Raw genomic sequence first — 55,685 nt, 5'->3', positions numbered from 1 at the left:
CGACAAGGTGGCTTATCTGAAGAAGGTCGCCAGCCGGTTCTTCGTCTACCACGAAATCCATCACAGCAGCGAACGCGTCATCGTGTGCGAGAGCTGCGCCGTCGTCGCCGGAACCATGAGCGCGAAGGCGACCGTTGGGACCGCGGTCCGGGAGATCAACAATTCTTGCATGGCGGTGTGGGGCAAGCGCGGAAAACAGTGGCGTCTCCTCGCATATCAGCCAACACCACTGCCAAAGTAATTAGATCGCATTATTGACTTGAAAATATATTTTTCATAATGATCTCTGGTGTCCAGCGGATGTGAGGACGTTGGCGCTCTGTGGAGGAAGACGATGACGGCTATTCGCAAGCGGCAGCTCGAAGCAAGAGGCGAGGGCATCCTCGGCATCCATTCCGTCAACCATTTCGTTTTGGCAGTGCCCGACCTTAAGGAGGCCGAGCGCTTCCATCAGGCTTTCGGCCTCGACGTTGTCAACCACCGCTCCGGCTATGCCGTGCGCACGGAGGGGCTCGATCATGACTGGGGTTTCTTTGTCGAGGGCTCGCGCAAGCAGTTGCAGCATCTGTCCTTCGGCGTCTTCGACGCTGATTTCCAGCGTTTCAAACTGCATCTGGAGTCTAAAGGGATGGAGCTATTGTCTCCGCCCAAGGGCTTTGAATCCAACGGATTGTGGTTCCGCGACCATGACGGCAATTTAATCGAGTTGGTCGTGACCGCGAAGACGTCGCCGGATTTCAAGATGCAGGGAGGGCATGTATCCACTCCTGCGGGCATCGTCGGCGCGCCGCTGCGCAGCAAGGCGGCGACGGTACGCCCGACGCGGCTCGCGCATATCCTGATCTTTACCCGCGATGTTCAGAAAGCGATCGACTTCTACACCGGCGTTTTAGGCATGGGGTTGTCCGACCGCTCGGGAGACAACATCGCGTTCCTGCACGGCCGCCATGGCAGCGACCACCACATGCTCGCCTTCGTCAAGTCGTCGGCTCCCGGCTTGCACCACACCAGTTGGGACGTGCCGCTGATCGACCAGGTCGGCCTGGGCGCAATGCAGATGGCCGACAAGGGTTTTTCACGCGGCTGGGGACTGGGGCGGCATGTGCTGGGCTCGAACTTCTTCCACTACATCCGCGATCCCTGGGGCAGCTATGCGGAATACTCGTGCGACATAGACTACATCCCGGCCGAAGTGGATTGGGAATCCCAGGACCACGACCCGGAAGATTCATTTTACATCTGGGGGCCGACTCCGCCCGACGACTTCGCTCGCAACTACGAGGCGGAGTAGGGCGGAACGCTTTTCGAAGGCATTCGGCGGAAGAACACAGAGTGAGGGAAATTGCATGATCAGGATACTGAAGTCGGGTCGATCCGCGGAAGCCAAGGCGACCGATGCCAGCGCTGTCCGCTGCACCGTCGAACGTGTTCTCACCGATGTTGAAGCCCGTGGCGATGCGGCGTTGCGGGAACTGTCCGAGACCTTTGATCGGTGGTCGCCGCCATCTTTTCGTCTGTCGAAGGATGAAATCGACGCGTGCCTCGCCTCGCTGTCGCGCCGGCAACTGGACGACATCCAATTCGCGCAGACACAGATCCGTCGCTTCGCCGAAGTCCAGAAGGCCGCGCTCCGGGATGTCGAGGTTGAGACATTGCCCGGCGTGGTGCTCGGCCATCGCAATATTCCCATGAATTCGGTGGGCTGCTACGTGCCGGGCGGCAAATATCCGCTTGTGGCATCCGCTCATATGGGAATCGTCACCGCCAAAGTGGCCGGCGTAAAGCGGGTAATCGCCATGACGCCTCCGTTCCAGGGCAAACCGGCCCCAGCGGTAATAGCAGCCATGGCACTGGCGGGGGCCGACGAGATATATGTCTTGGGCGGCATTCAGGCGGTGGCCGCGATGGCGATCGGCACGGCGACGATCGCGCCGGTCGATTTTCTAGTCGGCCCGGGAAACGCCTATGTCGCCGAAGCCAAGCGGCAACTCTTCGGCCGTGTCGGCATCGATCTGCTTGCAGGCCCGACCGAAACGCTGGTGATCGCGGACGAGACGGCCGATGCCGAGCTCTGCGCCACGGACCTGCTCGGACAGGCCGAGCATGGGCCGAACTCGCCGGCGATCCTGCTGACGACATCCGAGCAACTCGCGACGCAGACGATGGCCGAGGTCGAGCGGCTTCTCGGTATTCTGCCGACCGCACCTATCGCGAAACAGGCCTGGGGCGACTACGGCCAGGTGATCGTTTGCGACACCGATGAGGAAATGGTGAGCGAGGCGGACCGCATCGCCTCCGAGCATGTGCAGGTCATGACGCGAGACCCGGATTACTTCCTCCGCCGCATGACCAACTATGGAGCGCTTTTTCTCGGGCCAAGGACGAATGTCGCTTATGGCGACAAGGTGATCGGCACCAACCATACGCTTCCGACTTTGGGAACGGCGCGTTTCACGGGCGGGCTCTGGGTCGGCAAATTCCTGAAAACCTGCACCTACCAGAAGGTTCTCACCGACGAAGCTTCGGTGATGATCGGCGAATACTGCTCCCGGCTCTGTGTCCTCGAGGGTTTCCTCGGTCATGCCGAGCAGGCCAATGTGAGATTGCGGCGTTACGGTGCGCGCAACGTTCCCTATGCCGAGGCGGCGGAATGAACCCGTCGCCCGTTACTCTGCCGAAGGCGCCGTCGTTCCGCCTGGACGGGCGCCGCGCGCTGGTGACGGGCGCGGGGCGAGGGATCGGATTGGCCTTGGCTACGGCGCTTTCGGACGCGGGAGCCGAAACAGTCCTGGCCGCGCGAACCAGAAGCGAGGTCGAGGATGCCGCGATGGCGCTAAGGGATCGTGGCGGCAAAGCAGAAGCGCTCGTTCTGAACGTTACCGACATCTCCGGAACCCGCGAACTGATCGGGAAGCAGCCGGCTTTCGACATCGCAGTGATCAACGCGGGAACCAATCGGCCTAAACTGATGGCCGAGGTGACCGAGGAGGACTATGACGTCGTCCTCGACCTCAATGTCAGGGCTGCCTATTTCTCCGCGCAGGCGGTTGTGCGTAAAATGGTGGCGGAGCGGATCCGGGGCTCGATCATCTTCACGACTTCGCAGATGGGTCACGTGGCAATGGCAGCGCGGACGCTTTATTGCGCGTCCAAGCATGCGGTAGAGGGGCTGGTGAAGGCTATGGCTGTCGAACTCGCGCCGCAAGGTATCCGGGTCAATAGTATTGCCCCCACCTTCATCGAGACGCCGATGACCGCTCCTTACTTCGAGAGCGAAGCTTTTCGAAATGAGGTATTGTCCAAAATCAAGCTTGGCCGTCTCGGGCGAGTCGAGGATCTTATGGGTGCCGTTGTCTTTCTGGGTTCGGACGCCGCTGCATTGATGACGGGCACCTCCATAAAAGTCGATGGCGGCTGGACGGCGGAATGATTCCTGCAGCTTTGACATACGACTCAAGTCAGCCGGAAAGCGGCAGCATGCCTAATGCATCTGCATCACTTCCTCGGCTAAGCAAGCGGCATTAAAATGGATCCCGTAGCCCGCACCATCGCAAATGACGTCTACGAGCAGCTTCGACACGATATCATTTCGTGCCGAATGCTTCCGGGCTCAAAGATCAATATCCAGGCTCTCGTTCAGAAATACGACGTGAGTCTGGGCGCCGTCCGCGAAGCGCTGTCGAAACTTTCGGCTGAGGGTCTTGTCGATGCAAGGGCGCAGCGGGGGTACACGGTCTCGGATGTGTCCCCGGAAGATCTCGCTGAATTGACCGATGCCCGCGTCCGCATCGAGCAAGAGTGCCTAAAGCTGGCGATCGAGAAAGGCGGGCTTGAATGGGAAACCGACATCGTCGCCGCACTTCACCGCCTCAGCCACACGCCGTATACGATTCCCGGGGACGCCGCTGTCCTGGATCAGCGCTGGGTCAAGGCGCATCGGGAGTTTCACCGCGCTTTGGTCTCGGGCTGTGGCAATCGCTGGCTGCTTCGGATCCGCTCGCAACTGTATGACCAGAGCGAGCGCTACCGGCAATTGTCGGTGCCGTTGGCACGAATGGAACGCGATGTGGCGCGCGAGCATAGGGATATCGCAGATGCCGTGATTGCCCGCGACGTGAAACGCGCCTGCGCAGCGATCGCTTCGCATATGTGGACGACGACGCAAATCGTCACGGCGGCTCTGACCTGAGGGCCCGCGGGGCTTTCAAGCCGGCGACAAAGCAAGGGCGACTTTGCATCTGAACGTCGCTCAGACAGGCCTCTTCAGAAGCGCGTCCGTTGATGCGGTCGAACCGACCGGTTGCCTGCTTGCGTCGAACACGACACGGGCGTTGAGCACCGATTCCAGTTCGGCGGCCGGACCTGTCACATAGGTCGCGTCGACAGCGCCTTCATAGAGTGCCTTGACCAGCAGGCCGTGCCATTGCGTAGCCGGGTGGCGCTGAACGCGGATGTTGACGGAACGCCCGCCGCCGGTTGTGTGGCGACCAGCGGCTCCTCGATGGTGATAATCGACGAAGGAAATGGCCGATCGGTCGACGAGAGCGCGATTTTCCAATCGCCAGCCGCGAGTGAAAACAACGATCTCCCGTTGCGGCACTTGGGAGAACCGGCTTGTTGCCGCCGGTCAGCCACCTTGTACACGGCTCGGTTCTTCATGAGCCATAGGGCTCTTCGAAGGCCCGCGACTGCGCTCCACCGTCCCCAAGCCGATCCCAAGCATCGAAGAATGCCGCCGTCTGACGCTCGGAATTTCCTCCCCAGGGATTGACGCAAGCCAATCGGGATGCTTGTATTCTCGATATTCAATAATGATTCTCAATAATCGAGAACAATGAAACGGGAGCAGCACTGTCAGCCATGGTTCAGCCAGCGACGCATGTCGGCATGACCGGCATATCCAAGACTTACGATGGCCATAGCTTCGTCGTGCGCGATCTCAACCTGGACATCGGGAAAGGCGAATTCCTGACGCTTCTTGGTCCCTCGGGCTCGGGCAAGACGACGACGCTGATGATGCTTGCCGGCTTCGAATATCCGTCGGGGGGTGAAATTACGCTCGACGGGCGGCCGATCCAGGACAAACCACCCGAAAAGCGGAACATCGGAATGGTGTTCCAGAACTATGCCCTCTTCCCTCATATGACCGTTGCGGAGAATATTGGTTACTCGTTGCGGGTGCGCGGCTCCTCCAGGGAGCAGATCGCCACTCGCGTCGGCGAAGCGCTTGCGATGGTTCAGCTTTCGGATCTTGCTCAACGCAAGCCCGCGGCCCTGTCAGGTGGCCAGCAACAAAGAGTCGCGCTCGCTCGCGCGCTTGTCTTCGAGCCCAGTCTGGTGCTGATGGATGAGCCGCTCGGCGCCCTGGACAAGAAGCTGCGCGAGGATTTGCAGCTCGAAATCCGTCGGATCGCCGATCGGCTGGACCTGACAGTCGTCTATGTGACGCACGATCAGCACGAAGCGCTGACGATGTCCGACAGGATCGCCATTTTCAACGACGGGCGGATCCAGCAGATCGGTTCAGCGCAAGATATTTACGGCCATCCCGCGAACCGCTTCGTGGCGGAATTCGTCGGCGACAATAACTGTCTCGATGCGAAAATCGTCTCGATCGAAGGCGGCCTGGCGCGCGCAAGGCTCGCCGGTGGCCAGGAAATTTTGGCGCGCAGCAGCGTTCACACGAAGCTCGATCAACGCGCAACGATCGCCATCCGGCCGGAGAGCGTCCGCATCGCCGAGCAGAGCAGCGCCGAAACGCTTACCGGGCGGGTCAGCGAAGTCATTTACTGCGGCGACCAGTTCCGGATCCACGTCGAACTGCCGGGCGGGGAACGGTTGATTGCTAAAAGTCCGTCATCGGTGGGAGCCCGGATGGAGATGGGCAACCCTGTCCTTCTCGACTGGGAACCGCGCGATGCATGGGCGCTAGACGGCAGATAACACAACTGAAAATCCAGAGAGGACATCAAAATGTTACGAGCGCATTCGTTCAAGCAGTCGTGCCTTGTCGGGCTTGTTCTGGCAGCAGTGAGTTTTCCAGCCCTGGCGGAAGGCCTGACCGTCGTGTCCTGGGGCGGGGCTCTGCAGGAGGCGCAGACAAAGGCATTCCTCGATCCATATGCGAAATCAAAGAACATTACCGTCACCCAGGACACCTGGAGCGGTGAATTGGCGAAGCTGCGTGCCATGGTCGACAGCGGCAACGTCGCCTGGGACGTTATCGACGTCGATCCGCAGACGGGAGCGACCGCCTGCGACCAGGGATTGCTTGAGAAGATCGGTGCCGATGCGGCCTTTAAGTCAGCGGGTCTCGTGGACGGCGCCCTTACCGACTGCGCAGTGGGAACGAGCGTCTACGCCACGATCCTGGCGTTTCAGAAACAAGCATTCCCGAAGGCGCCCACCAAGTTGACGGACATTTTCGATATCGCGTCCTTCCCCGGCAAACGCGGCTTCCGCAAAAGTCCGGTGGACACGCTCGAACTCGCTTTGCTCGCCGATGGCGTACCGGCGTCGGACATCTATACGGCGCTCGCCACTCCCGCCGGCGTCGACCGGGCCTTCAAGAAGCTCGACACGATCAAGAAGGACATCGTCTGGTGGGAGGCCGGCGCCCAGCCGCCGCAGCTTCTCAAATCCGGCGAGGTAAAGATGGCGCTGGCCTGGAACGGCCGTATTGCGGACGCCAACGCCAAGGAAAATGCCGACCTTGGGATCGCCTGGACCAATCAGATCCGCGGCTTTGATATGTGGGTCATTCCGTCCGGTTCGAAGAACCTTGCAGCCGCCAAGGAGTTCGTGGCCTTCAGCCTAAAGCCGGATGTCAACGCCGCCCTGAGCAATTACATCGCCTACGGCCCAACGGTAAAGGCTGCCAGCGATCTCGTCGCCAAGGATGTGCTGGCGAACCTGCCGTCAGCCCCTGAAAACAGCGAGGGCGCCTTGGCCCAGGACGGCGCATTCTGGGCCAAAAATGGCGATGCCCTGAACGCCCGCTTCTCCAGCTGGATTTCCCAGTAAGCCGAGTGGTGGGAGTTTTCGGATGACGCTGCCGTACGGCGATGTGGGCTTGGTAATGACGCAAACTGATACGCCTGCGCCAAGCATCGCGTCATCGACGGCGCATGTCGTCATTCGCTCGCCGATCAAGAGCGACAACCGCCGGAGGACAGTTCGGGCTGCTCTTCCGGCGGCGCCGCTCCTGATTTTCCTGCTCCTGTTCCTGGTGATCCCGATCGGTTCGATCGTTCATACGGCGGTATCGGACGGAGAGATCGCCAGAGCGTTGCCGCTGACAACGCAGGCGCTTCAGGCCTGGGACGGGGACAAGCTCCCGACCGACGCCGTCTACATGACGCTTGGACACGAACTCGAGGCTGCAGGACATGCCGGGTCAGTACGCCCGCTAGGCCGTCGTGTGGGCTACGAATTGTCTCGCGGGATGAACGTCATCCTCAACGCGCAGCGGGTGCTTTCCAGCGATTTCGACCGCGCCGACCCGCAGGCCTGGAAGGCCCAATTGATCGAAGCCGATCCGGCATGGGGACAAAGCGGCGTCTGGAGCATCCTCAAGCACTACGATAGCCGCTACAGCGCCTTCTATTTGCGCTGGGCGACGGGCTTTCCTGTAAAGATCGAAGCCGACGGTCAATCGTCCCAGGAAACGAGCTACGATTTCAGGTCGATCTATCTCCGGACGATCCTGATCAGCCTTGTCGTGACAGGCCTTACAGTCGTGATCGGATACCCGGTCGCGTATGTCATAGCCAATGCGAGCTGGCGGACAGCAGCAGTCCTCCTGTTCTTCATTCTCCTGCCGTTCTGGACCTCGCTGCTGGTGCGCACCATGTCGTGGATAGTCTTCCTTCAGACCAATGGCGTCCTCAACAATGCGCTGACCGGAGCGGGATTGATATCGGAGCCACTGCCCCTGCTTTACACACGCATGGCGACGATCATCGCGATGATCCAGATCCAGCTTCCGTTCACGGTCCTGCCCATGATCAGCGTGATGCGGGCCATCCCGGCGAACCAGGTCAAGGCCGCCCGCAGCCTCGGCGCCGGCCCACTTCTGGCACATCGGACGATTTTTCTTCCGCAGGCGGTCCCAGGCATCGCCGCCGGCGGACTTCTCACCTTCGTGCTTTGCCTCGGCTTCTATTTGACACCTGCGCTGGTGGGTGGTCCGTCCGATCAGATGGTGAGTTTCTTCATTGCAAGGTTTACCAATGAGGATCTGAATTGGGGGCTGGCTTCGGCACTCAGCGCCGTACTCATCTTTGGAGCTGGTCTCGTTGCTCTCCCCCTTGGGCGACATATCGCACGTCATTCGTCGGATCGGATATGAGCATGGGTCGCCGCGTCTATTCCGAGTTTCCGGCCTACATTCGGATACCGCTCTATGCGTTTGTGGGGATCATCCTGGCGCTGCTGGTGCTGCCGCTGGCGGTCGCTCTTCCAATCTCGCTCAATGCTGATCCCTGGTTCACCTATCCATTCCGTGCACTGTCCCTTCGCTGGTTTGAGCAGCTCTTTTCCTCGCCTCTGTGGACCGGGGCAATGGTCAACAGTCTGGTGATCGCGGTTGCGACGACCATCTTGGCCACGACCTTGGGCACGCTCGCGGCCGTCGGGCTTGTCAATCCGCAGTTTCCTTTCCGAACCGCCGTGATGGCGCTGGCCATCTCGCCAATGATCGTTCCCGTCGTGGTGCTCGGCCTCGGGCTGTTTATTTTCTTTTCGCCGCTCGGCCTCAACTATTCCTATGCCGGCGTCGTAATTGCTCACTCCATCCTGGCCTCGCCCTTCGTCGTCATCACGGTTACGGCGACGCTGACGCGCTTCGATTTCAATCTGATGCGGGCCGCGGCGGGTCTAGGGGCCGGCCGTATAACGGCGTTTCGAACGGTGATGCTTCCGATAATAGCGCCAGGTGTAGCGGCGGGAGCCGTCTTCGCCTTCGCCTCGTCATTCGACGAAGTGGTGATGGTGCTGTTTATCGCCGGGCCTCAGCAGCGTACGCTTCCGAAGCAAATGTTCACGGGACTACGTGAACAACTCGATCCCACGATCCTGGCCGCCGCCGCGGTGATGATCATACTGACGAGTTGCATGATGGCTGTGGCCTACAACGCCAATAAAAAAAGGTAAATTGATGCTGCACGTCATGTCGCAAGACAACGGGAAGATTGATGCTGCGAAAGCCGAATTGTTCGCCGACGACTATCTCGAGGAGCCTTACTGGTGGTCAGCGGCGCCGCTGCCCGCAGCCCACGAGAAAGCGGAACCGGCCAGCCTTGGCGGCAGGGCCGATGTCGTTATCGTCGGCGGCGGCATTACGGGTCTGGTCGCCGCGCTGCATCTGGCCCGCGCGGGCTGCGACGTTGCCGTTGTCGACGCGCAGAGGATCGGCGAGGGCGCCGCGCGCCGCAACGCCGGCTTCGTTGGCCGCACTCTCAAGCGGTCCGTCGAATGGCTGGCGGAAAGGTCGGGGCGTGAATACGCTGTGAAGGTCTACCGCGAGCTCGATGCCGCTCTGCGCGGTGTCCGGACCTTCGTCGAGCGTGAGCGTATCGATTGCCATTACCAGACCTGCGGCCGCTTCATTGGCGCCAATTCGAAAGCCCATTTTCGAGCTTTGATCGCAGAGCTCGAACAGACCCGACAAGCCGTCGGGTTCGATTATTCCGTCGTCGAGAAAGATGAAGTTCGCACCGAAATCGCCTCCGACAGCTACCATGGCGGCGCGGTCATTCCGGATCTCGGTTCGATTCATCCCGGACTTTATCACGCTGGCCTTGTCCGCAAGGCGCTCGATGCGGGTGTCAGGCTGCATCCTCTTACCAATGTGGTGGGCATCGATCACAGCGCGAGGGAGAAGATCGTCCGGACTTCGAGGGGAAACCTCGCTGCCCCTCATGTCATCGTCGCCACCAATGGCTACACCAGCCGAGACCTGAAATGGCTCGCAAGGCGGGTCATTCCTTTCCGTGGTTTTGTCATTGCGACCGAGCTGTTGCCGCCGGAAACAATCGACAAGGTCATACCGCGCCGCCGAACCTATCTCGACACCAGGATGAACATCGATTTCATCCGGCCAGCCCCTGATTCAAGCCGCATTCTCTTCGGCGGCATGACTGGCACGGCGAGCCCGACGGCGACGCCGCTCGCTGGTGCGCTCCGCGAGCGCCTCGTGAAAATTCTGCCAGACCTCAAAGGGGTCCGCCTCAGCCGGGCCTGGACCGGGCAATGCGCCGGAACTTTCGATTTCATGCCTCATATCGGCGTCAAGGATGGCGTGCTCTTCGCCCTCGGCTACAACTTTGCCGGCATCCCTCTTGGAACGCATTTCGGGGAGAAGCTTGCTGCCCGGATCCTTCAACGGGGAGACATGTCATCGGCCTTCGATGTCGAAAAATTCCCCACGGCGCCCTTCTTTAACGGCTCGCCGTGGTTCGTGCCCTTGGCCATGCGCTATTTCGACTGGCATGATGATCGAATCGCAAGGGGCTAGAGCATCGACATCATGGCAAAGACTCCAACCAGCAAAGCGGCCGCTGAAAAGCCTTTGGAGCGCTATGTGCGTATTCTTGAAATCGTCGCCGGTTTTCCGGGCGGCATATCGGGAACCGCCGTTGGCGAGATGCTCGATCTGCCGAAAGCCTCCGCCTACAGGCTGATGAAGAGCTTGGCCGACGTCGAATTGATCGAGCAGAGCGGCCCAAAGGCGGCCAATTTCAAGCTCGGGCGACGGCTGGAAAGACTGCTCTTTTCGGGGGCGAGCGACGATTGGTTCAAGGTGGTTGCGCGCCCGACGCTGCAACAACTTTCCGAAGAGACCGGCCAGGCCTGTTTCATCGCGCGGCTGGCCGGCGAGAGCGTGCGTAGCCTCGACATGGTCGCGCCCGGCAATCTGGTCAGGGCCTACATCGTTCCAGGGCTTGAAATCCCGGCCCATGCCGGCGCCTCCGCCAAGGCGATCCTTGCCTTTCAGGATGCGGACTTCATCGCCTCGGTACTCGACAAGCCGCTCAAGCGATTCACGGCGGCGACCAAGGTCGACTTCGACGTCCTCGTGCAAGAGCTGCAAGTCGTGCGCAAAACCGGGGTGGCTTATTGCATCGGAGAAGATGTGGATGGATTTGCCGGGATCGCCGCCCCGATCAGGATCGATGGGCAGCGTACGCAGCATAGCCTGTGCGTGACAGGAACAATCCAGGGGATCATCGACACCAATCGAGACATCCACGTCGCTCTGGTCAAACGCATGGCGGAAAAGCTCTCCAGGCTCATTGAGAAACAGTTTCAGCAGACTTTGAAAAGTACAAATTGAATTTCAGCATCTTTTGTGAATTTGCCATGCCGTAATGACAGCGTGGTTGTTTCTGCTGTTTATAAATAAACATTATTTACAGATTTCATTGCACGATCGTCTCTCGATCAGACCTCTTTTTCCGTGTCTAGCTGCCAAAGAGACGATTTTATATTGACATCTTAGCGATGACCCAGTTACTTTCTCGTAAATCGAACTTTGGTATCGTTTATCGAGAAAAAGCAATTCCATGAGCGTAGTCAACTGGCGCCAAGCCGCCTCAAATCTCAATTTCCGCAAGCAGGCGTTCATCGGCGGGAAATTCGTCGACGCCGTGTCTGGCGGAGTGTTCGACGCGGTCAATCCCGCCAATGGCGCAACGCTCGTCCAAATAGCATCGTGCGACGCTGCAGATATCGACCTGGCCGTGGGCTCCGCGCGCAAGGCCTTCGATGCCGGCTCCTGGTCGCGGCGCTCGCCGAGCGAACGCAAGAAGGTGCTGCAGCGGTTCGCGGAACTGATGCATCAGCACGGTGATGAACTGGCTCTTCTCGAGACCCTGAACATGGGCAAGCCGATCTCCGACGCACGATCCATCGACGTGCCGGCATCGGCCAATACGATCGCCTGGTACGCCGAGGCGATCGACAAGATCTACGACGAGATCGCTCCGACCGGCAGCGGTGCGCTGGGCATGATCACGCGCGAGCCCGTCGGCGTCGTGGCTGCGGTGGTTCCATGGAACTTTCCTTTGCTGATGGCATGCTGGAAACTCGGACCGGCGCTCGCGGCAGGCAACTCAGTCATTCTCAAGCCGGCCGAACAGTCGCCGCTTTCCGCGATCAGGCTTGCGGAGCTGGCGGCGGAGGCCGGCATTCCCGATGGCGTGTTCAATGTCGTCACCGGCTTTGGCGAGACTGCGGGCAAGGCGCTCGGCCTGCATATGGATGTCGACGCGGTGACGTTCACCGGCTCGACCGAGGTCGGCAAGCTCTTCATGAATTATTCCGCCCAATCGAACATGAAGCGCGTCGCACTCGAATGCGGCGGCAAAACCCCGCATATCGTCATGGCCGATTGCGGCAATCTGGACGAGGCCGCGACAGCGGCTGCCTACGGCATTTTCTTCAATCAAGGTGAGGTCTGCAACGCCGGCTCGCGCCTTCTCGTCGACGCCAAGATCAAGGATAAGTTCCTCGACAAGGTGATCGCTGTCGGGAAAACGCTTACGGTTGGCGATCCCCTCGATGCGGCCACAAAGCTTGGCGCCATGGTCAGCCAGGTTCAAATGGACCGTGTGCTCGACTACATCAATATCGGTTCCAAGGAAGGGGCCGACCTCAAGTCCGGCGGCAAGCGCGTTCTCAGCGAGACCGGCGGCTACTATATCGAGCCGACTGTCTTCGACAATGTCAGCAACAAGATGCGCATTGCACAGGAGGAGATATTCGGCCCGGTGCTCGCCACCATCTCTTTTTCCGGTGCGGAGGAAGCAGTCGCGCTCGCCAACGATACCATCTACGGCCTGGCTGCCGCGGTGTGGACCGACAATATCGACGTCGCGCTGTCCACCGCGCGCCGGTTGCGAGCAGGCTCGGTCTGGGTCAACAATTTCGACGAGAGTAACATTACGATGCCCTTCGGCGGTTACAAGCAGTCAGGCTTCGGACGGGACAAATCCCTGCACGCGATCGACAAATACACCGAACTCAAGGCGACCTGGATCAAGATCCGCGCCTAGCGATCGTCGAGGGCTTCATCCTCTTACCAACCATGCCTCCTCGTTCTTTGACGCGAGGTACAGAAAGAACCATGCATGCGGGATCCACGCTTCGACATCCTGTTCCAGCCGGTACAGATCGGGCCCGTCGTCGCCCGCAATCGGTTCTACCAGACACCTCACTGCAACGGCATGGGCAATTTGCGACCGCAAGCCCATGCCGCCATGCGCGGGATCAAGGCCGAAGGCGGATGGGCGGTGGTCAACACGGAGCATTGCTCGGTTCACCCCTCCGGCGACCTCATGCCGGAGGTTCTGCAGATGCTGTGGGATGATGGCGACATCCCGCCGCTCGCTCTGATGGTCGAAGCGGTCCACGAGCACGGCTCGCTCGCCGGCGTGCAGCTCGCCTATCCCGCCTATTACAACGCCAATCGCATGACCCGCGACGTGCCGCTCGGTCCGATGGACCGTCCCGTCAGCGGACACCATCCGATCCAGGTCCGCGGCATGGACAAGTCCGACATCAAGGCATTGCTGGGCTGGTGGAAGGCGGCCGCGCGGCGGGCGCGAAAGGCCGGCTTCGATATCCTCAACGTCGACGGCAACTTTTCCACCATCGCTTTCCAATTCATTTCGCCCCGTAATCAGCGTACCGATGAATATGGCGGCTCGTTGCAGAACCGGGTGCGCCTTCTGAAGGAGTTGATAGAAGTGACGCGGGAGGGCGGCGGCGACGCCTGCGCCGTAAGCGTACGCCTCATCATCGATGAGCTGTTTGGCCCGGAGGGGCTTCGGGTCGCGGAGGAGGGGATCGAGGCGATCAGTCTGCTCGCCGAACTGCCGGACCTGTGGGATCTCGTGGTCGGAACCTGGGCAGACGATTCGCCGACCTCGCGCTTCGCATCGGAGAACGATCACGAGCCGTTCATGACAGGGATCAAAGGCGTCACCACCAAACCGGTCGTCGGGGTCGGGCGCTTCACCTCGCCCGATACGATGGCAAGTCTGATCCGCCGCGGCGTGCTCGACATGATCGGCGCCGCGCGCCCCTCGATCGCGGATCCCTTCCTGCCGAAGAAGATCGAGGAGGGGCGCTACGAGGATATCCGCGAGTGCATCGGTTGCAACATCTGCGTTTCGAGCCATTTTGCGATGACTAACCTGCGCTGCACGCAAAACCCGACCATGGGCGAGGAATGGCGGCGCGGCTGGCACCCCGAACGTATTTCCACAAAGGCAAGTGACGCGACCGTGCTCGTGGTCGGCGGTGGGCCGGCGGGGCTCGAATGCGCCCGGGCTCTCGGCCAGCGCGGCTATCAGGTAACCTTGGCCGAGCGGCAGAGCCGTCTCGGCGGTCGCGTGACCTTGGAGGGCGAGTTGCCGGGCCTGCGTGAATGGCTGAGGGTTCGAGATTGGCGTGTCACCCAGCTCGACAAACTCAGCAATGTCGGGGTGTATCTCGAAAGCGATCTCGGACTGGCTGAAATTCTCGAATTCGATGCCGACGAGGTGGTGCTGGCGACAGGATCGCAATGGCGCGCCGATGGAGTTGGACGCGCGGCGTTCAAGCCGCTTGCGCTGTCGGCCGACGTGCCGGTGTTCACGCCGGACGACATCATGGGCGGCAACGCCCCTTCAGGCCGCATCATCGTCTACGATGACGATCATTACTACATGGGCGCCGTGCTGGCGGAAAAACTGGCGCTTGCCGGCAACGAAGTCACCTTGGTCACACCGGCGGCCGACGTTTCCTCCTTCACCATCAACACGCTCGAAAACATCCGGATCGCCAGGCGGCTCCATGAGCGCGGCGTCGGGATGGTTACGCACACGGCGCTCACCGGCACGCACGAAGGCGGGGCCTTCTTCGTCGATGCGCGAACCGGAGCCAACGGGCGCCGGGAGACCGACGCCCTTGTTCTCGTCACGGCGCGGTTGCCCCGCAACGAGCTCTTCGCCGCGCTGACCAGGCGTCTCGATGAGGGACAGGCGGGGCGCTTGCGCCGGGTTTCACGCATCGGAGATTGCGAAGCGCCGGCCGCCATCTATGCCGCGGTCTATTCGGGCCACCGTTTTGCGCAGGAATTTGAAAACAGCGACCCGACCTGGCGTCGCGAACGGATCAACCTTGCCGCCTAGAACCCAGATGACGAGCGATCTCATGTCAGCACCCGCGACACCAAATTCCGAAAAGCTCTATGCCCGTGCCCGCGAGGTTATGCCTGGCGGGAACACGCGCACGACCGTCTTTCGCAAACCGCACCAAATCTATGCCCAGCGTGGCGACGGTTGCCGGATCACCGACGTCGATGGCCATGTCCGGATCGACGCATTGGGGAATTTCACCTCTCTGATCCATGGCTATGGCAATCGCCTGATCATCGAGGCGGCGACACGGCAGCTCGAAGCCGGAACCTGTTTCGGCATGCCGACCGAGAGCGAGATCCGGCTGTCCGAAATCCTGTGCGATCGTCTGCCGTCCGTCGAGCAGCTTCGTTATACGAATTCCGGCACCGAAGCCGTGATGAACGCGATCAAGGCGGCGCGCGCCTATACCGGCCGACCGAAGATTGCCAAATGCGAAGGCGCCTACCACGGCACCTACGACCCGGCCGAGACAAGCCAGGACGCCAGCCCCGCTACCTGGGGCGACGTCGACAGGCCGGGATCGGTGCCGACCGCCAAAGGAACACCTCAGGGCGTGCTCGACGATGTCGTCGTCATTCCCTTCAACAACACCCCGATCGCCGAGGCGATCCTGCGCGCCAGCGGCAACAGCCTTGCCGCCGTGCTCGTCGACGTCATGCCCAATCGCGCCGGCCTCGTGCCGGCAAAGCCCGAATATCTGGCGATGCTGCGGCGCGTTACGCGTGAGCTTGGGGCCTTGCTGATCCTCGACGAGGTCATCACGTTTCGCCTTGGCTACCATGGCGCGCAGGGCCGTTTCGACGTCGAACCCGACCTTACCACGCTCGGCAAGATCATCGGAGGCGGCTTTGCGATCGGCGCTATCGGTGGCCGTGCGGAAGTGATGTCGGTGTTCGATCCGAGCAAAAGCCCGCCGGCGGTGCCGCATGGCGGGACGTTCAGTGCCAATCCCATGTCGATGTCGGCCGGGATAGCCGCTCTGGAGGAATTGACCCCTGCCGCATTCGAGAAGCTCGAGGCGCTCGGCGATCGCTTCGACCAAGGTGTTCGCGCCTGTTTCACCCGGCACGGGATCAAGGGGCAGGTTACCGGGCTGGGCTCGCTGCGCCGCGTCCACCTGACGGACGCACCCTTGAGCGATTACCGTTCCACATTCGCCGCGGCGGATGGCGCCGCGCGGGTTTCGGCCCTCGCCAAGGTGCTGTTCGACGAAGGCGTGATCATTGCCGGCAACGGGTTGATGGCCTTTTCCACCGCCATGGAAGATGCAGATGTCAACGAGATAGTGCGGGCCTTCGATCGAGCATTGCTGTCGCTCGCGCAGTGACGGCGGCAGGCAAACCACCCAGGGAGCGGCACATGAAAAGGCAAAAGGTCGACGTGAACAACAAGTGGGGCGCCGCCATCGGCTATTCCAGGGCGGTCCGCGCCGGAAACGTCATTGTTGTATCGGGCACTTCCGCCTCTGGACCCGACGGTGCACTTCACCCCGGCGACTCGGAAAAGCAAACCATCGTGGTTCTCGAGCGCATCGACGCTGCCCTGCGCGAACTCGGCGCCTCGATCGGCGATGTCGTCGAGACACGTATTTTTCTTCGCGACATGAATGATTGGGAAGCTGTCGGCAGGGCTCATGGCGCGATCTTCGGCGACATTCGACCGGCAACGACGATGGTCCAGGCGGGAGCGCTCATCGACGAGAATCTTCTCGTCGAGATCGCCGCCACAGCAATCCTCACAAACTGAGGGAAGCCCATGTCGAAGGACACCATCATCACTTGCGCGGTGACCGGCAGCCTGACGAGGCCGGAAGACAGCCCCAATCTGCCGGTTACGCCGCAGCAAATCGCGGTCTCGGCGCTCGAGGCCGCCGATGCAGGCGCGGCAATCCTGCATCTTCACGTTCGCCATCCCGACGGCCGGCCGTCGATGGAACTCGATCACTACCGCGAACTCGTTCGCCTGATCCGCGCCAAGAATACGGAGGTGATCCTCAACATCACCACCGGCCCCGGTGGCCGGTTCCAACCCGGTGAAGAGGATCCCAAAATTGCCGGCCCACGGACGAATTTCGTGACGGCCGAACGCCGCGTCGAGCATATCCGCGATTTACGGCCCGACATCTGCACACTGGATCTCAACACGATGACGTTCGGCGGCGAGGTCGTCATCAACACGCCACCCAACGTCAAGAAAATGGCGGAGATCATCTACGACTGCGGGGTCCGGCCCGAGTTCGAGCTTTTCGACAGCGGAGACGTCAATCTTCTCAACGATTTTCTCGCCAGCGGGGTGTTCCGCGGTCCGCCGCTCGCAAGCCTCGTGCTCGGCGTAAAATATGGCTTCGCAACGACGCCGGAGACCATGATGTTCGCCCGCAACATGCTGCCCAGGGACGCTATCTGGACGGGCTTTGGCATTGGCCGCGCCGCTTACCCGATGTTGATGCAGGCCTACCTGTTCGGGGGCCATGTGCGGATCGGCATGGAGGATACGATCCGGATGTCGAAAACCGAGCTCGTGAAGAGCAATGCCGAACTCGTCGCGAAGGCGAAATGGCTCCTGGAAGGCCTCGGCGCGACTATCGCCACCCCAGCTTCGGCCCGATCTCAGCTCGGTTTGAAGGCCTAGAGAAACCCAAGAACAATGGGCAGCTGTTCCGGAATCCGCTTCCATCAACGCCGAGCCGCTCCAGCTTCTGTGACGCCGGGAGTCGGTGGACAAGGAACCGTACGGGCCGTGCGATCTGCCGGCCTTAGCTCGTCGTCCGCCCGACCAGCACCGCGGCGCGGTAGGCCGGCGTGCCGTACCAAGCCATTCGGTTCCAAAGCCGCCGCCGTGACCGGGAGGTTGAAGACGTCCATCGCCTGTTCGAGCCGATCGGGCTCGATCCATGGATCGTTGATGAAATAGATTCCGTCGCCGTGGCCGTGGACGAGCACACAGTGGGGGTAGGTGTAGCCCATCTTCGGCGTCTGATCGATCAGCACCAGCGCCAAGAAACCGCGATCGAGCGCTTGGCCGATCTCTTCGATGGCAAGCACGCGGGCCTCATTGGTTCTGAAAAATAACGACTTTTATGGAAGTCAGTTGGCGGAGAGAGCGGGATTCGAACCCGCGTTACGGTCTCCCGTAAACACACTTTCCAGGCGTGCGCCTTCAACCACTCGGCCACCTCTCCGTCTCAGCATTTCGCGCGGCCGGTTTCGCCGCGCGGGTTGGGAGATGCGTCTCCCTTGGGGATTCCGGCCCCGGAAACTCCGCGCCGTGGGTGCCGTCAACCAGCCGATACCCTTCCCTGCACCTGAGCCGTCAAAGCAACAGGCGCGGGGCTCATCTAGTCGATCCGACGTCGAATGCCAAGTCATAACGGCACTCTATTCGCTTTGCCGGCCCAGATGGTTTTACGATGCCGCCGGCGCGAGGCTTCGATGCGGTGCCGGCTCCGCCGCAAGAGACCGGTGGCGTCTGTCCCCGCGCGATCGGCGAACGTCGGTCGAGCTTCAAATTCGCGTGTCGCATTGCGAACCAGGCAAGCGCGCATTATCTCTCTGTTCGAAACAGATATTGGAAGTCCGCTAAAGTTTTGGGGAGGAGGGTCTGCATGCTTCGCTTTCTTTTCCGTCTTGCGGCAATGGTTGCGCTTTCAGTCTCCGTCATCATGGCGGTGCTCGACGCGACACGCTCGGTGGCGGCCTCCGCGGTGGTCATGACCCCGCTCAACACAAGCTGGCTGGCCGTCTCGCCGGATACACGAATTGCTTTTGAAAGCTTCGTGCGCGGCAAAGCCGGTCCGCTGTTGTGGGACGGCGTCATCGGCTGGGTGCTCAACCAGCCCGGCTTCGCAGTGTTCGCGCTGCTTGCCTTCATCTTCTACATGATCGGCTACAGGCGGCAGCGGCTGACCGGACGGTTCGCCCAGACCTGATGACTTTCCAGTGTCTCCAAACAAAGAGAAAGCCCCAAACAACGAGAAAGGGAGACCGCGCATGTTTTTTCTCAGCGACTTGCTGAACAAGAAACTCAATCTGCCGAAGCCTGCCGAGGCGCTGCCGGGTCGTGCGAAACCTATCGCGACGGCATCCGAACATTTTGTCTCGAAGCGGCCGCTCAAGGGACCCTATCCCGAGGGACTGGAGACGGCGATGTTCGGGCTGGGCTGCTTCTGGGGCGCCGAGCGCATGTTCTGGCAGGTCGAGGGCGTGTGGGTCACGGCCGTCGGCTATGCCGGTGGCGTCACCCCCAACCCGACCTACCAGGAAACCTGCACCGGTCTTACCGGCCATGCCGAAGTCGTGCTCGTCGTCTACGACCCCAAGATCGTGTCCTATGCGCAGCTTCTCAAGCTGTTTTGGGAAAGCCACGACCCGACGCAAGGCATGCGCCAGGGCAACGATGTCGGCACCACCTACCGCTCGGCGATCTACACGTTCGGTGATGCGCAATACCAGGCGGCGATCACCTCGCGCGATGCCTATGAGGCCTCGTTGCGTGGTGCTGGCCGCGGCAAGATCACCACCGAGATCGCGCCGGCACCTGAATTCTACTACGCCGAGGAAGACCACCAGCAATATCTGGCGAAGAATCCCTATGGCTATTGCAACCTGCAGGGCACCGGCGTCGCCTGCGCCATTCCGGCTGCCGTTTCCGCTTGAGGCCTTTGGCGAGACGATGATCCGTGGCGCCGGGATGCGGCGCCACGCTTTTCCAAAAGGTCAAAATTCCGCGTGAATTTTGTTTCGGGCCGTGCCAGATTGGCCCGAAGCGGGAGGAGGACACTCCTGTCTGACGTCGCATGCCTGCCGGAGAACCGGGCGGGCAGGCGGTGCGTAACGGAAAAATAACCGACAGGGTGTGGATCACATGAAACGTATCGTTCTCGGCCTCCTGGCCGCAACTGCGATGGTTCTTCCGGCCTTCGCCGCGGATATTCAGCCCGCGCTTCTCTACGATCTCGGCGGCAAGTTCGACAAGTCGTTCAACGAAGCGTCCTATAATGGCGCCGAAAAGTTCAAGGCCGAAACTGGCATTGCCTATGTGGAATTCGAGGTCAGCAACGCGACCCAACGCGAGCAGGCGCTGCGCCGTTTCGCCGAGGATGGTCGCAATCCGATCGCCATGGCGGGCTTCTCCTGGGCGGATGCGCTGGAGAAGATCGCCGTCGAGTTTCCCGACACCAAATTCGCCATCATCGACATGGTCGTCGACAAGCCCAATGTCCGCTCCGTCGTCTACAAGGAGCAGGAAGGTTCCTACCTCGTCGGCGTGATGGCGGCGATGGCCTCGAAGTCGAAGAAGGTCGGCTTCATCGGCGGCATGGATATTCCGCTGATCCGCAGATTCGGCTGCGGCTATGTCGGCGGCGCCAAGGCAGCCGGCGCGACCGATGTCATCCAGAACATGACCGGCGATACGCCGGCAGCCTGGAACGATCCGGCCAAGGGCGGCGAGATCGCCAAGACGCAGATCGACCAGGGCGCCGACGTGATCTACGCGGCGGCAGGTGGAACCGGGGTTGGCGTGCTGCAGGCGGCGGCGGATGCCGGCAAACTCGGCATCGGCGTCGATTCCAACCAGAACGGACTGCAGCCCGGCAAAGTGCTGACCTCCATGGTCAAGCGCGTCGACGTTGCCGTCTACAACACCTTCATGGACGCCAAGAACGACAAGTTCACCGGCGGCATCAACGACCTCGGCCTCAAGGAAGGCGGCGTCGACTACGCGATGGACGACAACAACAAGGCGCTTGTCGACGACGCGATGAAGGCGGCGGTCGAAAAGGCCAAGGCCGACATCATCGCCGGTACCGTCAAAGTGCACGACTACATGTCGGACAATGCCTGCCCGTATTGATCGACCGACGTCGCTGACATGATCGAAGCCGCCGGGTGAAAACCCGGTGGTTTTGCTTATCGGTAAGCTCACCAGTGCGGCGGCTTGGTCACCGGCACATCGGGCGCTGCCTGTTCCTCCAGCGCCAGGAAGCGATCGGTCAGCGCATCGAGTTTGCGCTGCATGCGCTCGATCACCTTCCATTGCTCGGCGATCTGGCCGGATAGCTCCTCGATGGTCTTCTCCTGCTCGGCGGCGCGGATTTCCAGCGTCGTCAGCCGGTCGGCGGGCATGATCATTTGAAAATCCTTGGACTTGCAAAGTGCGACATTAGAGCGACGTGCGTCCACTTGGACGCACAAAGTACGCTCTAAGACTCTTAAATCTTCGCATCGTGCTTTCCGAAAATCGAATCCGGTTTTCCGGTCGATGCTACAGCGAATGTGAAGGCTGCGGCCACGTTCGAAATTGACAAGCGCGCGGTGATTTGTCGAGAGTGAACGCTGCTCCGGCCGATTGGCACAGACGGGGTGTCATGCTAGGCGTTTTGACCAAGCGATAAAAAAATAAGAGTGGGACAGGGCTGCATGGCGCAAGCCGCAATCGAGCTGATCGGCATCAACAAGAGTTTTGGCGCCGTGCGCGCCAACCGCGACATCAATCTGGAGATCGTGCGCGGCACCATTCACGGCATTGTCGGCGAGAACGGCGCCGGCAAGTCGACGCTGATGTCGATCCTCTATGGCTTCTACCAGGCCGACAGCGGCGAGATCCGCGTCGGCGGCAAGCCGGCGTCGATCAAGTCGCCAAACGACGCCATAGCGCTCGGCATCGGCATGGTTCATCAGCATTTCATGCTGGTCGACAATTTCACAGTGCTGGAAAACGTCATTCTCGGTGCCGAAAGCGATGCCCTGCTGAAGAAGAGCATCGCCAAGGCGCGGTCGGAACTGGAACGGCTCGAGCGCGAATACGGGCTGGAGGTCGATCCCGATGCGATCATCGAGGAGTTGCCGGTCGGCCTGCAGCAGCGTGTCGAAATCCTCAAGGCGCTGTATCGCGGCGCCGAGATCCTGATCCTCGACGAGCCGACGGGCGTGCTAACGCCCGCAGAAGCCGACCATCTGTTTCGCATCCTCAAGCAGCTGAAGGAGCAGGGCAAAACGATCGTGCTGATCACCCACAAGCTGCGTGAGATCATGGCGATCACCGACACCGTGTCGGTCATGCGCCAGGGCACAATGGTGGCGACCAGGGAGACCAGGAAGACGACAGTCGAAGAGCTGGCCGAGCTGATGGTCGGGCGCCGCGTGCTGCTCAGGGTCGAGAAGGGCGAGGCGGAAGCCGGCGGTGTCAAACTCGCGGTGAAGAACCTGACGGTGAAGGATTCCCGCGGCGTCACCATGGTCGACGATATCTCTTTCGATGTGCGCGCCGGCGAGATCGTCGGCATAGCCGGCGTTGCCGGCAACGGGCAATCGGAAATGCTCGAGGCGATTTCCGGCATCAGGCGCGCCGTCTCGGGCTCCGTCATGCTCGACGGCAAGCCGATCGATCTCACCGGGGCCGCCGATCCCGGCGAACTGCGCGACCGTGGTCTCGCCCATGTGCCGGAGGACCGTCATCACGTCGGGCTGGTGCTGGCCTTCGAGGAGAACGAGAATTCGATCCTCGGCTATCACGACGATCCGCGCTACCTCCGGGGGCCGTTCCTCAACATCGACGCCATCCGCGACGACGCCAAGGACAAAATTACTAAATACGACATCCGCCCGGCGGACTGCCGGCTCAAGACCGCCAATTTCTCGGGCGGCAACCAGCAGAAGATCGTGCTGGCGCGGGAAATGGAACAGGATCCCGGCGTGCTGATCGTCGGCCAGCCGACGCGCGGCGTCGATGTCGGCGCCATAGAATTCATCCACAAACGGCTCATCGCCATGCGCGACCAGGGCAAGGCGGTGCTGGTGGTGTCGGTCGAGCTCGACGAGATCCGTTCGCTCTCCGACCGCATCCTGGTGATGTTTGCCGGCCGCATTGTCGGCGAGCGCGGCCCGGAGGCGACCGAGGGCGAGCTCGGCCTGCTGATGGCGGGTGTCGAGCGCCAGGAGGCGGCGGCATGAGCACGCCTTACGCCAAGCTGCCGGCCTGGGCCGATTACGGGCTGATCCCGGTGATCAATCTCGCCGTTGCCTTCGTCGTCGCCGGCTTCGTCGTGCTTCTGGTTGGAGAAAATCCGTTCCGCGCGGCCGCCGTCCTGGTCGAGGGAGCCTTCGGCCGAGGGCAAGGCATTGCGTTCACGCTTTTCTACGCCACCACCTTCATCTTCAGCGGGCTTTCGGTGGCGGTTGCGGCGCATTGCGGCCTGTTCAACATCGGTGGCGAGGGCCAGGGCTATATCGCCGGTCTCGGCATCGGCATCGTCTGCCTGGCCTTCGACAGCGTGCTGCCCTGGTGGCTCACCTTCCCGCTGGCGATCATCGCTTCCGCGGCAATGGGGGCGCTGTGGGCGCTGATCCCGGCCTATCTGCAAGCCAAGCGCGGCTCGCACATCGTCATCACCACCATCATGTTCAATTTCATCGCTGCCAGCGTCATGGTCTACGCACTGGTCGGGTTCTTGAAGCCGGCCAATTCGATGGCGCCGCAGACGCGTACCTTCCTCGACGGCGCGCAACTGCCGAAGCTCAACTGGGTCATCGAGCTGTTCGGCGCCAAGATACGCTCGGCGCCGTTCAACATCAGCTTCCTGCTGGCGCTGGCCATGGCCTTTCTGGTCTGGGTGCTGATCTGGCGCACCAGGCTCGGCTACGAGATGCGCACCTACGGCCACAGCTCGAAAGCGGCGCGCTATGCCGGCATTTCGGAGACCCGTATCATCATCATAGCCATGATGATTTCGGGCGCGCTGGCCGGCATGATGGCGCTCAACCCGACAATGGGCGACCAGCACAATGTCGCGCTCGAATTCGTTTCGGGCGCCGGTTTCGTCGGCATCGCCGTGGCGCTGATGGGGCGCCTGCACCCGGTCGGAATCGTGCTGGCGGCGATCCTGTTCGGCATGCTCTATCAGGGCGGCGCCGAGCTTGCCTTCGAGATGCCGGCGATCAGCCGCGACATGATCGTCATCATCCAGGGCCTGGTCATCCTGTTCGCCGGCGCGCTCGAGCACATGTTCCGGCCCTATGTCCAAGCGCTGTTCGCTTCGCTCAGCCCGAGATCTGTCGGCATGGAAGCGATCAAGGGGAAGGGTGCTTGAGATGGATTTGTTCAACGCCATCATCCAGGTTCTGGACTCGACCATCCGCCTGTCGGTGCCCTTGCTGCTCGCTTGCCTCGCCGGCCTCTATTCCGAACGCGCCGGCATTTTCGATATCGGGCTCGAGGGCAAGATGCTGGTCGGCGCCTTCGCCGGTGCCGCCGCAGCTTCCGTCTTCCATTCCGCCTATCTCGGCCTCGGCATGGCCATCCTCATCTCGGTCGCCTTCGCGCTGATCCACGGCTTCGCCTCGATCACCCACCGCGGCAACCAGATCGTCTCCGGCGTGGCGATCAATTTTATCGCCGCCGGATCGACGATCATGCTCGGCCAAGCCTGGTTCAGCCAAGGTGGTCGTACGCCGGCTTTGGCCTCGGACGAGCGGTTCGGGGCGATCGTCTGGCCCGGTGCGGACGCGCTCAGGGGCGTGCCGATCCTCGGTCCGATATATTCGGAACTCATCTCCGGCCATTCCGTGCTGGTCTATGTCGCGTTCCTCGCCGTGCCGTTCACCTGGTGGGTGCTGTTTCGCACCCGCTTCGGCTTGCGGATGCGCGCAGTCGGCGAGAACCCGGCCGCGGTCGACACCGCCGGCATCTCGGTCGCCTGGCTGCGCTACCGAGCGCTGATCTGCACCGGTGTGCTCACCGGCATTGCCGGCGCCTATCTGTCGATGGTGCAGAACGGCGGCTTCGTCAAAGACATGACCGCCGGCAAGGGCTACATCGCGCTGGCCGCGCTGATCTTCGCCAAATGGAAGCCGGTCAACGCCATGTTCGCCTGCCTGTTGTTCGGCTTCCTCGACGCGCTGTCGATCCGCCTGCAGGGCACGCCGCTGCCGGTGATCGGCAAGGTGCCGGTGCAGCTCATGCAGGCGCTGCCCTATATCCTCACCGTCATCCTGCTCGCCGGCTTCATCGGCAAGGCGATCCCGCCGCGCGCCGGCGGCGTGCCCTATGTCAAGGAACGCTAGGCATGGCCGCGAAAGGTCGAATCCGGTTTTCGGACCGGGCCATGCGAAAAGGAAAATAAATGTCGCATGATCTGTTCGAAGCGGCCAAGGCCGCCATGGCCAAGGCCTATGCGCCCTATTCGAAGTTCCCGGTCGGGGCGGCATTGCGCACCGAGGACGGCCACGTCTTCGCCGGCGCCAATATCGAGGTCGCGTCCTATCCGGAAGGCTGGTGCGCCGAAACCACTGCGCTCGGCCACTACATCATGGGCGGCGGGGGCAGGATCACGGAGATCGCGGTGATCGCCGAGCGCATGTCGAAATGCTCGCCCTGTGGCGGCTGCCGGCAGCGGCTGGCCGAATTCTGCCGGCCGGAAACCAAAGTCTATCTTTGCGACAATGGCGGCGTGGTCGAGACCGTAACCATGGGCGAGATGCTGCCCTACGGCTTCCAGGGCGATATTCTGAAATGAAAGAAGCGCTAGATCGTCTCGTCGAAAGGCTGGACGGGCTGGCGCCCGCCACCGCGCTGGTGCTGGGTTCGGGCCTTGGCGGGCTTGTCGACCAGGTCGAGGACGCTGTCCGCATTTCCTATGCCGAATTGCCGGGCTTTCCCAGAGGCGGCGTCACCGGCCATGCCGGCGAGGTGGTGGCGGGACGTTTTGCCGATACACCAGTGCTGATGCTGTCCGGCCGCGCGCATTATTACGAGCATGGCAACGCGGCGGCGATGCGGCCGGCGCTGGAGGTGCTCGCCGGCCTCGGCATCTCGAACCTGGTCCTCACCAATGCCGCCGGCTCGGTCGATCCGGACATGGAGCCCGGCTCGGTGATGCTGATCACCGACCACATCAATTTCTCGGGCTCCAACCCGCTGATCGGCGAGCCGAGCGACCGTCGCTTCGTCGGCCTGACCGAAGCCTATGATGCCGGCCTTCGCGCGGCGATCGATACGGCAGCGAAGGCGACGGATACCGCGCTGCACCAGGGTGTCTATATGTGGTTTTCCGGGCCGTGCTTCGAGACGCCCGCCGAGATCCGCATGGCGCGTGTCATGGGCGCCAATGCCGTCGGCATGTCGACCGTGCCGGAAGTCATTCTTGCCCGCTTCCTCGGCCTGCGCGTCGCCGCCTGCTCGGTCATCACCAACCTCGCCGCAGGGATGACCGGGGCGGAGCTTTCGCACCAGGAGACCAAGGACATGGCGCCGGTCGGCGGCGCGCGGCTGGCGACCATTCTGCAGCGTGCGTTCCAGGACGGGTTGCCGGAGAGTAAGGTCCTGGCCTGATGCTTCCCCAGGAAATCATCCGCAGCAAGCGCGATGGCCACAAGCTGTCGGTGCAGGAGATCGCCAGCTTCATTGAAGGCGTGACATCAGGCACCGTCTCGGACGGGCAGGTCGGGGCCTTCGCCATGGCGGTGTTCTTCAATGGCATGAGCCGCGACGAAGCGGTGGCGCTGACGCTGGCCATGCGCGATTCCGGCGATGTGCTCGACTGGTCGGATCTGCCGGGCCCGGTCACCGACAAGCATTCGACAGGCGGCGTCGGCGACAATGTCTCGCTGATGGTGGCGCCGATTGTAGCCGCCTGCGGCGCCTATGTGCCGATGATTTCCGGTCGCGGCCTCGGCCATACCGGCGGCACGCTCGACAAGATGGATGCCATATCAGGCTTTATCAGCCAGCCGGATGTTGCGCGTTTCCGCAAGGTGGTGCTCGAAACCGGCTGCGCCATCATCGGCCAGACCGCCGATCTCGCCCCCGCCGACCGCAAGCTCTATGCGATCCGCGACGTGTCGGGAACTGTCGAATCGGTGCCGCTGATCACCGCCTCGATCCTGTCGAAGAAGCTCGCTGCCGGCCTGCAGTCGCTGGTGCTTGACGTGAAGGTCGGCAACGGCGCCTTCATGGAGAAGTCGCGCGATGCAACGACACTGGCGAACAGCCTGGTCGACGTCGCCAATGGTGCAGGCCTGAAAGCCTCGGCACTGGTCACCGGCATGAACGAGCCGCTGGCGTCGGCTGCCGGCAACGCGGTCGAGGTGCAAAATGCCGTCGATTTTCTCACCGGCCGCTTCCGCGATCGACGCCTGGAGGATGTGACGCTGGCTTTGGCCGCCGAGATGCTGCAGTTGGCCGGACTGGTCTCGTCCAACCAGGACGGCATGCGGCGCGCCGCCGAGACGCTTGCCGGCGGCCGCGCGGCGGCCGTCTTCGCGCGCATGGTGGCGGCGCTCGGCGGTCCGGCCGATTTCGTCGAGAATCCGGAAAAATACCTGCCGAAGGCAGCGACCGAGTTTGCGGTCAAGGCGACCGAAAACGGCTTTGTCACCGGCATCGCCACCCGCGACATCGGGCTTGCCGTCGTCGGCCTTGGCGGCGGGCGCATCCGGCCGGACGACAGGATCGACCATGCGGTCGGCTTCACCCGGCTGTTGCCGGTCGGTGCGGAGGTGCGGCACGGCGAGGCGCTGGCGCTGGTCCATGCCCGCAATGTCTCCGATGCCGAGGCGGCCGCGGCCGCCGTGCTGTCGGCCTACACGATCGGCGCTTCGAAGCCGCCCGCGGAAAAAACCGTCATCCGGCGGATCCTGCCGCGCAGATGATCACTGGACGAGCAGCAGCGCGCCGTTCTCGACCTGGTATTTTTGAAGCCGCTGGAGAAAACTCAGGCCGATCAAATTGGTGCGCAGTGCTTTGTCGTCGAGCACCACCGCCTGGACGCCGTCGACCGTGATCTTGCCGATCTGCAGCCGATCGATAGTCACCACGGCAGCCTTGATCGCCCCGTTGGCGGTGTTGACCGTGTGGCGGAAGTCCGACGCGTTCAGTGAAATGCCGATCCTGCGCGCCGTCGAAGAGTTGATGGCGACCAGCGTCGCGCCGGTGTCGATCATGCCGTCGACCTGACGGCCGTTGAGCTTGAACGCCGACGTGAAATGCCCGCGGGCGTCGGCGGTGACGACGACCTTGCGGCCGAGCGGCTGCGGCGTTGCCGGCCTATCGCGAACCGCAACCAGATCCAGATCCGTTGGCGGTTCGGCGGTGGGCCTCGCCCCGACGGCCGATTTCAACAGGTTGTCGAGTATCTGGGGATTCGACTGATAGACGATCGGGATCGACGTCGATGTTCCGGCGAGCACGCCAAGGATGAGAAGCTTGCGCAGCATGGACCGGCCTTCGTGAAGGCCCATGCTTATCGCGACATGGTGTTTGCCGCTTTAACAGATGCGGAAAGCGGCCGTTTGCGTAAACGATCGGTAAATGAGTGGCACGGTCACTTCGTCCCGTACATGCGATCGCCGGCGTCGCCAAGGCCGGGCATGATATAGCCCTTCTCGTTGAGCTGGCGGTCGATGGAAGCGGTGAACACCGGGACATCGGGATGCGCCTGTGTGAAGCGCTCGAGGCCCTCTGGTGCCGCCAGCAGACAGAGGAAGCGGATGTTGGTGGCGCCGCGTCCTTTCAGCTTGTCGATCGCCGCGATTGCCGAATTGGCGGTGGCCAGCATCGGATCGACGACAATCACCAGCCGGTCGGCAAGATCGCTCGGCGCCTTGAAGAAATATTCGACCGCTTCCAGCGTTTCATGGTCGCGGTAGAGGCCGATATGGGCGACACGCGCCGCCGGCACCAGGTCGAGCAGGCCTTCGAGCAAGCCGTTGCCGGCGCGCAGCACAGAGGCGAAGACCAGCTTCTTGCCCTCCAGCGTTGGCGCTTCCATCGTCTCGATCGGCGTTTCGATCGTCGTCGTCGTCAGTTCGAGGTTGCGGGTGACCTCGTAGCCGAGCAGCAGCGAAATCTCCCGCAACAACCGCCGGAAGCCGGCCGTCGAGGTTTCCTTCTTGCGCATGATGGTCAGCTTGTGCTGGACAAGCGGGTGGTCGACGACGGTGACGCCCTTCATGGTGTTCTCCTAGCTGCGCAGGTGAATGGTGAATGGTGAATAGTGAATAGTGAATAGGTTTGCGAGTCCTTGGTTCAGCGGAAAAACCGCGGTCGACGGACCGAGGCGCCGAGTGGACCATTCACCATTCACCTGCCCTTGACGTCGAGGCGGGCGAGAAGCGTTGTCCTGGTCTTCTTATCGATGAAGGCGGCCTCGATTGCGGTTCTGGTGACGGCGGCGAGCGCCTTGTCGTCCATCGAAAAATGCTCTGCGGCAATGTCGTATTCGCGCTTCAGGGACGTCCAGAAATAGGGCGGGTCGTCGGAGTTTAGCGTCACCTTGCAGCCCGCCGCCTGCAGTGCCGGAAAAGGGTGATCGGCGAAACTGTCGAAGACCTTCAGCGCGATGTTGGAGCCGGGACAACATTCGAGCACGACGCCTTCGTCGGCGATGCGCCTGACAAGATCGAGGTTTTCGATGGCGCGCACGCCATGGCCGATGCGGGAGGGGCGGATGTGGTCGAGTGCGGCCTTGACGCTCTCCCAGCCCATCAGTTCGCCGGCGTGGACGGTGATGCCGAGGCCGGCTTCGCGCGCGATTTCGAAGGCCCTGACATAGTCCTCCAGATCGCCCATCCGCTCGTCGCCGGCGACGCCGAAGCCGGTGACCAGCGGATGCCCGCAACGGGCCGCAAAGCGCGCCGCCTGCTCGATCGAATAGACGCCGGCGTTGCGCACGCCGGTGACGATCATGCGGCCCTCGATGCCGGTCTTGGCCTTGGCGCGCGCCATGCCTTCGCCGAGCGCGTCCGTATAGGCCTTGGGCGACAGGCCGGCCTTTCCGGCGTGATCCGGCGAGGTGAAGATCTCGGAATAGATGGCGCCGTCGCGGGCGAGGCTGGTCAGGTAATGATCGGCCAGCCTTGCATAGTCCTCTTCCGTGCGGAACAGGTCGGAGGAGAAGTCATAGGCGGCGAGGAAGGAGGTGAAATCGTGCCAGACGAAAGAGCCATCCTGAATGTAAGGCGAGGTGTCCTTGCCGTATTTCTGCGCCTGGCGGATGACGAGTTCGGGCGCCGCTGCCCCTTCGATATGGCAGTGCAGTTCCGCTTTCAAAGGCATGCAATCATCCCGTCAGGTCAACCCAGGTCGTGGAGCCATAAGCGTGATTCCACACCCGCGAAGCGCGGCCGAACACCGCGCCTTAAACAATAGCGTCGGCACCATCGATCGGCTATGGTCCCGCCGGTTTTATGGCGGATCAAAAATAATGTCGGTTGAGAGAACCACAGCCGTTGGCGGCATGGAGACCTCCTATGGTTTCAAACGTGTGGGGGCAGGCGAGAAGCAGTCCCTGGTCAATGACGTTTTCCACAAGGTCGCGAACCGCTACGATCTGATGAACGACCTGATGTCGGCTGGGCTCCACCGGCTGTGGAAAGACGCCATGGTCACATGGCTCAATCCACCGAAACGACCGGGCTGGAGTGTTCTCGACGTCGCCGGCGGCACCGGCGACATCGCCTTCCGCATCGTCGAGGCGAGCGGCAGCAATGCTCATGCCACCGTTCTCGACATCAACGGCTCGATGCTCACCGTCGGCCGCGACCGGGCCGAGAAAAAGGGCCTGACTGACAATACCGATTTCGTCGAAGCCAATGCCGAGGAGCTGCCGTTCGCCGAGGCCAGTTTCGACGCCTACACGATCGCCTTCGGCATTCGCAACGTGCCGCGCATCGATGTGGCGCTTGCCGAAGCCTATCGCGTGCTGAAGCCCGGCGGGCGCTTCCTGTGCCTTGAATTTTCCGAGGTCGACATGCCGCTGCTCGATAAGGCCTATGAGGCGTGGTCATTCAATGCCATCCCCAGGATCGGCAAGGCGGTTACCGGTGACGGCGAGCCCTATTCCTATCTGGTCGAATCGATCCGCAAATTTCCCAATCAGCAGAATTTTGCGGCGATGATTTCCCGCGCCGGCTTCGACCGGGCTTCTTTTCGCAATTATTCCGGCGGCATTGCTGCGCTTCATTCGGGCTGGAAGCTTTGAGGCTGGCCCGTATTTTTCACACTCGATGTGCCCTTCGCCGGTCTGGGAAATCGGCAGGGCAAGCGCGGCCATGAGCGAGATCGCCGCTGGTTTCAGGCTCGTGCGGGCTGGCTGGGTGCTGGTCCGCGAAGGCGTCGTGGCTGCCTTGCCGGGCGACGAGCTCTCCGGCCTGCCGAAATTCGGCTGGCGTATGGCACGGCTGTTCACCCGCCGCCGTGCGCTTGCTTATGAGCGTGGCGACCGGCTGGCCAAGGCGGTCGTCCGGCTCGGCCCGTCCTATGTCAAGCTCGGCCAGTTCCTGGCGACAAGGCCCGATGTCGTCGGCAACGACATAGCGCTCGATCTCGCCATGCTGCAGGACAAGATGCAGACATTTCCTCAGGCCGAGGCCATTGCGGCGATAGAAGCCTCGCTCGGGCGCAAGGTCGGCGAGCTCTACGCCAGTTTCGGCGAGGCCGTCGCCGCCGCGTCGATCGCTCAGGTCCATATCGCCGAAACGCTGCAGGACGGCGTCGGTTCGCGGGTGGCGGTGAAGGTTATCCGGCCGGGCGTGCGCCGCCGTTTCTTTCGCGATCTCGAAAGCTATTTCCTCGCCGCCCGTCTCCAGGAAAAATACATCCCGTCGTCGCGCCGGCTGCGGCCCGTCGAAGTGACCCAGACGCTGGCGCAGACCACAAAGATCGAAATGGATCTGAGGCTTGAGGCGGCAGCGCTTTCGGAGCTCGGCGAGAACACCAAGGATGATCCCGGCTTTCGCGTGCCGCACGTCGATTGGGAACGGACCGGGCGCGACGTGCTGACCATGGAATGGGTTGACGGCATCAAGATGAACGACATTGCCGGCCTCACTGCCGCCGGCCATGACCTGAAGGCGATCGCCGTCAATCTGGTTCAGTCATTCTTGCGCCACACGCTGCGTGACGGCTTCTTCCATGCCGACATGCATCCGGGTAACCTGTTCGTCGAGCCCGACGGCACCATCGTCGCCGTCGATCTCGGCATCGCCGGCCGTCTCGGCAAGAAGGAGCGCCGTTTTCTCGCCGAAATTCTCTACGGCTTCATCACCCGTGACTATCTGCGCGTTGCCGAAGTGCATTTCGAGGCCGGCTACGTGCCGCGCCAGCACCATGTCGCGGCATTCGCCCAGGCGATCAGGGCGATCGGCGAGCCGATCCACGGCCAGCCGGCCGAGACCATCTCGATGGCCAAGCTGTTGACGCTTCTGTTCGAGGTGACCGACCTCTTCGATATGGCGACGCGCTCCGAACTGGTGCTGTTGCAGAAGACCATGGTGGTGGTTGAGGGCGTCGCCCGCACCCTCGACCCAACCTTCAATATGTGGAAGACGTCCGAACCGGTGGTCGGAGGCTGGATCTCAGGCAATCTCGGTCCGCGCGCTCTGCTGGCCGACGCACGCGACGGCGCCAGCGCGCTGCTGGCGCTCGCTCGCCAGGCGCCGGACCTCGCCGCCCGCACCGAGCGGCTGTCGCGCGAGATCGATTTGATGGCCGAACATGGGCTGCGCTTCGACAAAAGGACAGCGGACGCGATCGGCAAGGCCGAGGCACGTCATACGCGCTCCGGCCGGCTGGCGCTGTGGGTGATCGCGCTGGCGCTGGTCTATATCGCATGGCAGATTTTCTAACGGCTTGTCCTTGATTGATTGCATTGCTATCATTGCTTTCAGTTAGTTGGGCAAAAGTGCAATCATATGGCCAGCATCACCATTCGCAACCTTGATGACGAGGTCAAGGACCTGCTGCGCCGGCTGGCGGCAGAGAATGACCGGTCAATGGAAGAACAGGCGCGGGTTATGATCCGGGCCGCGGTCGAAGGGCAGCTCGGTCCGGTCGGCCGCATCGACCAGATCGAGAAAACCCTCCGCGAGTTGACGAGTTCGCACAGTCCGGCAACGCCAATTGCCGCCGTGTCCAGCCAGATCCCGCGAGGCACCCTTTCCGGCAAGCGCATCCTGCTCATCATCGGCGGCGGCATCGCCGCCTACAAAGCGCTCGACCTGATCCGCCGGCTGCGTGAGCGGGGCGCTGCCGTGCGTGTCGTCATGACCGCCGCAGCGCAGGAGTTCGTTACCACGCTGTCGGTCGGGGCGCTGTCGGCCGATCATGTCTTCACCGATCTGTTCGACCGCAATGACGAGCACGATGTCGGCCACATCCGACTTTCGCGCGAGGCCGACCTTGTCGTGGTGGCGCCGGCCACCGCCGACCTGATGGCGAAGCTTGCCAACGGCCATGCCAATGACCTTGCCTCCACCGTGCTCATCGCCACCGACAAGCAGGTTTTGATGGCGCCGGCCATGAACCCGAAAATGTGGTCGCATCCGGCGACCCGGCGCAACCGGGCGACGCTCGCCAAGGACGGCATCGCATTCGTCGGCCCGGCGAAGGGCGAGATGGCCGAGAGCAACGAAGCGGGCGAAGGCCGCATGGCCGAGCCGCTGGAGATCGTCGCTGCGATCGAGGCTCTGCTCGACGTCAGGCCGAAGCCGCTGGCCGGCATAAAGATCATCGTCACCTCAGGGCCGACGCATGAGCCGATCGACCCGGTGCGCTACATCGCCAATCGCTCGTCCGGCAAGCAGGGCCACGCCATTGCGGCGGCGCTGGCAAGGTTGGGCGCCGATGTGCGCCTCGTGTCCGGTCCGGTCGGCATTGCCGATCCGGCTGAGGTCACCACGCTGCATGTCGAAACCGCAAACGAGATGAAGGACGCCGTCGAACAACTTCTGCCGGCGGACGCCGCGGTGTTCGTCGCGGCAGTCGCCGACTGGCGCAGCGAGACTTCGGCCGGCGAGAAGATCAAGAAGGTGGTGGGCAAGGGGCCGCCGGCGCTGCAGATGATCGAAAACCCCGATATTCTTGCCGGTGTCGGTCACCACAGGAAGCGGCCCAGACTGGTCGTCGGTTTTGCCGCCGAGACGCAGGATCTCGTCAGGAACGCCGAGGCCAAGCTTGCGAAGAAGGGCGCCGATTTCATTGTCGCCAACGACGTGTCGCATGACAGCGGCACAGGGGCCTCGGGTGTGATGGGCGGCGACCGCAACAAAGTGCGGATCGTCTCGAAGGCTGGTGTCGACGAATGGCCCGAGATGAGCAAGGACGAGGTGGCGACGCGGCTCGCCGCCCTGATCGCCGAACGGCTGAAGACGATTATCGTGTAGAGCGGCGGACTCTCAAGTCGAATCGTACCGCCGCTCTATTTCTTTGTTTGAGCATCGGATTTTCCCAAAACCGCTTCGCACTTTTGGGTCCGATGCTCTAGCCGGTTGCCTCCTGTGGCCGGGCTGCCGGCCCTGAGATCCTCAGGGCGGCAAGACATCCCAGAATCCCGGGAGGCACGAAGGCGAGGAACAGCCAGGTGGCGACATTCGCTGCCGCCTCTCGGTTCAGGCCTTCAGAAAAACCGCTGGCGTTGGCGACGATGCCAGTCAACGCGGCGCCGACTGCATAGCCGATGCGCTGCATCGTCGGCACGGCGGCGGAGGCTATCGTCTGCTCACCGTCGCGTGCCGATGCCACGATAACGCGGGTGACGAAGGGCCAGGCAATGCCGAAGCCGCCGCCTTGCAGCAAGGCACAGAACAGGATCAGCGGTATCGAACCCGCCGGCACGGCATAGGCGAAGCCGGCGATGCCGGTCGCGATCATCAGCGCGCCACCGGTGATGATCAGCCTCTCGCGCTCCGGCGGCGCATTGGCGACGAGGATCGACAGGATCGACCAGGCGATCGATTCGGCGGCGATGATATAGCCGGTGGTCAGGATCGGAATGCCATGCAGGCTGGTCAGAAGCAGCGGCCCATAGACGGCGAAGGAACAGGTCGCCACCGAAAAGGCGGCGACCATGGTCATGCCTGCGCCGACCGGCGAGCGCCATGAGAACAGCCGCGACGGGAACAGCCGCGAGCGCGGCTTCAGCGCATCGATGCGGACGAACAGCGCAAGGCCGAGCAGGCCGAGGGTAAGCAGCAGAGAAGAGCGCAGCGGAGCAATGTCGACACCGGCAGTGGCGATCAGCACGACGCTGACGGCAAGGCAGCCGAGCGCGGCAAAGGGGAAGGGCGGCGCTGTCCCGGTGATCGCCCGCGGGTGGGTTGCCTCAGGCGTGTCGAGCACGATGAAGCTCGCCAACGCCATGGCCGTGCCGACGAGCGTGAAGACGCCGAAAGCCCAGCGCCAGGAGAGCAACTCGGTCATCACCGCACCGAGCACCGGCCCGCTGAAGGCAGCCACGCCCCAGATTGCCGACATGACGCCGAAAAGCTGCGGCCAGATGGCGCGTGGAAACAGCCGCTCGACCGAGACGAAGGCCAGCGACACCAGCGCGCCGCCGCCAAACCCCTCGATCAGGCGACCGGCCAGGAACAGCGGCATGGAGGGCGCGATGGCGCAGACCAGGGCGCCGGCCGCATAGAGCAGGGCGGCGACCACCATGTTGGTGCGCAGCGCGACATAGCTCACAAGGCGCCCGGCGGCAGCGCCGGCGACGATGGCACCGAGCTCGTAGATTGCCAGCGACCAGCCGACCAGCTGAACGCCGGCGAGTTCGCCGACCATGGCTGGCATCACCGTTGCCACCATGGTTTCGTTGGTGGCATGCAGCAGGATACCGAGGCTGATGAAGCAGAAGCGCGCCAGATCGCCGTTCGCCCACAGCGCGCGCCAGTCGACCCTGTTTGTGCTGGTTTCGGTCACCCCGTCCTCCCGAATTTTCTTATACGCCAATTCAAAAAATGGTGGAGCGCTCTTCGTCTCCAAATGGGCCGCGGCGCTTCGGGACGGGTTGTAAAACCTCAACCACAGTTGAGCTCAAGCGGTTTTTTGCGGGTGCGCCGAGAATACTGACGAAGGCGGGAAGTCGGCGTGATCGAAGATGGGCGCTGGCGGCGATCAAGGCGGCCGCGATGAACATATAGGTGTGGTGGTCCCAAAAATGATGCGGCGCGGAACAGTCCTATCCTGTTCCGCGCCGCGCAGAGCTACGCCTTGCCGCTTATTTGAAAGAGTGGATCAGCTCCAGCGAGGTTACGGCGACTGCCAGGTTGACCCCGGTCTGCGCCTGCACGTTGAGCGGCTGCAGCGAGAAGGCGCTGTTCAGTCCGCCAACCAGAAGGTTGGCGCCGCCGCCGGTCACCAGGCTGGCCTCGGCGTTGACGCCATAATAGCTGCCGGCAAGATCGCCGGAATTGCGATCGCGAGTGGCCGCCAGAACAGCCCATATCAATTCGCCCTGGTGCGTCTTGCCGACGTCGACGCCGAGCTTGGAAATGATACCGGTATAGGCTTCGGGCGGACCGCCATGATGGGGGCGAAAGGTGCAGGCCACGCCTTTGTTGGAGGTGATGATGTAGCCGGTGCCGCCGTCGATGGTGCAGTCGAGCACGCCGAGCTCCAGCTTGCCCGCGCTGGCAGGGGAAGCCAGCACCGTGGCGGCAAGGGCGGCGGCGCAGGCGAGTTTCTTGATCATAGGAGTGGTCCTTTCGCGAATAGCCTTGAACAACGGCTGAGCATCGCGAGCGTTCCGCCGAAAACTTGGCGCGATCAAGGCGGGCGTCAATGCATAGTCATTGAAGGCTTCGAAGGCATGCCAAACGTCAGGCCTGCCATATGAGGCCGAACGCCGCCGTTGGTCAGCCGGCGCTGGTGCGCGCCAGGCCGTCCTTGGCCGGCTGGTAGGTCGGGTTGAGGCGCACCGCCTCGCGGTAGGATTTTGCCGCCTTGGCCTTGTCGCCGCGCCGCTCGTAGATCAGCGCCTGGTTGGACCAGGCCTCGGCATTCTTGCCGTCGAGCTTGATTGCCATGTTGATGTCGGCGAAGGCGTTGTCCTCGTCGTTCATGGCGAGGTAGGAGAGGCCGCGCCCATTGTAGGGTTCGGCGGCGTCCGGCGCCAGCGAGATGGCAGTCGAGAAATCCTCGATGGCGAAAGCGTGCTGGCCCTGGCTCTGATAGATCAGGCCGCGATTGTGGTAGGCACGCGCATCGGTCGTGTCGAGCTGGATCGCCTTCTGGAAATCGTTGAACGCTTCCTGGGTACGGCCGGCTTTGCGGTAGAGATTGCCGCGGCCGATATAGGCGGCGTCATAGTCGGCATTGATCTGGATCGAGCGGTTGTAGTCGGCAAGCGCGGCCGCCTGGTCGCCGAGGAAGCGCTGGATGAGAGCGCGGTTCGAATAGGCCTGGTAGAAATTCGGATTGAGCTGGATGGCGGTGTTGAAGTCCTTGAGCGCCGCCTGATACTGGCCACCGCGGCCATAGGCCGAGCCGCGCACATTGTAGCCTTCCGGATCCTGGGGACTGCGCTGGATAACCGCCGACAGCGAGGAGATGTTCTCGGCCGACCCCTGTGCCTTGTCGATGTTGGTGAATTCGCCAGTCGGGGCTGTCTGGCAGCCGGCGAGCGCCAGCCCGGAAAGCAAGGCTGCCGTCAGTGCAAAGCCGCGCAATGCGGTTCTGCGCTCCACGCTTATTGCATTCATGTCTGCTCTGTCCTCACTGCCCGCCGCGTCGTCAGGTCTGTTCCCCTCCGAACCGGCCTCGCGAACCGGCGTCTCCGAATCGAGGAATTCAAAACAAAAAGGTGGCGGCGATTACGCATCGCGCCACCTTGGATATCCTTCGAAAAGGACGAAAAATTGGCGTTAGAACCGCGGCGGTCGCGGAGCACCGGCACCAGCAGCACCACCAGCCGCCACCGGGCGAGGCGTCATCGGCAGCAGGCCTTCGCGCTGGGCGCGCTTGCGGGCCAGCTTGCGGGCGCGGCGAACGGCTTCCGCCTTTTCGCGGGCGCGCTTCTCGGACGGCTTCTCGTAATGTCCGCGCATCTTCATTTCGCGGAAGATGCCTTCGCGCTGCATCTTTTTCTTGAGCGCGCGAAGCGCCTGGTCAACATTGTTGTCGCGGACGAGTACCTGCACGGGCAATCCTGTCTTTCGTGTTTGATATCAACAGGCAAGCGGCCATAGCCACGAGCCTCCGCGGCGATTTACACCACGAATTGTGGCGGCTGATAGCAGAATCACGCCGCTCTGTCCACTGCCGAAACGAAAAACCCGCCTCGGCGGGTCGTCGGCGCAAATCAGCACCATGCCCAAATACTTAGCATAACTGCCGTCAAAAAGCAAGAATCACGACCTCGGGCGGCGGTGTGTCGGCCTTCTCGACAGGGGTCCCTGTCGGCGCGGATGAGCGATCGGTGGCATTTCTCCGTCACCGATAAATTCTGCTGCCTCAATCCGGCAAAAACGGCCCGCCTGGCTTTACCGATGAAGGAACCAACTTCGCTCCCCGGTGGTTGTTGCGGCGACGCAAGCAGAGGAGAAAACCGATGTCAGACACCCGTGAATGGCTCGTCCAGTGGCTCCGGGACGCGCATGCGATGGAGGAGCAGGCCGAAACCATGCTGAACGGACAGCTGAGCCGGCTGGAGAGCTATCCCGAGCTCAGTAAGCGCATCAGGCAGCACGTCGACGAGACGAAGGGGCAGGCCGCACGCCTCAGAACCTGCCTGGAAGGGTTAGACGAGGATACATCCACACTGAAGGACGCCGGCGGCAAGCTGATGGCGGCGGCGCAGTCCCTGAGCGGCGTCTTCGCAGGGGACGAGGTGATGAAAGGCTCACTCGCGAGCTACACTTTCGAGCATATGGAGATTGCCTCCTACAGGATCCTCATCGCGGCCGCCGAATCTCTTGGTGAAACAGAGGTCGCCCGCGCCTGCGAACAAAACCTGCGTGAAGAGGAGGCAATGGCCGAGTGGCTGAAAAACAACCTGCCCGCGACCACTAAGCAGTTCCTGGCTCGCGCGGCGTCGGACAGCGACAATGCCAAGCGGTGACGACAGCAGGCCGGCGGCCAAAGTGAAGCCGTCCTCTATCTGGCGAGCTTACAGCTATGCCTGGATCACACTCGGCTTCTTCATCATCTCGCTTGTCGGTCACTGGGTTTTCGGCTGGTTCGCCTATCTTGACGAGCAGCAAGCGCTTGGTCAGCCGCCCGAATTAGGCGGCTATCTGATCGAGATGAGTCGCGACACGCTCGAAAACTGGCAATCGGAATTCCTGCAGCTGCTCTGGCAGGTCGGTGGCCTGGCGTTCCTGCTCTTCGTCGGCTCGCCGCAATCGAAGGAGGGTACCGACCGGATGGAGGCCAAGATCGACGCGCTTCTCACGCTTGTCGATCCGAAGAAAGGCAAGGAGGCGATTCGCGCGTTGGACCTCCAGTATGACGGCCGACACACGGACGAGCCGCACGCCCACCGGAACTAAAGCTGGGGCGGAAATTTGGCCCGGAGCCGATCATCGCTCCGAGTTTTCTTCAACGACGCAACCAGATCGCTATGACGCCGTGGCGAGGTGAAGCCGCTCGAAATCCTCAAAGAACTCGCCGTAGTCGCAGGTTATTTCCTCGCCCGCCGCTATGTCGCGGGTCGCAGTTGCTCCGCCATACTGAGAAAAATCCGTGTTCGGCCTCTCGGCATGGTTCATGAAACGGCCATTGTCGACTTCATAGACCATGAATCCGGGCCGGTCGGGGCTTGGATAGGCATATCTGTCGAGCAATTCCTTGAGGTGCGGCGGCGCGGCCTTATATTTTTCCATCGGGATCAGCCGGTCGAAATCCGGATCGAGCTGCCAAATCGACGCTCCCTTCCTGATCGGCTCGGCGGCGAACACACCAACGCCCTCGATTGCGCTAGCAGCGATGTAGGTCCGGATCAGCAGCATGTTTCAGGCCTGTCTTCGAACGGAAGTGTCCGAAGAAATCGCCAAATCGCGCGGGAAGCAAGACCGCTTTTGCGATATTGCGGCTCGCTCACCCGCGCGGGAAATGCCTCACGTCCGGTTGATCGAGACGCCGCCATCGGCAAACAGCGCCGTTCCGGTGGTGAAGCTCGACGCATCCGACGCCAGATAAAGCGCCGAGCGGGCGATCTCCTCCGGTTGCGCCATGCGCTTCAGGGCGTGAAGACCTTCGACGAAAGTCCGGGCCTCAGGTGTGGTCGTCGTCGCGCCCGGCGTGTCGGTGCCGCCGGGCAAAAGTGCGTTGACGCGCAACCCTTGTGCTCCGTATTCGGCCGCCAGAACCTGCGTCAAACCGATCAGCCCAGCCTTGGCCGCGGCATAAGCGGCCATGCCCGGCATGCCGGCGGTGCGACCGACGAAGCTGGAGGTGAAGATCAGCGAACCGCCACTGCGCTCCAGCAGCGCCGGCACCTGGTATTTCGCACCGACAAAGGCGCCGGTCAGATTGATGTCGATGGTCTCGTGCCACGTCTCCAGCGACATGTCGGGAACCGGTTCCATCTGGCCGACGGAGCCGGCGTTGTTGAAGGCGATGTCGAGCCCACCGAACCTGTCCACCGCAAGATCGACAAGCGTCTTGGCATAGGCCTCGTCCCTGACATCGCCGGCAAGGGCGATCGCGGTGCCGTCGGCTTCCTCGATTTCGCCGACAAGCTTGTCGAGCTCCGTCTGACGGCGGGCGGCAATCACAAGTATAGCGCCTTGTTCGGCGAAGAGCTTCGCGGTGGCGCGGCCGATGCCGGAACTGGCGCCGGTGACGATGGCGATTTTGTTGGTGAGTGCGAACATCTTCTGCATCCTTTTTCTTTGTGCCAGCTTTGCCGGCAATCGGATACTTGATCGCAGCCGGGGGCGGCGCGAGCCACCCGATACCTGCGAACGCGTCGTCGGTTGAACATGTCTTTTTTGTCGCGGCGCAAAACGGCAAGCGCCGTCGCAAACAGCGCAAGGCTGGCAGCGCCGTTTCGCTAGTGATACACCTCGCGCGCCGAGGCTGACTGACCGCTCGGCCGCAATCCGCGAGACCTTTGGCGCGAGGCTGGAACGTTGAAGAAATACTCGGTATTCGCCATCGCCCGTGAGGCCATGCGCGGCCATAAGGGCTGGGAGGAACAGTGGTCCTCGCCAGAGCCGAAGAAGGAGTACGACGTCATCATCGTCGGCGCCGGCGGCCATGGCCTGGCCACCGCCTATTATCTCGCCACGGTGCACGGCATCACCAATGTCGCGGTGCTGGAAAAGGGCTGGCTCGGCGGCGGCAATACCGGCCGCAACACCACCATCATCCGCTCCAACTATCTCTATGACGAGAGCGCCGGCATCTACGACCATGCGCTGAAACTGTGGGACGGGCTCAGCCAGGAGCTCAACTACAATGTCATGTATTCGCCGCGCGGCGTCATGATGCTGGCCCACAATGTCCACGACATCCAGGTCTTGAAACGCCACGTCCATGCCAACCGCCTGAACGGCATCGACAATGAGTGGCTGACGCCGGAAGCGGCGAAGGAATTCTGCCCGCCGCTCAACATTTCGCGCGATGCCCGCTATCCGGTGATGGGCGCGACCCTGCAGCGTCGCGGCGGCACCGCCCGCCACGATGCCGTCGCCTGGGGCTATGCGCGCGGCGCTTCGGCGCGGGGCGTCCACATCATCCAGAATTGCGAGGTCACCGGCGTCAAGCGAGCGCCGAACGGTGCGGTCACCGGCGTCGAGACGACGCGTGGCTTCATCGGCGCCAAGAAAGTGGGCGTCGTTGCCGCCGGGCATTCGTCCGTCATCATGAACATGGCCGGCGTGCGCATGCCACTGGAAAGCTATCCGCTGCAGGCGCTGGTGTCGGAGCCGGTCAAGCCGGTATTCCCTTGTGTGGTGATGTCGAACACGGTGCACGCCTATATCTCGCAGTCCGACAAGGGCGAGCTGGTCATCGGCGCCGGCACCGACCAGTATGTTTCCTATTCGCAGACCGGCGGCCTGCACATTCTCCAGCACACGCTCGACGCCATCTGCGAGATGTTCCCGATGTTCACGCGCATGAAGATGTTGCGCTCGTGGGGCGGCATCGTCGACGTGACGCCAGACCGCTCGCCGATCCTGGCCAAGACGCCGGTGCCCGGCCTCTATGTCAATTGCGGCTGGGGCACGGGCGGCTTCAAGGCAACGCCGGGCTCCGGCCATGTCTTTGCGCACACCATCGCCAGGGACGATCCGCACACGATCAACGCACCCTTCACCATCGAGCGCTTCCGCACCGGTCGCCTGATCGACGAAGCAGCGGCGGCAGCGGTGGCGCACTGATGATGGCCGAGATGGCTGTTGCGATGCCGTTGATGCTCGCGGGAGAGCAGGGCCTGTTTCATTTTCCCTCGGTCGAAGAGGTGCGCTTGCAGCCGATCAGCCGCGCCGAAAACGAGACCGGATGGCCGTTTTCCGTCGACGCGGGCGTGCTCGCCTGTGTCTGGAGCGGCGGCCAAAAGGTGGTCACCTTCCTGGAAAACAGGCCGACCGATCTTGAGGACGACCAGATGTTCCAGCCGCGCCACGTCATCGTGACCACCGACCCGTTTCAACTCACGATCGGCAACATGGCTGATCGCGACCTTTTCCGCCCGGCGGCAAGTGTCGAGGAACGCATCCGGCTGGTCGCGCCGTTCGCGACGCTGGGCCAGAAGCTTTGCGACCAACCAGCCGGCGCCCATGTCGGCCACGGCGAATTGTAGGAACAAACATGCTTCTCATCCGCTGCCCCTATTGCGAAGAAGAGCGTCCGGAACTCGAATTCCGCAACGCCGGCGAGGCGCATATTGCGCGTTCGGCAGATATGGCCGCGACAAGCGATGACGACTTCGAAAAGTTCTTCTTCATCCGCTCGAATCCCAAAGGCATCATCTATGAGCGCTGGCGGCACATGCATGGCTGCGCGCGGTTCTTCAATGCCGTGCGCGACACCGTCAGCGACAGGTTTCTGATGACCTACAAGGCCGGCGAGCCGAAGCCTGCGAAGCTGCCGGGAGCCTCCAAATGATAGCAGCGTTCCGCATTCCCGGCGCCGGGCGCCTCAAGCAGGCAGAGACGGCCCGCTTCAGCTTCGACGGCCAGTCCTATGCCGGTGTCGAGGGCGATACGCTGGCCTCGGCGCTGCTCGCCAACGGCGTCCATCTGGTCGGCCGCTCGTTCAAATATCACCGGCCTCGCGGATTTCTGTCCGCCGGGGCGGAAGAGCCCAATGCGCTGGTTGAGATCAAGCGCGACGCAGCGCGCAAGACGCCGAATGTCCGCGCCACCGTGCAGGAGCTCTATGACGGGCTGGCGGCGCAGTCGCAGAACCGCTGGCCGTCGCTTTCCTTCGACGTCAGCGCGCTCGGCGACGTCGCCTCGCCGCTGCTTTCGGCCGGCTTCTACTATAAGACCTTCATGTGGCCAAAGTCCGCCTGGAAAAACCTCTACGAGCCGAAGATCAGGGCCGCGGCCGGCCTTGGCGTCGCCCCCGACCAGCCGGATCCCGACCATTATTCGGCGCGCTATGCCCATTGCGACGTGCTGGTGCTGGGCGGAGGTGCCGCAGGCATCGCCGCAGCACTTGCCGCGGCCGAGACCGGCGTGCGCGTCATCCTTGCCGATGAGCAGGCGGATTTCGGCGGCAGCCTGCGCTTCGAGAGCGGCGCCAAGATTGACGGCCAGGACGGTTTTGCCTGGGCGCAAGGTGCAGTCGCCAAGCTCAAGGCCATGGACAATGTCCGCGTGTTGTCCCGCACGACGGCCTTCGGCTATTACGCGCAGAATTTCGTCGGGCTGGTCGAGCGCGTCAGCGACCATCTGCAGAACCCCGGCAGCGATTTGCCGCGCGAGCGGCTGTGGCAGGTCCGCGCCAAGCGCGTCGTGCTGGCGACCGGCGCCATCGAGCGGCACATGGTGTTTGCCGACAACGACCGGCCCGGCATCATGCTGGCTTCGGCCGCGCGTACCTATCTCAACCATTACGGCGTCGCGGTCGGCAGGAATGTCGGCGTCTATACGGCCAATGATTCCGCCTACGCGGCGGCGATCGACCTGAAGAAGGCTGGCGTCAACGTGGCGGCTATCGTCGATTTGCGCGACAACCCGACCGGACCGGTGATCGACGAGGCGAGGGGGCTCGGCATCGAGGTCAATTTCGGCCGCGCGGTGATCCGCGCCGGCGGCAAATTGCGGGTATCGTCGATGACCGTGCAGCCGAAGAACGGCGGCGGCGAGCGCACTATTCCCGTCGACGCGATCCTGATGTCGGCCGGCTGGACGCCGTCGGTGCATCTGTTCTCGCAGTCGCGCGGCAAGGTCGCCTTCAACGACGAGACCAAGCGCTTCGTGCCCGGCACCTATGCGCAGGATTGCGTCTCCGTCGGCGCCTGCAACGGCACGGACGGGCTGTCGGCGACGATCGACGAGGCCTATGCGGCGGGCGCCAAGGCGGCCAAGGATGCGGGCGTCAAGAATGCCGTCGCCAACGCCGCCAAGGGAACCAAGCCGAAGGTCGATGCCAGCGAGAACTGGTCGCGCGGCATGCTGGGTGCGGCGCCCGGCGCGGGTGCGGACACGACGGTAAAGGCCTTCGTCGATTTCCAGAACGACGTCACCGCCAAGGACATCCGCCAGGCCGTGCATGAGGGCATGCACTCTATCGAGCATGTCAAACGCTTCACCACCAACGGCATGGCGACCGACCAGGGCAAGACTTCGAACATGCACGGTCTGGCGATTGCCGCCGAAACGCTGGGCAAGCCGATCCCGCAAGTCGGGCTGACGACATTCCGGGCCCCCTACACTCCAGTGACCTTCGGCTCGATCGTCGGCCATGCGCGGGGAAAATTGTTCGACCCGACCCGCAAGACGGCAATCCATCCCTGGGCCGAGGCTCAGGGTGCCGTCTTCGAGGATGTCGGCCAGTGGAAGCGCGCGTGGTATTTTCCCAGGGCGGGCGAGGACATGCACGCCGCCGTCGATCGCGAGTGTGTCACGGTGCGCAAGACGGCCGGCCTGTTCGACGCCTCGACGCTGGGCAAGATCGAGGTGGTCGGGCCGGATGCGGCCAAGTTCATGGAGCTGCTCTACACCAATCCCTGGGAGAAGCTGGAACCCGGTCGTTGTCGCTATGGCATCATGCTGCGCGAGGACGGTTTCATCTATGACGACGGTGTCGTGGGAAGACTGGCGCCGGACCGTTTCCATGTGACGACGACGACCGGCGGGGCGCCGCGCGTCATGAACCATATGGAGGATTACCTCCAGACCGAGTTCCCGCATCTCAATGTCTGGCTGACCTCGATCACCGAGCAGTGGGCCGTCATTGCCGTGCAGGGGCCGAAGTCTCGGGATATCATCGCGCCGTTGATCGAAGGCATCGACATGTCGGACGAGGCGCTGCCGCATATGTCGGTGCGCGAGGGCAAGATCTGCGGCGTGCCGACAAGGCTGTTCCGCATGTCGTTCACCGGCGAACGCGGCTTCGAGGTCAACGTGCCGGCCGACTACGGCCAAGCGGTCTGGGAAGCGCTGTGGGCCGAGGGCCAGAAGCATGGCGCCACCGCCTACGGCACCGAGGCCATGCACGTGCTGCGCGCCGAAAAGGGTTACATCATCGTCGGCCAGGACACCGACGGCACGGTGACGCCTGGTGACGCCGGTCTCGACTGGGCGGTCGGCAAGAAGAAGACCGATTTCGTCGGTATCAGGGGCATGGCGCGGCCGGACCTTGTCGCCAAGGGCCGCAAGCAGCTTGTCGGCCTGAAAACCAAGGATCCGAAAGTGGTGCTGGAAGAGGGCGCGCAGCTCGTCGCGGATCCGAAGCAGGCGATCCCGATGAAAATGATTGGCCATGTCACCTCGAGCTACTGGTCGCAAAATTGCGGCCGCTCGATCGCGCTGGCTCTGGTTGCCGGCGGCCGCGACCGGATCGGCGAGACGCTTTACGTGCCGATGCCGAACGGGACGATCGAGGTGGAAGTCACCGGCATGGTGTTCTTCGACGAGAAGGGGGAGCGCCTCAATGGCTAAGGCTGCCGCGAAGAAAACTGCCGCTCCCGCCCCATCGGCCGAACGCCGCGCCGCGCTCGCTGGTCAGGAACTTTCCGCCACGGGCGTCAAGCTCGCCGTGATGCCGCCGGCGGAGCGCATTTCGCTGCGCGCGCCGGACGCCTCTGTGGCCGCGCTTTCGAAAGCGCTTGGCGTGACCTTGCCACGAAAGCCGAAAACCTCGGCGGCAAAGGCCGGGCGCACGGCATTGTGGCTTGGGCCGGACGAATGGCTGGTCATCGATGAGGCGGCAAAGGACCCGCTCGCCGACTGCGCCAAGGTTACAGCACTGCATTCGGCGGTTGGCGTCTCGCACCGCAACGTCGCCATATCAGTCACCGGCCCGGCGGCTGCGGCAACAATCAATTCAGGCTGCCCGCAGGATCTGTCGCTCGATGCATTTCCCGTGGGCGCGACGTCACGCACCATTCTGGGTAAGGTCGAGATCGTGCTGTTGCGCACAGCGGCCGACGCTTTCCGGGTCGAATGCTGGCGTTCCTTCTCCGATTATGTCTTTACTTTCCTGTCGGAGGCGGCAGGCGACGCAGCGGCTTAGGAACATTCGCTGCGCCCGGCCGTTTGCCGGAGCAAGTCGAGGGAGAACGTCGATGCCGTCGAAATCCGCGCCGAATCCTCCGGTTCAGAAGACGCCTGCCGTGCGTTCTCTCGAACACGAGCAGCACGAAGGATCGAACGTTGAAGAGGAACTCGAGGAAGGGCTCGAGGATACGTTTCCGGCCAGCGATCCGGTGTCAATCACCGGGACTTCCATTTCCGGCGCTCCCGCGAGGCCCGGCAAGGCCAAGACCGTGGCCGGAATGAAGAAGCGCAGGAAGTAACATCCTTGCACGTCAAGGGGGACGCGCCGCGCTTTAGGGACTAAACCTCAGAACGTGCTCGGCACAATCCACGGATTGATATCGATACCGAGTCTTGGGCCCTTGCTATCGGCCGAGCCGGTCTTGGTCGCCGCGCCTGTCTTCTCGACCGAACCGGTCGCGCCGCAATCGAGCTTGACGTCGGTCCTGGTCTCGGCGCAGGCCGCAGCAGGCGCCTGCTTGGTGTGCTGGCCGGCAAATGCCGCGCTCGAGAACGCCAGCACGGCCGCGAGGGTGAGAACGGTCTTTTTCATCATCTGTCTCCGGTTAAATCTTTTCCGTACATGTACGATGCGACGTACATATACGCCCGGAAGATCGAAGCTTCAAGTCAGAAATCGTACACGTACGATAAAATTTTCGTAAAAGCCAAGATGTCGCAGGGCGCGCCAAAAACCGCTGCACACCCAGGCTCCAGCTGAGGTCAGGCTTTGGAGCGACACGCACAAGGCGCCGGCCGGATCAAATTGCGCGGGAACGCAGGTCGGTCAGCAGTTGGGCGGCGTTTCGGTCAGTGGCGAGACATCTTGCGTCATCAGACCGGCGAGCGTGAAGTCGCACATCCGCTTGACGAAAGCCTGCTGGTCGCCGAACGGGTAGAAAGGAAAAGTGATCAGCAGCGAGATCGTGCCGTGGCCGACCGCCCACAGCATGGTGGCGATGGCGCGCGGATCGCCCTTGAGCTTGCCGGCGGCAACGCAAGCCTCGACCCTTTTGATCAGCACCTTCATCAGCGGGTTGCCCTCTTGCATCTCGGCGAAGGTCCTGCCTTCCGGCGGCTTGACCTTTTCGGTCATGAACACTGTGCGATATTCGTTGGGATTGCCAAGGCCGAAGGCCGCGTATTCGGTCATAACCACCTGCAGCGCCTCGATCGGATCGTCGGCCGGGTGATCCTCGATACGCTTGGCCAGGATCTGGAACGCATCCTCGGCCAGCGCGAACAATATGTCCTGCTTGTCGGCGAAATAAGAGTAGACCGACATCGGCGCATACCCAACGCGTTTGGCCAGCTTGCGGATTGTGAGCCCCTCATAGCCCTCCTCCTGCACGAGCTTGTGCGCCGCATCGACAAGTTCGGAGCGCAGTTCGGCTTTTTGTTTCTCGCGGCGTGTCTGGACGCTGAGCGGCAATTTTCGTCTGCCTTCATCTGTTGGTGGCTGGCTAAATTATATACGCTGTACGGGATCGGACAAGGCGCCGTCAGAATCGGCTGAAGCGTTCCGACACGTCCGTTTCTTCACACGTGAGGTGTTACCCTGACCCAAACGGGCAACATCGGGCTGTTACAAACGACCGATAGTTCGCGGCTCTGCAAGAAATTTCCGTTTTGGGGAGGCCGATATGGCTCCGACTGAGCTTTTGTCCGGCGTGCCGGACGTGGATCCACTTTCTCACGCTGCCAGGCAGGCACTCAGGCGAGTCGTCATGATCGCATGGTTGGCGATCGCACTCGGCTTCGCCATGGAAGCCCTCATTCTGGCTGGCAGATTTGCAGCAGGTTCCTATCCCGCTACCGCCCAGGTCCTGATCGAATTGGCGCAAGGCGTGACATGGGCGTTCTTCGTCTGCGCCGGCGTCAGCCTCGGCACGGCGATCGCCAAGGTACGAGCCTCGCTGGGCGGCCTGATCAGCGCAATCTCGGCGCCGCTGGCGATGGGCATCGCCAAGGGGACGCAAAAGGTCATGGTAAGTGCGCTTGATGCGGCTGCAAAGCCGGCCATCCTCTCGCTCACGACGCTGGGTGTGTTGCGGGCGATCGAATACGGCCTGCTCGGCTGGATACTGGCCTCTCTGGCGTCGAAGGAAGAACCTCGTCCGCTCCATTTCGCGCTGGCAGGCGCCTTGATAGGCGCGGTGTTCGGCGGCGGAATCACGGTGCTGACGATCGAGACGGCCGCGGCGAGGGACGTTGCGCTCGCACTGCCGCAGGCTGTCACAACCGGCCTCAACGAGATCGTGTTCCCGATCGGTTGCTCACTGGTCGTCTATATCGCGCTGCAGATCGGCCGGCACATGAAGTTCATCTCTACCGAGGCTCGTTGAGCTGTTCATGCCGCCTCTGGCTGGCGCTCTATAAGTGTCAGCGTCAGCCAGCGGGCGGTCAGCGCCGGCTTTTTCGAGCCCTCGATCTCGATCGTCACGTCATGTGCGGTCTGCACCCAGCCCGACGGCCTTACCTTGACGTCGGCCAGCACGAAACGGGTGCGGATGCGCGAGCCGGTCTTTACCGGCGCCAGGAAGCGCAGCGAATCGAAGCCATGGTTGACGCCCATCTTGCTGTTTTCGAGCGGCGGCATGGTTTCGAAGGTCATCGCCGACAACAACGAAAGCGACAGGAAGCCGTGCGCGATGGTGCCGCCGAACGGTGTCTCTCGCTTGGCGCGCTCCGGATCGCAATGAATGAACTGGTGGTCGTCGGTGGCATCGGCGAACTGGTCGATCATGCGCTGCGAGACCACCCGCCAAGGCGACACGCCGACTTCCTTGCCGACGCTGGCCAGAAGCACATCGAGACTGATCGGTTCCACGCTGATGTCCTCCATTTCAACCGTCCGGCTCGCGAGCGGCTTCATTCCTTGAACAGTGTCAGCCCATGCTGCACCGACTGCCCGCCATCGATCGGCAGGATGGCGCCGGTGACATAGCTGCCGGCACGGCTGCACAAATAGAGCGTTGCGCCGGCAATGTCATCCGGCGCACCGATGCGACGAAGCGGAACATGATTGCCGACATGGTTGGCCTGTTCCTCGGTCGCGGTGGCGAAGGCGGTCATCCGGCTCTGGAAGGGGCCAGGGGCAAAGGCGTTGACGGTGATGCGGCGGGCAGCGAACTCGATCGCCAAGGTGCGCGTCAGATGGTGAACCGCTGCCTTGGAAGCAGAGTAGGAATAAGCGTCGTCGGCCAGCGGCTGCGTGCCCATCACCGAACCCAGATTGATCACCCGGGCCGGATCGACGTCGCTAGCGGCGGCGTCGAGCAGCGGCAAGAGCTCGCGCGTCAGATGGAAGACGGCGGTGACGTTGACGCCGAACACCTTGGCCCAGGCATGGTAGGGGAAGGTTTCCAGCGGCGCGCCCCAGGAGACGCCGGCATTGTTGACCAGGATGTGCAGCCGCTCGGTCCGAGCCTTGACCTCGGCGACCAGCGCGGCGATGCCGGCCTCGCTAGAGACATCGCCGGCAAAGCCATCGGCCCGGCCGGAGCCGCCGAGGCCGTTCAATTCGGCGGCAACCTTGATGCAATCCTCGCCCTTACGCGAGGCGATCATCACTGTAGCGCCAGCCCTGACCAAAGCGGTCGCCGCCATCCGGCCGATGCCGGTCGCAGCCCCGGTCACCAGCGCCGTCTTGCCGGCAACGGAAAACAGCTCGTCCAGATAGCTCATTGTATTCCTCTCGGCATTTCCTTAGCGCTCTACCTTGCTGCCTGGGCGAACGGGCTCGCGTTGACAAGGCTACCCGAAGTACGGGCATCCTTGCCATGGGTAAAGAGCCTGCTTGGAAGGTAGAGATGATGGCGAGGTTTGGGCGTCGGCGCTACCCTTCGGCCGTGACGTGCCCCCACCCGGACCTGCGGTCCGACCCTCCCCTCAAGGGGGAGGTAAGGCGCTACTCCGCCGGCTCGACATTGGTGTAGGCGGCTTCCTCGAGCTCGCGCTTCAGCCGTGATGCCTCTTCCACCTTGGGTGTGACGAAGCGACCGAGCAGGAGATAGGCGACCGGGGTCAGGAATAGCGTCGAGACGGTGGCCAGACCCAGACCGCCGACGATCACCCAGCCGAGCGCGATACGCGCCTCGGCGCCGGCGCCGCTCGCCAGCACCAGCGGCACGCCGCCGAGCACGGTGCAGATCATCGTCATCATCACCGGCCGCAGCCGGATGGTGGAGGCCTGCTCGATTGCCTCGCGCACGCCAAGCCCGCGATCGCGCAACTGGTTGGCGAACTCGACGATCAGGATGCCGTTCTTGGCCATGACGCCGACCAGCAGCACCAGGCCGATCTGGCTGTAGGCGTTGAGGCTGGTGCCGCTGAGCAAAAGCGCAAAGATCGCGCAGGCAAGGCCGAGCGGCACGGTAGCCATGATGATGATCGCGCTAACGAAGCTTTCGAACTGGGCGGCGAGCACCAGAAGGATGATGACCAGCGAGAAACCGAAGATGGTGATCATGGCGCTGTTGGTCTCGCCCAGCGTCGCCGCCTCGGCCAACGGGACGATGCGGCTGCCCGACGGCAGCAGCGGCGTGGCGATTGCCTCGGCGCGGGTGAGCGCCTGACCGAGCGCGAAATCGCCGCTGAGATTTGAGGTGATCGCTACCGACGGCTGTTGCTGCTCACGGGTCAGCGAGGGCGGCACGGCGCGCTCGGTCAGCGTGGCAATGGTCGACATCGGCACGAAGCGGCCATCGCCCGTCCTCAGGAAGACGTTCTCCAGGTCGGTCGGATCGTTGATCGGGTTGGTCGTCGAGACCAGCTTCACGCCGTAACTGCGGTCGGCGATATAAACGTCGACGACATCGTTGCCGTCGAGCATGGCCTGCATGGTGTCGGCAAGCCCTGATATGTCGATGCCGAGGTCGGAAGCGCGCTCGCGGTCGATGGCCACGGCAAGCTGGGGTTGCGTCGGGTCGACGGAGAGCCGGGGCGACTGGAAGCGGGGATCCTTCTGCATCTCGGCGATGATCTTCACCGCAGCGTCGCCGAGCGCCGCGCGATTGTTGCCAACCAGCGCGAACTGCAGGCCGTTGCCTGCGCCGCGAATGCCGAGGCTGTTGGGCTGCATCGGAAAGACGCGCACGCTCGGCACCTGTTTGGTGAGCCGGCTGATCTCGGCCATGATCTCTTGCTGGCTGCGCGTGCGCTCGTCCCATGGCGCCAGCGTCATCACCATAAAGCCGGCATTGTAGGCGCCGTTCCGGCCAGCGCTCTCGAACGTGTTGCGGATTTCGCCGGAATCGCGCAGCGGCTGGATCAGTTTTTCGATCTTCTGCATCTGCTGCGTCGTGTAGTCGAGGCTGACCCCTTGCGGTGCATCGACGCGCATGAGCACGACGGCACGGTCCTCGGTCGGCGTCAGTTCCTGGCGGATCGTGCCAAACAGCGTGAAGGCGGTGGCTGCAAACAGCAGCGCGACAAGAAGCACGATCCACGGCGCGTCGAGGCAGATGCGCAGGCAGCGCCGGTAGAGAGTGTTCAGCGCGCCGCCGATGCGGGCGCCGATGCCGCTGCCGCCTTCGTGGTGAAGTGGCGCGACTGACAGCATGCGTGAGGCAAGCATCGGACAAAGCGTCAGCGCCACGACGGCGGACAGAAGCACCGATATGGCGAGCACGAACCCGAATTCGCGGAACAGGCCGCCGGTCTGGCCGGGCAGGAAGGAGATCGGCACGAAGACGGCGACCAGCGTCAGCGTGGTAGCGATGACGGCGAAGAACACTTCCTGGGCGCCAAGCACGGCTGCGGCGCGTGGCCCCATGCCTTGGTTGCGTCGTCGCACGATGTTTTCCAAAACGACGATGGCGTCGTCGACGACCAGGCCCGTCGCCAGCACCAGAGCGAGCAGCGTCAATATGTTGACCGAGAAGCCGGCGAGATAGATTGCGGCGATCGTCCCGATCATGGCGACCGGCATTGCGAGGCCCGGAATGAGTGTCGCGCGCCAGTCGAGGAGAAACACGTAGATGACGATCAGCACGATGGAGACGGACAGGCCGAGTGCGATCTCCACCTCATGCACAGCGCCGTTGACGAAGACCGCATCGTCGCTAGTGACCTTGATCGACATGCCCTGAGGCAGATCCGCCTGCAGTTTGTCGACGGCGGCCCTGACGCCGGTCGAAATATCCAGCGTGTTCGATTCCGCCTGGCGGATGATGCCGAGACCGATGCCGGTCTTGCCGTTCGAACGCAATGTGGTCTGGCCGATGTCGGGGCCGAGCGTGACGGTGGCGACGTCGCGGATGCGGGTCGTGCCGCCGATGATGATGTTCTCGAACTCCTCCGGCGTGGTCACGTCCGCCGTCGTGCGCACGATGAGATCCTGGTTGGTCGTGGTGATCGAACCGGCCGGCGAATCGAAGGCAACCGAAGCAAGGGCGGTTCTCAGATCCGCGACCGTGAAGCCAAGGCTCGCCAGCTTGGTCTGGTCGACGTCGATGCGGAAGATCTTGTCGCGGTCGCCATAGACCTGCACGTCGGCAACGCCGGGCACGGCGGCTAGTTCGTCCTCGATCTGGTCCTGGACCAGCACCGTCATGTCCTGCACCGACATAGTGTCGGAGGTGACGGCCAGCCGCATCACCGGCTCGGAATTGGCATCGGCCTTGACGATGCGCGGCGCATCCGCCGTGTCCGGCATCTGGTCGGCGACGCGGCCGACGCCATCGCGCACATCGGAGGCGGCGACGTCGAGGTCGACGCCGTCGTTGAATTCGATGGTGACGCGGCTCGTACCGAAGGACGAGGTGGACGAGATCGACTTCACACCGGAGACGCGGGCGACCGCGCCCTCGATCACGTCGGTCAATTCGCGGTCGACGGTTTCGGACGCGGCGCCTTCAAAGACTGTGTTGACGGTGATGACGGGGCGGTCGACATCCGGCAGTTCGCGGATTTCGACGCCGTAGAAGGCGGCGAGGCCGGCGACCGCGATCAGCGTGTTCAAGACGAAGGCCATCACCGGCCTGCGGATGAATAGCGCGGTAAAGCCTGTATCGCTGGCGGCGTTGTTGGAAGCGGTCATTAGCTGCCGGCGTCCGCGGCGCGCTGTTCTTCGCCGGCGATGCGGACCTCGCCGCCTTCGCTGATGCTCTGGGTGCCTTCGGTCACCACCATATCGCCGCTGACGATCGGGGCGTCGATCAGCACGGTCTCGGTGTTGCGCTGGATGATGCGCACAGGCACCCGCTTGGCCTTGCCGTCCGCGATTGCCCAGACATAGGCACCATCAGAACCCCACTGGATCGCCAGCGGGCTGACGGCCGGATAACTGTCGCCGGGGAATTTCATGGTGATCCGGAAGGACATGCCGGCACGCAGCGAATCGGCGGGATTGGCGATCTTTGCCTTGACCAGAAGGGTACGGCTGGCTTCGTCGATGTGGTTGTCGATGGCAGCAACCGTGCCGGTGTAGGCTTTGTTGGGGTTGGCGATCGGTGTCGCCGATAAGTCCGCGCCGACCTTGACGGCGGCGGCGAAGCGCTCCGGCACCCAGAATTCGACCAGTATGCTGGAGCGGTCGTCGAGGGTGGCGACCGCCGACTGGCTGGTCACATAGTTGCCGGCTGCTATCGGCAGGATGCCGACGACGCCTGATATCGGCGCGACGATCGAGCGGCGCTGCAGGGCCAGTTCCGCATCGCGAAGCGCCAGCTTGGCATTGGCCAGTACCACTTCGGCATCGGCAACGGCGACCGCCGTCGCGGCGTTGGAAGCCCGCAGCGATTTGACCCGGACGAGCCTGGCCTGCGCGTCCTGCAAAGCAACCTTGGCACGATCCTGCGCGATCACCTCGGTGTCGGAATCAAGGGTTGCGATCACCTGCCCCTTTTCGACATGGGCGCCGGCTTCGACCAGGAATTCAACGAGACGGCCGGAACTGTAAGGATTGACCGTCACCGACGCATTGGCGCGGCCGGTGCCGATCGCCTGCAGGCGATCATTGATGATGGCTGCAGCCGCCGGCAATGCGACGATAGTCACCCGCTGGCCGGCGGCGTTGCTGCTGCCTGTTTGCCCGCCGTTATCGACGGCGCCCGTTGGTGGCGTCGCGGCATAAGCCCAGTCGATGCCCCAGCGCGCCAGCACATCCGGCGCGCCTGGAAAAAAGCGAACCCAGGCGGCCGCGGCCGCGACCAGGATTACAAGTGCAAAAACGATCTGTTTCCAGGTGGCCATCGGCGCTCCGGTTGGCAAATATACCGTCTACGGCTCCCAAGGTGAAGTAGACGCGACGGCACACTCCGACACGCAGGATGACTCGTCGATATCAAAGCTTTATGGCAATTCTCCCACTCGCTTGCACATTAAATCGCTGTAACGTTGGAAGGGCGACGCTTGGGTCAAACTGGATCAGCCGGCTGCCGCCAATGGGGTAGTGGGTCAGTTTAACGCCCGGCGATGCAGCGGAAAAAGCGCTTGGTGTGCAGGGTCGGCTTCAGATGTGGCTCCCTTGGCGATCAATCCTCTTCAAGTCGAGCCGCGGAATGAGAAAGTCCAAGAATGCTTTAACCTTTGGGGGCTGAACGCCTCCTCCTGGCTGGATCGCATAGAGGGTCGGTTCGGGCCCTGCCTACTCGGCCTGGGCACGAACCAGTCTTCCAGCGTGAATCTCCCTGTTCGTGCCCGGAACGGCACCCACGCTGCGGTCATCGAGCGAGATGTCTGGAGGACTTGTTGAGGGCCTCAAGTCTGTTGCGCTGCGACGCCCGCTCGGCGGTCCCGTTCTTCGCTGATGGAACTAACAGCCGGGACGAATGGTTCCAGCCGTTCGGTCGCGCCGCCATGCAGATCCGCCGGAACCGTCGGGCTCCAGTCCCCGTTTGCCGTGAATACCCCTTGCAAACCGGACACAGGGCGCTTGATCCTTGAAGTTTCCCGCTTTGTTCCCATATAAGCTGACAGGACTGGAGACGGTTCCGCCGCATGGGACAGGCCAGTTCTTGGCCGTGCGCGGCTAACAGTTCTTCGCAAAAAAGATTGAAATGGTTGTTGACAGTTTGGAGGGGTGCCGACTATATACGCCTCACCAACGAGGGCGGCGCGCCGCTGGCGA

At 62.5% G+C, this 55,685-nt stretch carries 55 protein-coding genes and 1 tRNA gene (1 of these 56 running past the window's edge); 37 read left to right on the top strand and 19 right to left on the bottom strand.

Annotated features, from left to right (window positions below; genetic code table 11):
• The 5 genes from NKH73_RS20115 to NKH73_RS20095 all read left to right on the top strand — a co-directional run.
• Positions 1-241: the 3' portion of a nuclear transport factor 2 family protein gene (locus NKH73_RS20115; RefSeq protein ID WP_352935269.1), read on the top strand. 158 nt of this gene lie to the left of the window's left edge; the window shows 241 of its 399 coding nt (coding positions 159-399); the start codon falls outside the window, past its left edge; it ends in the stop codon at positions 239-241.
• A 93-nt stretch (positions 242-334) separates the two neighbouring features.
• Positions 335-1,291, top strand: coding sequence for a VOC family protein (locus NKH73_RS20110; RefSeq protein ID WP_352935266.1), 957 nt, complete (start codon positions 335-337; stop codon positions 1,289-1,291).
• 55 nt (positions 1,292-1,346) lie between these two features.
• Complete coding sequence (hisD, locus tag NKH73_RS20105) at positions 1,347-2,654, top strand: histidinol dehydrogenase (RefSeq protein WP_352935264.1); 1,308 nt, start codon at positions 1,347-1,349, stop codon at positions 2,652-2,654.
• Positions 2,651-3,430: an SDR family NAD(P)-dependent oxidoreductase gene (locus tag NKH73_RS20100; protein WP_352935262.1), complete on the top strand. Its 780-nt coding sequence runs from the start codon at positions 2,651-2,653 to the stop codon at positions 3,428-3,430. The genes hisD and NKH73_RS20100 overlap by 4 nt, the downstream gene beginning before the upstream one ends.
• Positions 3,431-3,526: 96 nt before the next feature.
• On the top strand, positions 3,527-4,189 hold the full coding sequence (locus tag NKH73_RS20095) for a GntR family transcriptional regulator (protein ID WP_352935260.1): 663 nt from the start codon (positions 3,527-3,529) through the stop codon (positions 4,187-4,189).
• A gap of 60 nt (positions 4,190-4,249) precedes the next feature.
• Here NKH73_RS20095 and NKH73_RS20090 read toward each other — a convergent pair whose 3' ends face one another.
• Positions 4,250-4,558 (bottom strand): hypothetical protein, encoded by a 309-nt coding sequence (locus NKH73_RS20090; RefSeq protein WP_352935258.1) that lies wholly within the window; start codon positions 4,556-4,558, stop codon positions 4,250-4,252.
• A gap of 302 nt (positions 4,559-4,860) precedes the next feature.
• On the opposite strand from NKH73_RS20090, the gene NKH73_RS20085 reads away from it, so the two are divergent.
• The 11 genes from NKH73_RS20085 (at position 4,861) to NKH73_RS20035 (ending at position 17,816) form a co-directional block, all read left to right on the top strand.
• Positions 4,861-5,943, top strand: a complete 1,083-nt coding sequence (locus tag NKH73_RS20085) for an ABC transporter ATP-binding protein (protein ID WP_352935255.1) — start codon at positions 4,861-4,863, stop codon at positions 5,941-5,943.
• Positions 5,944-5,973: 30 nt separating this feature from the next.
• A complete protein-coding gene (locus NKH73_RS20080; RefSeq protein WP_352935252.1) occupies positions 5,974-7,023 on the top strand; it encodes an ABC transporter substrate-binding protein in 1,050 nt (349 codons plus the stop codon).
• 22 nt (positions 7,024-7,045) lie between these two features.
• A complete protein-coding gene (locus NKH73_RS20075; protein WP_352935249.1) occupies positions 7,046-8,350 on the top strand; it encodes an ABC transporter permease in 1,305 nt (434 codons plus the stop codon).
• A 2-nt stretch (positions 8,351-8,352) separates the two neighbouring features.
• Complete coding sequence (locus tag NKH73_RS20070; RefSeq protein WP_352935247.1) at positions 8,353-9,153, top strand: ABC transporter permease; 801 nt, start codon at positions 8,353-8,355, stop codon at positions 9,151-9,153.
• A gap of 4 nt (positions 9,154-9,157) precedes the next feature.
• Positions 9,158-10,516 (top strand): NAD(P)/FAD-dependent oxidoreductase, encoded by a 1,359-nt coding sequence (locus NKH73_RS20065; RefSeq protein ID WP_352935245.1) that lies wholly within the window; start codon positions 9,158-9,160, stop codon positions 10,514-10,516.
• 12 nt (positions 10,517-10,528) lie between these two features.
• Positions 10,529-11,335, top strand: a complete 807-nt coding sequence (locus NKH73_RS20060; RefSeq protein ID WP_352935241.1) for an IclR family transcriptional regulator — start codon at positions 10,529-10,531, stop codon at positions 11,333-11,335.
• A gap of 229 nt (positions 11,336-11,564) precedes the next feature.
• Positions 11,565-13,055 carry an aldehyde dehydrogenase gene (locus NKH73_RS20055; protein ID WP_352935237.1) on the top strand — a complete coding sequence of 497 codons (1,491 nt, stop codon included), beginning with the start codon at positions 11,565-11,567 and terminating at the stop codon, positions 13,053-13,055.
• A gap of 75 nt (positions 13,056-13,130) precedes the next feature.
• On the top strand, positions 13,131-15,176 hold the full coding sequence (locus tag NKH73_RS20050; protein WP_352935234.1) for an oxidoreductase: 2,046 nt from the start codon (positions 13,131-13,133) through the stop codon (positions 15,174-15,176).
• 22 nt (positions 15,177-15,198) lie between these two features.
• On the top strand, positions 15,199-16,512 hold the full coding sequence (locus tag NKH73_RS20045) for an aspartate aminotransferase family protein (protein ID WP_352935231.1): 1,314 nt from the start codon (positions 15,199-15,201) through the stop codon (positions 16,510-16,512).
• Between the two features lie 32 nt (positions 16,513-16,544).
• Positions 16,545-16,931, top strand: a complete 387-nt coding sequence (locus tag NKH73_RS20040) for a RidA family protein (protein ID WP_352935228.1) — start codon at positions 16,545-16,547, stop codon at positions 16,929-16,931.
• A gap of 9 nt (positions 16,932-16,940) precedes the next feature.
• Positions 16,941-17,816, top strand: coding sequence for a beta-keto acid cleavage family enzyme (locus NKH73_RS20035; protein ID WP_352935226.1), 876 nt, complete (start codon positions 16,941-16,943; stop codon positions 17,814-17,816).
• A gap of 44 nt (positions 17,817-17,860) precedes the next feature.
• Here the strand turns inward: NKH73_RS20035 and NKH73_RS20030 are convergent, their stop codons facing one another.
• On the bottom strand, positions 17,861-18,229 hold the full coding sequence (locus tag NKH73_RS20030; RefSeq protein WP_352935224.1) for a peptidase C39 family protein: 369 nt from the start codon (positions 18,227-18,229) through the stop codon (positions 17,861-17,863).
• Between the two features lie 47 nt (positions 18,230-18,276).
• A tRNA-Ser gene (locus NKH73_RS20025) sits at positions 18,277-18,366 on the bottom strand.
• Between the two features lie 423 nt (positions 18,367-18,789).
• Here NKH73_RS20025 and NKH73_RS20020 point away from each other — a divergent pair.
• From NKH73_RS20020 to NKH73_RS20010, 3 genes are all read left to right on the top strand, one after another.
• Positions 18,790-19,113, top strand: coding sequence for a hypothetical protein (locus NKH73_RS20020; protein WP_352935222.1), 324 nt, complete (start codon positions 18,790-18,792; stop codon positions 19,111-19,113).
• A 61-nt stretch (positions 19,114-19,174) separates the two neighbouring features.
• Positions 19,175-19,840 carry a peptide-methionine (S)-S-oxide reductase MsrA gene (msrA, locus tag NKH73_RS20015; protein ID WP_352935219.1) on the top strand — a complete coding sequence of 222 codons (666 nt, stop codon included), beginning with the start codon at positions 19,175-19,177 and terminating at the stop codon, positions 19,838-19,840.
• Between the two features lie 208 nt (positions 19,841-20,048).
• Complete coding sequence (locus tag NKH73_RS20010) at positions 20,049-21,038, top strand: BMP family lipoprotein (RefSeq protein ID WP_352935217.1); 990 nt, start codon at positions 20,049-20,051, stop codon at positions 21,036-21,038.
• 68 nt (positions 21,039-21,106) lie between these two features.
• Here NKH73_RS20010 and NKH73_RS20005 read toward each other — a convergent pair whose 3' ends face one another.
• Positions 21,107-21,313, bottom strand: coding sequence for a SlyX family protein (locus NKH73_RS20005; protein WP_123151274.1), 207 nt, complete (start codon positions 21,311-21,313; stop codon positions 21,107-21,109).
• Between the two features lie 291 nt (positions 21,314-21,604).
• On the opposite strand from NKH73_RS20005, the gene NKH73_RS20000 reads away from it, so the two are divergent.
• Genes NKH73_RS20000 through deoA form a run of 6 tightly spaced genes read left to right on the top strand, consistent with a single transcriptional unit; the run spans position 21,605 to position 27,832 of the window.
• The gene (locus NKH73_RS20000) at positions 21,605-23,137 is read left to right on the top strand and encodes an ABC transporter ATP-binding protein (RefSeq protein ID WP_352935214.1); all 1,533 of its coding nucleotides are present in this window, start codon (positions 21,605-21,607) and stop codon (positions 23,135-23,137) included.
• Positions 23,134-24,273 (top strand): ABC transporter permease, encoded by a 1,140-nt coding sequence (locus NKH73_RS19995; RefSeq protein ID WP_352935212.1) that lies wholly within the window; start codon positions 23,134-23,136, stop codon positions 24,271-24,273. Before NKH73_RS20000 ends, NKH73_RS19995 begins: the two co-directional genes overlap by 4 nt.
• Position 24,274: 1 nt before the next feature.
• Positions 24,275-25,246: an ABC transporter permease gene (locus NKH73_RS19990; protein WP_352935209.1), complete on the top strand. Its 972-nt coding sequence runs from the start codon at positions 24,275-24,277 to the stop codon at positions 25,244-25,246.
• A 59-nt stretch (positions 25,247-25,305) separates the two neighbouring features.
• Positions 25,306-25,698 carry a cytidine deaminase gene (gene cdd, locus NKH73_RS19985; protein ID WP_352935206.1) on the top strand — a complete coding sequence of 131 codons (393 nt, stop codon included), beginning with the start codon at positions 25,306-25,308 and terminating at the stop codon, positions 25,696-25,698.
• Entirely contained in the window at positions 25,695-26,513 is an 819-nt protein-coding gene (locus tag NKH73_RS19980) for a purine-nucleoside phosphorylase (RefSeq protein ID WP_352935204.1), read from the top strand. The genes cdd and NKH73_RS19980 overlap by 4 nt, the downstream gene beginning before the upstream one ends.
• Entirely contained in the window at positions 26,513-27,832 is a 1,320-nt protein-coding gene (gene deoA / locus NKH73_RS19975; protein ID WP_352935202.1) for a thymidine phosphorylase, read from the top strand. The genes NKH73_RS19980 and deoA overlap by 1 nt, the downstream gene beginning before the upstream one ends.
• Here deoA and NKH73_RS19970 read toward each other — a convergent pair whose 3' ends face one another.
• From NKH73_RS19970 to NKH73_RS19960, 3 genes are all read right to left on the bottom strand, one after another.
• Positions 27,833-28,396, bottom strand: a complete 564-nt coding sequence (locus tag NKH73_RS19970) for a TIGR02281 family clan AA aspartic protease (protein ID WP_352935200.1) — start codon at positions 28,394-28,396, stop codon at positions 27,833-27,835. It lies immediately after the preceding gene.
• 107 nt (positions 28,397-28,503) lie between these two features.
• Positions 28,504-29,133, bottom strand: a complete 630-nt coding sequence (upp, locus tag NKH73_RS19965; RefSeq protein WP_352935197.1) for a uracil phosphoribosyltransferase — start codon at positions 29,131-29,133, stop codon at positions 28,504-28,506.
• Between the two features lie 128 nt (positions 29,134-29,261).
• Positions 29,262-30,236: an adenosine deaminase gene (locus NKH73_RS19960; protein ID WP_352935195.1), complete on the bottom strand. Its 975-nt coding sequence runs from the start codon at positions 30,234-30,236 to the stop codon at positions 29,262-29,264.
• A 148-nt stretch (positions 30,237-30,384) separates the two neighbouring features.
• Between NKH73_RS19960 and ubiE the strand changes: the two genes are divergently transcribed.
• From ubiE to coaBC, 3 genes are all read left to right on the top strand, one after another.
• Complete coding sequence (gene ubiE, locus NKH73_RS19955) at positions 30,385-31,161, top strand: bifunctional demethylmenaquinone methyltransferase/2-methoxy-6-polyprenyl-1,4-benzoquinol methylase UbiE (RefSeq protein ID WP_352935193.1); 777 nt, start codon at positions 30,385-30,387, stop codon at positions 31,159-31,161.
• A gap of 70 nt (positions 31,162-31,231) precedes the next feature.
• Positions 31,232-32,806: a 2-polyprenylphenol 6-hydroxylase gene (gene ubiB, locus NKH73_RS19950; protein WP_352935191.1), complete on the top strand. Its 1,575-nt coding sequence runs from the start codon at positions 31,232-31,234 to the stop codon at positions 32,804-32,806.
• A 66-nt stretch (positions 32,807-32,872) separates the two neighbouring features.
• Positions 32,873-34,342, top strand: coding sequence for a bifunctional phosphopantothenoylcysteine decarboxylase/phosphopantothenate--cysteine ligase CoaBC (gene coaBC / locus NKH73_RS19945; RefSeq protein ID WP_352935189.1), 1,470 nt, complete (start codon positions 32,873-32,875; stop codon positions 34,340-34,342).
• A gap of 97 nt (positions 34,343-34,439) precedes the next feature.
• On the opposite strand, the gene NKH73_RS19940 is transcribed toward coaBC, so the two are convergent.
• The 4 genes from NKH73_RS19940 to rpsU form a co-directional block, all read right to left on the bottom strand.
• Complete coding sequence (locus NKH73_RS19940) at positions 34,440-35,876, bottom strand: MFS transporter (protein WP_352935187.1); 1,437 nt, start codon at positions 35,874-35,876, stop codon at positions 34,440-34,442.
• Positions 35,877-36,174: 298 nt separating this feature from the next.
• Positions 36,175-36,648: a DUF992 domain-containing protein gene (locus NKH73_RS19935; RefSeq protein ID WP_352935185.1), complete on the bottom strand. Its 474-nt coding sequence runs from the start codon at positions 36,646-36,648 to the stop codon at positions 36,175-36,177.
• A 163-nt stretch (positions 36,649-36,811) separates the two neighbouring features.
• Entirely contained in the window at positions 36,812-37,657 is an 846-nt protein-coding gene (locus NKH73_RS19930; protein WP_352935182.1) for a tetratricopeptide repeat protein, read from the bottom strand.
• 162 nt (positions 37,658-37,819) lie between these two features.
• A complete protein-coding gene (gene rpsU, locus NKH73_RS19925; RefSeq protein ID WP_095488505.1) occupies positions 37,820-38,095 on the bottom strand; it encodes a 30S ribosomal protein S21 in 276 nt (91 codons plus the stop codon).
• Between the two features lie 410 nt (positions 38,096-38,505).
• Between rpsU and NKH73_RS19920 the strand changes: the two genes are divergently transcribed.
• Both NKH73_RS19920 and NKH73_RS19915 read left to right on the top strand, forming a co-directional pair.
• Entirely contained in the window at positions 38,506-39,015 is a 510-nt protein-coding gene (locus tag NKH73_RS19920; protein WP_352935180.1) for a ferritin-like domain-containing protein, read from the top strand.
• Positions 39,002-39,445 (top strand): DUF6766 family protein, encoded by a 444-nt coding sequence (locus NKH73_RS19915; RefSeq protein WP_352935178.1) that lies wholly within the window; start codon positions 39,002-39,004, stop codon positions 39,443-39,445. The genes NKH73_RS19920 and NKH73_RS19915 overlap by 14 nt, the downstream gene beginning before the upstream one ends.
• A 69-nt stretch (positions 39,446-39,514) precedes the next feature.
• Here NKH73_RS19915 and NKH73_RS19910 read toward each other — a convergent pair whose 3' ends face one another.
• Both NKH73_RS19910 and NKH73_RS19905 read right to left on the bottom strand, forming a co-directional pair.
• A complete protein-coding gene (locus tag NKH73_RS19910; protein WP_352935175.1) occupies positions 39,515-39,904 on the bottom strand; it encodes an SET domain-containing protein in 390 nt (129 codons plus the stop codon).
• 108 nt (positions 39,905-40,012) lie between these two features.
• The gene (locus NKH73_RS19905) at positions 40,013-40,771 is read right to left on the bottom strand and encodes an SDR family oxidoreductase (protein ID WP_352935171.1); all 759 of its coding nucleotides are present in this window, start codon (positions 40,769-40,771) and stop codon (positions 40,013-40,015) included.
• A 258-nt stretch (positions 40,772-41,029) separates the two neighbouring features.
• Between NKH73_RS19905 and NKH73_RS19900 the strand changes: the two genes are divergently transcribed.
• The 6 genes from NKH73_RS19900 to NKH73_RS19875 are packed head-to-tail and all read left to right on the top strand — an operon-like array spanning position 41,030 to position 46,872.
• A complete protein-coding gene (locus NKH73_RS19900; RefSeq protein ID WP_352935168.1) occupies positions 41,030-42,283 on the top strand; it encodes a sarcosine oxidase subunit beta in 1,254 nt (417 codons plus the stop codon).
• Entirely contained in the window at positions 42,283-42,705 is a 423-nt protein-coding gene (locus tag NKH73_RS19895; protein ID WP_352935166.1) for a hypothetical protein, read from the top strand. Before NKH73_RS19900 ends, NKH73_RS19895 begins: the two co-directional genes overlap by 1 nt.
• Before the next feature lie 8 nt (positions 42,706-42,713).
• The gene (locus tag NKH73_RS19890; protein WP_292403913.1) at positions 42,714-43,010 is read left to right on the top strand and encodes a sarcosine oxidase subunit delta; all 297 of its coding nucleotides are present in this window, start codon (positions 42,714-42,716) and stop codon (positions 43,008-43,010) included.
• Positions 43,007-46,015: a sarcosine oxidase subunit alpha gene (locus NKH73_RS19885; protein ID WP_352935163.1), complete on the top strand. Its 3,009-nt coding sequence runs from the start codon at positions 43,007-43,009 to the stop codon at positions 46,013-46,015. Before NKH73_RS19890 ends, NKH73_RS19885 begins: the two co-directional genes overlap by 4 nt.
• Entirely contained in the window at positions 46,008-46,589 is a 582-nt protein-coding gene (locus NKH73_RS19880) for a sarcosine oxidase subunit gamma (protein WP_352935161.1), read from the top strand. The genes NKH73_RS19885 and NKH73_RS19880 overlap by 8 nt, the downstream gene beginning before the upstream one ends.
• Positions 46,590-46,641: 52 nt before the next feature.
• Positions 46,642-46,872 carry a hypothetical protein gene (locus NKH73_RS19875; protein WP_352935158.1) on the top strand — a complete coding sequence of 77 codons (231 nt, stop codon included), beginning with the start codon at positions 46,642-46,644 and terminating at the stop codon, positions 46,870-46,872.
• A 47-nt stretch (positions 46,873-46,919) separates the two neighbouring features.
• Here NKH73_RS19875 and NKH73_RS19870 read toward each other — a convergent pair whose 3' ends face one another.
• Together NKH73_RS19870 and NKH73_RS19865 are read right to left on the bottom strand one after the other, a co-directional pair.
• Positions 46,920-47,165 carry a DUF680 domain-containing protein gene (locus tag NKH73_RS19870; protein WP_352935156.1) on the bottom strand — a complete coding sequence of 82 codons (246 nt, stop codon included), beginning with the start codon at positions 47,163-47,165 and terminating at the stop codon, positions 46,920-46,922.
• A gap of 234 nt (positions 47,166-47,399) precedes the next feature.
• The gene (locus tag NKH73_RS19865; RefSeq protein ID WP_352935154.1) at positions 47,400-48,044 is read right to left on the bottom strand and encodes a TetR/AcrR family transcriptional regulator; all 645 of its coding nucleotides are present in this window, start codon (positions 48,042-48,044) and stop codon (positions 47,400-47,402) included.
• 295 nt (positions 48,045-48,339) lie between these two features.
• Here NKH73_RS19865 and NKH73_RS19860 point away from each other — a divergent pair, with 295 nt between their 5' ends.
• Entirely contained in the window at positions 48,340-48,957 is a 618-nt protein-coding gene (locus NKH73_RS19860; RefSeq protein ID WP_352935152.1) for a hypothetical protein, read from the top strand.
• A gap of 5 nt (positions 48,958-48,962) precedes the next feature.
• Here NKH73_RS19860 and NKH73_RS19855 read toward each other — a convergent pair whose 3' ends face one another.
• The 4 genes from NKH73_RS19855 to NKH73_RS19840 all read right to left on the bottom strand — a co-directional run bounded on the left by NKH73_RS19855 (position 48,963) and on the right by NKH73_RS19840 (position 54,808).
• The gene (locus NKH73_RS19855) at positions 48,963-49,457 is read right to left on the bottom strand and encodes a MaoC family dehydratase (protein WP_280954153.1); all 495 of its coding nucleotides are present in this window, start codon (positions 49,455-49,457) and stop codon (positions 48,963-48,965) included.
• 26 nt (positions 49,458-49,483) lie between these two features.
• A complete protein-coding gene (locus NKH73_RS19850; protein WP_352935147.1) occupies positions 49,484-50,299 on the bottom strand; it encodes an SDR family oxidoreductase in 816 nt (271 codons plus the stop codon).
• 223 nt (positions 50,300-50,522) lie between these two features.
• Positions 50,523-53,654 carry an efflux RND transporter permease subunit gene (locus tag NKH73_RS19845; RefSeq protein ID WP_352935145.1) on the bottom strand — a complete coding sequence of 1,044 codons (3,132 nt, stop codon included), beginning with the start codon at positions 53,652-53,654 and terminating at the stop codon, positions 50,523-50,525.
• Positions 53,654-54,808, bottom strand: a complete 1,155-nt coding sequence (locus NKH73_RS19840; RefSeq protein ID WP_352935142.1) for an efflux RND transporter periplasmic adaptor subunit — start codon at positions 54,806-54,808, stop codon at positions 53,654-53,656. The genes NKH73_RS19845 and NKH73_RS19840 overlap by 1 nt, the downstream gene beginning before the upstream one ends.
• Positions 54,809-55,685 lie beyond the last annotated feature (877 nt).

The organism is Mesorhizobium sp. M0938, from assembly GCF_040319125.1.
In the GTDB taxonomy this organism is placed as follows: Bacteria; Pseudomonadota; Alphaproteobacteria; order Rhizobiales; family Rhizobiaceae; genus Mesorhizobium; species Mesorhizobium robiniae.
Note: the sequence above shows the minus strand (reverse complement) of the source record. Positions and strands in the feature narration are given on the sequence as shown.

Excerpts from the sequence above, each read along its gene's own strand:
- NKH73_RS20110 (WP_352935266.1), top strand. The coding sequence starts at position 335 with ATGACGGCTATTCGCAAGCGGCAGCTCGAAGCAAGAGGCGAGGGCATC.
- hisD (WP_352935264.1), top strand. The coding sequence starts at position 1,347 with ATGATCAGGATACTGAAGTCGGGTCGATCCGCGGAAGCCAAGGCGACC.
- NKH73_RS20100 (WP_352935262.1), top strand. The coding sequence starts at position 2,651 with ATGAACCCGTCGCCCGTTACTCTGCCGAAGGCGCCGTCGTTCCGCCTG.
- NKH73_RS20095 (WP_352935260.1), top strand. The coding sequence starts at position 3,527 with ATGGATCCCGTAGCCCGCACCATCGCAAATGACGTCTACGAGCAGCTT.
- NKH73_RS20085 (WP_352935255.1), top strand. The coding sequence starts at position 4,861 with ATGGTTCAGCCAGCGACGCATGTCGGCATGACCGGCATATCCAAGACT.
- NKH73_RS20080 (WP_352935252.1), top strand. The coding sequence starts at position 5,974 with ATGTTACGAGCGCATTCGTTCAAGCAGTCGTGCCTTGTCGGGCTTGTT.
- NKH73_RS20075 (WP_352935249.1), top strand. The coding sequence starts at position 7,046 with ATGACGCTGCCGTACGGCGATGTGGGCTTGGTAATGACGCAAACTGAT.
- NKH73_RS20070 (WP_352935247.1), top strand. The coding sequence starts at position 8,353 with ATGGGTCGCCGCGTCTATTCCGAGTTTCCGGCCTACATTCGGATACCG.
- NKH73_RS20065 (WP_352935245.1), top strand. The coding sequence starts at position 9,158 with ATGCTGCACGTCATGTCGCAAGACAACGGGAAGATTGATGCTGCGAAA.
- NKH73_RS20060 (WP_352935241.1), top strand. The coding sequence starts at position 10,529 with ATGGCAAAGACTCCAACCAGCAAAGCGGCCGCTGAAAAGCCTTTGGAG.
- NKH73_RS20055 (WP_352935237.1), top strand. The coding sequence starts at position 11,565 with ATGAGCGTAGTCAACTGGCGCCAAGCCGCCTCAAATCTCAATTTCCGC.
- NKH73_RS20050 (WP_352935234.1), top strand. The coding sequence starts at position 13,131 with ATGCGGGATCCACGCTTCGACATCCTGTTCCAGCCGGTACAGATCGGG.
- NKH73_RS20045 (WP_352935231.1), top strand. The coding sequence starts at position 15,199 with ATGTCAGCACCCGCGACACCAAATTCCGAAAAGCTCTATGCCCGTGCC.
- NKH73_RS20040 (WP_352935228.1), top strand. The coding sequence starts at position 16,545 with ATGAAAAGGCAAAAGGTCGACGTGAACAACAAGTGGGGCGCCGCCATC.
- NKH73_RS20035 (WP_352935226.1), top strand. The coding sequence starts at position 16,941 with ATGTCGAAGGACACCATCATCACTTGCGCGGTGACCGGCAGCCTGACG.
- NKH73_RS20020 (WP_352935222.1), top strand. The coding sequence starts at position 18,790 with ATGCTTCGCTTTCTTTTCCGTCTTGCGGCAATGGTTGCGCTTTCAGTC.
- msrA (WP_352935219.1), top strand. The coding sequence starts at position 19,175 with ATGTTTTTTCTCAGCGACTTGCTGAACAAGAAACTCAATCTGCCGAAG.
- NKH73_RS20010 (WP_352935217.1), top strand. The coding sequence starts at position 20,049 with ATGAAACGTATCGTTCTCGGCCTCCTGGCCGCAACTGCGATGGTTCTT.
- NKH73_RS20000 (WP_352935214.1), top strand. The coding sequence starts at position 21,605 with ATGGCGCAAGCCGCAATCGAGCTGATCGGCATCAACAAGAGTTTTGGC.
- NKH73_RS19995 (WP_352935212.1), top strand. The coding sequence starts at position 23,134 with ATGAGCACGCCTTACGCCAAGCTGCCGGCCTGGGCCGATTACGGGCTG.
- NKH73_RS19990 (WP_352935209.1), top strand. The coding sequence starts at position 24,275 with ATGGATTTGTTCAACGCCATCATCCAGGTTCTGGACTCGACCATCCGC.
- cdd (WP_352935206.1), top strand. The coding sequence starts at position 25,306 with ATGTCGCATGATCTGTTCGAAGCGGCCAAGGCCGCCATGGCCAAGGCC.
- NKH73_RS19980 (WP_352935204.1), top strand. The coding sequence starts at position 25,695 with ATGAAAGAAGCGCTAGATCGTCTCGTCGAAAGGCTGGACGGGCTGGCG.
- deoA (WP_352935202.1), top strand. The coding sequence starts at position 26,513 with ATGCTTCCCCAGGAAATCATCCGCAGCAAGCGCGATGGCCACAAGCTG.
- NKH73_RS19970 (WP_352935200.1), bottom strand. The coding sequence starts at position 28,396 with ATGCTGCGCAAGCTTCTCATCCTTGGCGTGCTCGCCGGAACATCGACG.
- upp (WP_352935197.1), bottom strand. The coding sequence starts at position 29,133 with ATGAAGGGCGTCACCGTCGTCGACCACCCGCTTGTCCAGCACAAGCTG.
- NKH73_RS19960 (WP_352935195.1), bottom strand. The coding sequence starts at position 30,236 with ATGCCTTTGAAAGCGGAACTGCACTGCCATATCGAAGGGGCAGCGGCG.
- ubiE (WP_352935193.1), top strand. The coding sequence starts at position 30,385 with ATGTCGGTTGAGAGAACCACAGCCGTTGGCGGCATGGAGACCTCCTAT.
- ubiB (WP_352935191.1), top strand. The coding sequence starts at position 31,232 with ATGAGCGAGATCGCCGCTGGTTTCAGGCTCGTGCGGGCTGGCTGGGTG.
- coaBC (WP_352935189.1), top strand. The coding sequence starts at position 32,873 with ATGGCCAGCATCACCATTCGCAACCTTGATGACGAGGTCAAGGACCTG.
- NKH73_RS19935 (WP_352935185.1), bottom strand. The coding sequence starts at position 36,648 with ATGATCAAGAAACTCGCCTGCGCCGCCGCCCTTGCCGCCACGGTGCTG.
- NKH73_RS19930 (WP_352935182.1), bottom strand. The coding sequence starts at position 37,657 with ATGAATGCAATAAGCGTGGAGCGCAGAACCGCATTGCGCGGCTTTGCA.
- NKH73_RS19920 (WP_352935180.1), top strand. The coding sequence starts at position 38,506 with ATGTCAGACACCCGTGAATGGCTCGTCCAGTGGCTCCGGGACGCGCAT.
- NKH73_RS19915 (WP_352935178.1), top strand. The coding sequence starts at position 39,002 with ATGCCAAGCGGTGACGACAGCAGGCCGGCGGCCAAAGTGAAGCCGTCC.
- NKH73_RS19910 (WP_352935175.1), bottom strand. The coding sequence starts at position 39,904 with ATGCTGCTGATCCGGACCTACATCGCTGCTAGCGCAATCGAGGGCGTT.
- NKH73_RS19905 (WP_352935171.1), bottom strand. The coding sequence starts at position 40,771 with ATGTTCGCACTCACCAACAAAATCGCCATCGTCACCGGCGCCAGTTCC.
- NKH73_RS19895 (WP_352935166.1), top strand. The coding sequence starts at position 42,283 with ATGATGGCCGAGATGGCTGTTGCGATGCCGTTGATGCTCGCGGGAGAG.
- NKH73_RS19890 (WP_292403913.1), top strand. The coding sequence starts at position 42,714 with ATGCTTCTCATCCGCTGCCCCTATTGCGAAGAAGAGCGTCCGGAACTC.
- NKH73_RS19885 (WP_352935163.1), top strand. The coding sequence starts at position 43,007 with ATGATAGCAGCGTTCCGCATTCCCGGCGCCGGGCGCCTCAAGCAGGCA.
- NKH73_RS19880 (WP_352935161.1), top strand. The coding sequence starts at position 46,008 with ATGGCTAAGGCTGCCGCGAAGAAAACTGCCGCTCCCGCCCCATCGGCC.
- NKH73_RS19875 (WP_352935158.1), top strand. The coding sequence starts at position 46,642 with ATGCCGTCGAAATCCGCGCCGAATCCTCCGGTTCAGAAGACGCCTGCC.
- NKH73_RS19870 (WP_352935156.1), bottom strand. The coding sequence starts at position 47,165 with ATGAAAAAGACCGTTCTCACCCTCGCGGCCGTGCTGGCGTTCTCGAGC.
- NKH73_RS19860 (WP_352935152.1), top strand. The coding sequence starts at position 48,340 with ATGATCGCATGGTTGGCGATCGCACTCGGCTTCGCCATGGAAGCCCTC.
- NKH73_RS19855 (WP_280954153.1), bottom strand. The coding sequence starts at position 49,457 with ATGGAGGACATCAGCGTGGAACCGATCAGTCTCGATGTGCTTCTGGCC.
- NKH73_RS19850 (WP_352935147.1), bottom strand. The coding sequence starts at position 50,299 with ATGAGCTATCTGGACGAGCTGTTTTCCGTTGCCGGCAAGACGGCGCTG.
- NKH73_RS19845 (WP_352935145.1), bottom strand. The coding sequence starts at position 53,654 with ATGACCGCTTCCAACAACGCCGCCAGCGATACAGGCTTTACCGCGCTA.
- NKH73_RS19840 (WP_352935142.1), bottom strand. The coding sequence starts at position 54,808 with ATGGCCACCTGGAAACAGATCGTTTTTGCACTTGTAATCCTGGTCGCG.